Raw genomic sequence first — 57671 nt, 5'->3', positions numbered from 1 at the left:
GCCCTTGGCCAGTTGCGCCTGCACCGCGGTGAACGCCGCACCGCCGTGCTTGCCCAGCGCGGCTTCGGTCTCGGCGATCTGCGCGCAGATCGCGCGTGCCACGGCGCCGCCGTCGCGCACGGTCTTGCGGCCGATCAGGTCGTTGGCCTGGATCGCGGTGGTGCCTTCGTAGATCGGCAGGATACGGGCGTCGCGGTAGTGCTGCGCCGCGCCGGTTTCCTCGATGAAGCCCATGCCGCCGTGCACCTGCACGCCCAGACTGGTGACATCGATCGACAGCTCGGTACTCCAGCCCTTCACCACCGGCACCAGGAACTCATAGAAGGCCTGGTTCTGCTTGCGCACGGCCTCGTCGGGGTGCTGGTGCGCGGCGTCGCTGGCGGCCGCTGCCACGTAGGCCACGGCACGCGCGCCTTCGATCAGTCCGCGCATCGTCATCAGCATGCGCTTGACGTCAGGGTGATGGATGATGGTCACCGCCTCGCGCGCCGAGCCATCGACCGGACGGCTCTGCACGCGCTCGCGCGCATAGGCCACCGCCTGCTGGTAGGCGCGCTCGGACACCGCGATGCCCTGCATGCCGACCGAGAAGCGCGCCGAGTTCATCATGATGAACATGTACTCGAGGCCGCGGTTCTCTTCGCCGACCAGCGTGCCGATGGCGCCGCCATGGTCGCCGAACTGCAGCACCGCCGTGGGGCTCGCCTTGATGCCCAGCTTGTGCTCGATCGACACGCAATGCACGTCGTTGCGCTCACCGGTGCTGCCGTCGGCGTTGACCATGAACTTCGGCACGATGAACAGCGAGATGCCCTTGACGCCCTCGGGCGCGTCGGGCGTGCGGGCCAGCACGAGATGGACGATGTTCTTCGCCATGTCGTGCTCGCCGTAGGTGATGAAGATCTTGGTGCCGAACACCTTGTAAGTGCCGTCGCCCTGCGGCTCGGCCCGGGTGCGCACCGCGGCCAGGTCCGAGCCGGCCTGCGGCTCGGTCAGGTTCATGGTGCCGGTCCATTCGCCCGAAATCAGCTTCGGCAGGAAGGTGGCCTTCTGTTCATCCGTGCCGGCCGTCAGCAGCGCCTCGATGGCACCGTCAGTCAGCAGCGGGCACAGCGCGAACGACAGGTTCGCGCTGTTCAGCATCTCGTTGCAGGCGGTCGCGATCAGCTTGGGCAGGCCCTGGCCGCCGAACTCCTGCGGGTGCAGCACGCCCTGCCAGCCGCCCTCGCCGAACTGGCGGAAGGCTTCCTTGAAGCCGGGCGTAGTGGTGACCACGCCGTCCTTCCAGCTGCTCGGGTCCAGGTCGCCGGCGCGGTTCAGCGGCGCCACCGCCTGCTCGTTGAATTTGGCGGCCTCATCCAGCACGGCCTCGGCCGTCTCCGGCGTGGCTTCCTCGAAGCCCGGCAGCTTGCTGACAGCCTCAAGCCCGGCCAGCTCGTTCATGACGAACAGCATGTCCTTGATCGGCGCACGGTAGGTCATCGATGTCTCCCAACATGTATGAAAAAGCCGTTCGCGGGGCATCCCCGGAACGGCTCGTACTTGCTATCCGTGCCGGCCGCCGGGCGGCCGGCGAGGCATCAGCCCAGTGCTGCCACCAGCTCCGGCACCACGGTGTTCAGGTCGCCCACCAGGCCGTAGTCGGCCACCGAGAAGATCGGGGCCTCGGCGTCCTTGTTGATCGCGACGATCACCTTGGAATCCTTCATGCCGGCCAGATGCTGGATCGCGCCCGAGATACCGACGGCGATGTACAGCTGCGGCGCGACGATCTTGCCGGTCTGGCCGACCTGGTAGTCGTTCGGCACGAAGCCGGCGTCCACCGCGGCGCGCGAGGCGCCCAGGGCGGCGTTCAGCTTGTCGGCCAGCGGCGTCAGCACCTTGGTGTAGTTCTCGCCCGAGCCCACGCCACGGCCACCGGAGACGATGATCTTGGCGGCGGTCAGTTCCGGACGGTCGCTCTTGGCCACTTCGCGCGAAACGAATTGCGAAACGCCCGCGTCGGCCACGGCCGGCAGGGTCTCGACAGCAGCCGAGCCGCCTTCTGCGGCGGCGGCGTCAAACGCCGTGCCGCGCACGGTGATGACCTTGATCTTGTCTTCCGACTTGACCGTGGCAATGGCGTTGCCGGCGTAGATCGGGCGCTCGAACGTGTCCGGGGCATCGACCTTGGAGATTTCCGAGATCTGGGCCACGTCCAGCTTGGCGGCCACGCGCGGCAGGATGTTCTTGCCGTACGGGGTGGCCGGAGCCAGGATGTGCGAGTAGTCGTTGGCGATGGCCAGGGCCTGCTCGGCCACATTCTCGGCCAGGCCGTCGCCGAAGTAGGCGGCGTCGGCCAGCAGGACCTTGCTCACGCCGGCGATCTTGGCGGCGGCATCGGCCGCGGCCTTGGCGTTGGAGCCAGCGACCAGCACGTGCACGTCGCCGCCGCACTGGGCTGCGGCGGTCACGGTGTTCAGCGTGGCGGCCTTGATGGATTGATTGTCGTGTTCAGCAATGACGAGTGCAGTCATGTTATTTCTCCCCCGCGCTCAGATAACCTTGGCTTCGTTTTTCAGCTTCTGCACCAGCGTCGCGACGTCCGGCACCATCACACCCGCGCTGCGTTTGGCAGGCTCGACCACCTTCAGGGTCGACAGGCGCGGCTTGACGTCGACGCCGAGGTCTTCCGGCTTGACGATATCGAGCTGCTTCTTCTTGGCCTTCATGATGTTCGGCAACGTCACATAGCGCGGCTCGTTCAGACGCAGGTCGGTCGTGACCACAGCCGGCAGCTTGAGCGACAGCGTTTCCAGGCCGCCGTCGACTTCACGCGTCACCGAGGCCTTGCCGTCGGCAACCACCACCTTCGAGGCGAACGTGGCTTGCGGCAGGCCAGCCAGCGCGGCCACCATCTGGCCGGTCTGGTTGGAGTCATCGTCGATGGCCTGCTTGCCCAGGATCACCAGTTGCGGCTGTTCCTTGTCGATCAGCGCCTTCAGCAGCTTGGCCACGGCCAGCGGTTGCAGGTCTTCGTTCGATTCCACCAGGATGCCGCGGTCGGCACCGATGGCCATCGCGGTGCGCAGGGTTTCCTGGCACTGCGTGACACCGCACGAGACGGCGATCACTTCGGTGGCAACGCCGGCTTCCCTCAGGCGCACGGCCTCTTCGACGGCGATTTCGTCGAAGGGGTTCATGCTCATCTTGACGTTGGCCAGATCGACGCCGCTGCCGTCCGCCTTGACGCGGACCTTGACGTTGTAATCCACCACCCGCTTGACTGCGACGAGTACTTTCATGCGCTCACTCCACTGATAGCTGATAGTCAGAAATTTTGTTCGCTCGTCATTATAACCACCGGGTTGGCGGCTCTCCTGTTTTTCGAACGATCGTACTATTTTATCGGCAAAATGATGCCGGGCATAGCCCGGCAGATCCCAGCCGTCAGGCGATTGTGCCGCAAACCGGGGCTTGCGGGCATCGTCTGATTGGATGAAACCCTCAAAGTGACTTCGGCTTACCAGGCGGTAATGACCGAGTCCTTGAAGGTCGAAGTGACGTATTGCTTGATTTCGGGCGAGTGGTAGGCCTTCACCAGCTTGGCCACCCAGGGCTTGTTCTTGTCGGCCTCGCGGATCGCGATCAGATTGGCGTACGGACCCTTCGGACCTTCCATGGCAATGGCGTCCTTGGTCGGCGACAGGCCGGCCGATTCCGCATAGTTTCCGTTGATGGCCGCAGCGTCCAGGTCGTCCAGCGAGCGCGGCAGCTGCGCGGCGTCCAGCTCGACGATGCGGATCTTCTTCGGGTTCTCGACGATGTCCAGCGGCGTGGCCTTCAGGCCGGCGTCGGGCTTGAGCTTGATCACGCCCTTGCTCTGCAGCAGCAACAGGCCGCGGCCGCCGTTGGTCGGATCGTTGGGCACGCCCACGCGCGCGCCCTGCTTGAGCTGGTCGAGCGACTTGATCTTCTTCGAATACACGCCCATCGGGAAGGTGACCGTGTAGGCGATATGCGTGAACTTGTAGCCGCGGTCCTTGATCTGGGCTTCCAGGTACGGCAGGTGCTGGTAGCTGTTGGCGTCCAGGTCGCCGGCGGCCAGCGCGGCATTCGGCTGGATGTAGTCGCTGAACTCGACCACCTGGATGTTCAGGCCGTCCTTGGCGGCGACCTTCTTCACCTGTTCCATGATCTGGGCGTGCGGGCCGCCGGTCACGCCGATCTTGATCGGCTTTTCCTGGGCGACGGCGCCCGTCGCCAGCGTTGCGCCGATCGCGGCGCCGAAAATCCATTGCAGCAGGTTGCGACGTTGCATGATGTGCGTTCCTAGTTCAGAGATTGATTGGCTTAGCGGTGGCTGATGCGGCGGACGAGCCAGTCACCGAAGCTTTGTACTGCCTGCACGAACACGATCAGGATCACCACCACCGCCACCATCACCTCGGTGATGTAGCGCTGGTAGCCGTAGCGGATGCCCAGGTCGCCCAGGCCGCCGCCGCCGATCGCGCCGGCCATGGCCGAATAGCCGACCAGGCTGACAAAGGTGATGGTCAGGCCGGCGACGATGCCGGGCATGGCCTCGGGCAGCAGCACCTTCCACACGATCTGGCCGGTGGTGGCGCCCATCGACTGGGCCGCCTCGACCAGGCCCTTGTCGACCTCGCGCAGTGCGCTTTCCACCAGGCGCGCGATAAACGGGATCGCTGCGATGGTCAGCGGCACGATCGCCGCCGTGGTGCCGATCGACGAGCCGACGATAAAGCGCGTGAACGGGATCACCACCACCAGCAGGATGATGAACGGGATCGAACGCACCGCGTTGACCACCACGCCGATGGTGCGGTTGAACAGCGGATGCGACAGCACGCCACCGCGGTTGGTCAGGTGCAGCAGCACGCCCAGCGGCACGCCCAGCAGCGAGCCGACCACGCCCGAGATCGCCACCATCAGCAGGGTCTCGTTGAACGAGGTCAGGAACAGGTCAAACATTTCAGACCACATGCTCGAACTCCTCCACCACGACGCCTTGCGCCTGCAGATACTCCATCGCCGCCTTCACGTCGGCCAGTTCGCCCGTGGCCATGATCGCCAGCGAGCCGAAGGCCTGGCCCTGGATCTCGTCGATATGGCCGTGCAGGATATTGAAGTCCAGCCCGTAGCGGCGGATCGCCTGGGCCAGCACCGGCTGGTCGACGCCCTCGCCGGTAAAGGCCAGCCGGTAGACGTGGTCGCGCCCGTTGCCGAGGCGGCTCTCCACGCGCTTGAGCACGCTCGCCGGCAGCTCCTGCGAGATCACGTCGCCGATCATGGCGCGGGTGACCTCATGCTGCGGGCGCAGGAACACGTCGATCACGCGCCCGGTCTCCACCACCTGGCCGGCTTCGAGCACGGCCACGCGGTCGCAGACCTGTTTGATGACTTCCATCTGGTGCGTGATCATCACGATGGTCAGGCCCAGGTCGCGGTTGATCTGCTTGAGAAGTTCCAGGATGGAGCGGGTCGTTTCCGGGTCCAGCGCGGAAGTGGCCTCGTCCGAGAGCAGCACCTTGGGCTTGCTCGCCAGCGCGCGCGCAATCCCCACGCGCTGCTTCTGCCCGCCGCTGATCTGGGCCGGATAGCGGTCCTTCAGCGCCGACAGGCCCACCAGGTCAAGCAGCGGCAGCACCGTCGCGGCGATCTCGGCGCGGGGCTTGCCCGCCAGTTCCAGCGGCAGCGCCACGTTGTCATAGACCGAGCGCGACGACAGCAGGTTGAAGTGCTGGAAGATCATGCCGATGTCGCGGCGGGCCTGGCGCAGCGCGCCCTTGTCCAGCGCCGTCAGTTCCTGGCCGGCGACGGCCACGCGGCCGCTCGAGGGCCGGTTCAGCAGGTTGATGGCGCGTACCAGGGTGCTCTTGCCGGCGCCGCTGCGGCCGATGATGCCGAAGACTTCGCCCGCCGCTATCGACAGGCTGACGTCCCGCAATGCATGCACGTCGCCAGACGCGCCCGGGAAGCGCTGCGACAGTCCTTGCAGTTCGATCATGTAAAGGTGACCAAAAGAAAACGGCAACAGGCGAGGGATCTCCAGCGCTGTTGCCGCTCGTTATTTTTCTGAAGCGCGTATTTTATGCGATTCGCTTCATACCATAAACGACTTTTTGCCGATGTCTTTATACGTTCCCGGCATATAAGGACCGCAAAAGTCGATCATGAGCCACGCCAGGATGGCGAGCGCTTGTCGATAAAGGCCTGCACCCCCTCCAGTGCCGACTCGTCCATCATGTTGCAGGCCATGGTCTGGCCGGCAAGCTGGTAGGCGGCCTCGATGCCCATTTCCAGCTGGCGGTAGAACAGGCCCTTGCCGGCAGCCACAGCGGCGGCCGGCTTGGCGCAGATGCTGGTGGCCAGGCGCGCCACCTCTTCGTCCAGCTGCGCCGCGGGCACCACCCGGTTGACCAGCCCGCGCTCGCGCGCGGTGGCGGCGTCGATCATGTCGCCGGTCAGCAGCATCTCCATCGCCTGCTTGCGGTGCAGGTTGCGCGACAACGCCACCCCGGGCGTCGAACAGAACAACCCCAGGTTGACCCCGGACACCGCAAAGCGCGCATCGTCGGCGGCCACCGCCAGGTCGCACATCGCCACCAGCTGGCAGCCGGCCGCCGTGGCAATGCCCTGCACGCGCGCGATCACCGGCTGCGGCATCTTCTGGATCGCCATCATCATGCGCGTACAGCGGTCGAACAGACGGCGGTAATAGTCGTGCGACGGCGAGGCCCGCATCTCGCGCAGGTCGTGCCCGGCGCAGAAGGCCTTGCCGGCGCCGGCCAGCACCACCACGCGCACGGTGTCGTCCGATGCCAGCCGCCTGAGGGCTTCGGTCAGGGCATCAAGCAGCCCCTCGGACAGCGCATTGAACGCCTGCGGCCGGTTCATGGTCAGGCGCGCCACGCCCGCGACGTCGCGCGACTCGGTCAGCAGCGGCGCATCCACGCGCGCCTCGTTCTCGGCCATGGCGACGGTCTCCTATCGTTCCAGCAGCACCTTCAGGTGCGCCAGCACGCTGCGGCCCAGCGCGCTCAGGTTGTAGCCCCCTTCCAGGCAGCTGACGATGCGGCCCTGCGCATGCGTGCGCGCGACGTCGACCAGCTGGCCGGTGATCCAGGCGTAATCCTGCTCCACCAGGCCCATCTGGCCCAGGTCGTCCTCGCGGTGCGCGTCAAAGCCGGCCGAGATGAACAGCATCTGCGGGCGGAACGCATTGAGCCGCGGCAGCCAGATGGTCTCGACCACTTCGCGCACCGCCATGCCGTTGGTATAGGCCGGCAGCGGGATATTGACCATATTGGGCGCGAGATGCTCGGTGCCGCTGTAGGGATAGAACGGGTGCTGGAAGAAGCTGCACATCATCACGTGCTCGTCGCCGCGGAAGGCCGCTTCGGTGCCGTTGCCGTGGTGCACGTCGAAATCGATGATGGCCACGCGCTCCAGCCCGTGCGCCTGCAGCGCGTGGCGCGCGGCGATGGCAACGTTGTTGTAGAAGCAGAAGCCCATGGCGCGATCGGGCTCGGCGTGGTGGCCGGGCGGGCGCACGCAGCAGAAGGCATTCTCGAACTCGCCGGCGATCACCGCGTCGGTGGCCGCCACCGCCGCGCCCGCTGCCAGCGTGGCGGCGGCGAGCGTGTGGGAATTCATCGAGGTGTCCGGATCGATCGCGTGGTAGCCACTGGCCGGGCTGGCGCTTTCGAGCGAATCGACATAGTCAGGCCGATGCACGCGCTCCAGCTGCTCGCGCGTGGCGGCCGGCGCTTCCCGGCGCTCCAGCAGCCCGTCCATGCCGTGCGAAATCAGGTGATCCTCGATCGCCTGCAGGCGTTCCGGGCACTCCGGATGAAAATGCCCCATCTCGTGCCGCTGGAACTCGGGGTGCGTGTAATAGCCTGTCGGCATCTTTTATCGTCGCAATGTTGTCTCCAATCGCTACGTTAGCACACGCAAGGCAATGCCACCCAGCGGCGCCGGCGGGGCATGTCGTGGCCGCCGGCACCGCAAATGCCGCAGTGGCATCCGCTATACTCGGTGCGACTTGCAAAGGACACCATGACCGACACCCAGCGCTCACTGCGACGCCCCCTGCTGGGCGCCGCGCTTTCCGCTGCCGCACTCGGACTCTGCGGCCTCTCCCCCAGCCTGCTAGCTGCCGGCAAGCGCCGCGTCAGCGTGCGCGAGGAAGAGATCGAACCCGGCCGCTACCGCGACAACCCGCAAGCGCGCGCCTTTATCGACGAGATGGTGGCCCGCCACGGCTTTGACCGCGGCACGCTGCAGGAATGGTTCAGCCAGGCGGTCTATTCGGCCACCGTGGTGCGGCTGATCATGCCGCCCGCCACCCCCGGCCGCAAAAGCTGGCACACCTACCGCTCGCGCTTTATCGAGCCGATCCGCATCAACGCGGGCGTGCGCTTCTGGCAGGACAACCGCGACACGCTGCGCCGCGCCGAAGCCGAATTCGGCGTGCCGGCCTCGGTCATCGTCGGCATCATTGGCGTGGAAACCATCTACGGCCGCGACATGGGCACCTTCCGCGTGCTCGACTCGCTGTCCACGCTCGCCTTCGACTACCCTGACACGCCCAACCGCGAAGCCCGCACCACGCTGTTCCGCAACCAGCTGGCCGACTACCTGCTGTGGTGCCGCGACACCCGCACCGACGTGTATTCGGTGCTGGGCTCATTCGCGGGCGCGATCGGCATCCCGCAGTTCATGCCGACCAGCCTGCGCGAATACGCCATCGACTACGACAACAACGGCCGCATCGATCTGCGCAACAGCCCCACCGACGCCATCGGCAGCGTCGCGCGCTTCCTGCAGCTGCACGGCTGGGAGCCGGGCCGCCCGGTGGTGTGGCGCATTGCCAGCGACGCCGGCAGCCTGGGCGTCGCTGCCGCCGCCGCCGACGGCGAGCCGTGGCCGACGCGCACGCTCAGCGAGCTGACCCGCGCCGGCCTGCGCGTGGACGAGCCGATCAACCTGGCGCGCGAAGGCGAGACCGGCGTGCTGGTGGTGGACCTGCCCACGCCCGACCAGCCGACCGAGTACCTGCTCGGCCTGCGCAACTTCTACGTGCTGACGCGCTACAACCGCAGCTTCTTCTATGCGCTGGCGGTGTACCAGCTGGGCGAGGCCGTCAAGGCGGCAATGGGCTGACGCCCCACCGCCTTCGCCGGGGCGTCCAGACCCGTCGCGAAGACCCGGATTCCCGCTGGAGAAAGTGCCTTGTTCTCCTCAATGGAGGCAGGGCGGCCGGCTGCGTTTACAATAGCGGGTCGTTGCCACGCGACTTTCCACATGAGTAATCCGTGACCCAAACCCAGACCTTGATTCCAGCAGAACTGCTTCAGAAGTCGGACAAGATCCTGTTCATCGCCCACCTGGCGCTGGGCGACTTCACCTACCTGCAGAATTTCTTCAAGGCCTTCGCCGAGGCCTACCCGCACCTCAGCGTCCATCTCTGGGTGGATGAAGTGCGGCGCACGAGCAATTCCGCGGAATGGGGGCACCTGAAGAAGTACTCGCTTTACGACTGGCTGGGGGCGTGCGGATTCTTCAAGAAGGTCTATACCCAGACCTACAGCCCTGAACTGTACGAGGCGTCCATCCGCGAGGCCCGGCAGGAGCACTACCCTATCGTCGTCTCGCTTGCCACGCTGCGGCCACACCAGTACGCCACGCTTGCGCGCGCAATCAGTCCCGATGGCTGGATTGTCGGCATGGCAAAGCCGGTCAAGTTCTTCCAGCCTCACCATCGGCTGGCCTACCGCAAGCTGGATGCCGCCATCCCCTCGTATCGGGTCGATCGCGCCAATCCGCAGCATATCAGCGACGTCTACGCGCACTGGTTCCGGCAGGTCGGCGGCCCGGAGCTGGATGCCGCCGGGCGCTTCCCGTTCGTGGAGATCCCCGAGGCCTGGCACCAGCACGCGCACAAGCAGCTGGCAACCTGGGAGTTCGCGCCGCGTCCCGGCAAGCTGGTCTTTATCAATCCCTACGCCAAGACCAAGAAGCGTTGCTGGCCGCTGGAGCACGTCGCGGAACTGATCCAGGCCATGCAGCGGCTCGACGCGTGGCGCGACAGCAGCTTCGTGGTCAATGCCGTCCCGCAGGAGCTGGCGCATGCCCGCCAGGTCATCGGCAGCTACCGCCTGCAGCGCACCGAGCTGTTCAGCGCCGAGGACAACTTCTTCCAGCTCCCTGCCCTGCTGGCGCAATGCGACCTCATCATTTCGGTGGAAACCGCCGTGATGCACCTGGCCAATGCGGTCCATGTGCCGGTGATCGCGCTGATGCGCCAGAAGAACCCTGAGTGGACCCCCATCGATCGCAACCACAGCACCGTGATCACTGCCCCCAATGCGCGGGACTGGGTCAAGGCCATTTCCGTCGAACAGGTCATCCGAGCCATCCAATGAACCCCCAAGCGAGCGCCCCTGCGCTGGACACGACCCCGGAAACGGGTCCGAACGGCAAGCCGTCCTTCCACATCGCATTCTGCGTTGACGATAACTATTTCCGGGCGATGGGCGGCACCATTGGCTCGATCATCGACAACAACCCGGGCCAGCACTTCACGTTCCACGTGCTGACGCTGTCGGCCTCGGCGGACAACCAGCGCCGCCTGGCACGCCTGGAAACGATGTACCCCGCCGTCAGCACGCGCCTGCATGTGCTGGACCTCGGTTCGTTCAAGCAGTTCTCGCATTTCCTGGGCCACTCGCACTATTCGCTGTCGATCTTCACGCGGCTGGTGATTCCCAGCGTGCTGCAAGGCCAGACGGATCGGGTGCTGTACCTGGACGCCGACATCCTGTGCGTCAGCCGGCTGGACGAACTGGTCGACATGGACATCAGTGAGGACATCGCGGTGGTCGTGCCGGATGCGCCGGTCACCCTGCAGCGCCGCGTGGCCGCACTGGGCCTGAAGCACAACGAGTACTTCAACGGCGGCGTGCTGTTCATCAATATCGAGCGCTGGCTGCAAGAGGACATCACCGGGCAGACCATGAACGCCCTGCTCGAAAGCAAGACCGACATGCGCTTTAACGACCAGGACGCACTGAACATCGTGCTCAACGGCCGCGCCCGCTATGTCTCGCCGCGCTGGAACTACCTGTATGACCTGATTCACGACCTGAACGTGAACAAGTTCGCCATGCGGCCGGTCGGAAAGGCCGTTTTCATCCACTTTGCCGGGTCGGTCAAGCCATGGGCGGACTGGAGCGGCCATGACGCGCGCAAACTGTTCCACAAATACCTGGCATTGTCGCCGTGGCAGGATCTGCCGCTCGATCCGGCGCCGCGCAATACCAAGGAGATGCGCATGCATTCGCGCTTCATGTACCGCCAGGGGCGGCCCGCGGAAAGCCTGAAGTGGTATCTGCGCTATCTGCGCAAGCGGGTCCTGAAATAACGGCTTCGTCCGGCCCCCCGCAGCACTACCGAGTCATCTTCAAGAGTCATGGCAATACGAAGCAAGCATATCCTCGTCTCCCGTACTGACAATATCGGCGACATCGTCCTGACGCTGCCCATGGTGGCACGCCTGCGGCAAATGAATCCCGGCGCCAGGATCAGTTTCCTGTGCCGCGCCTATGCCGCGCCGCTGGTGCGCTTTTGCACGGATATCGACCAGGTCATCGAACTGGAGGATATTGCCGATGCGCCGGCGGAATACCTGAAGCATTCGGATATCGACACCCTGCTGTTGGCGCAACCGGACCGCAAGCTGGCATACGCGGCATTCCGCGCCGGGATCAGGCACCGGATCGGCAATGCCCGGCAGAAGCTGTACCTGCTGTTCTACTGCAACCGCCGGGTACGCTTCAGCAAGCGGGTTACCGAAGACCACGAGGCCCAGATCAATTTTGAGTTCCTGCGCGCCTTCGGCCCCAGGTCGATCCCCACTCGCGAAGAGATTCCGGGCATGTATCACTTCGACATCCCGGTCAACAGCGAAATCAGCCAGCAGCTGCAGCCCTACGGCTTCAACCTGGTATTGCATACCAAATCGAACGGACACGGCCGCGAATGGCCGATCGAACATTACACCGCGCTCGCGCAATTGCTGCGGTCACAGCCGGATGTGCACCTGTGGCTGACCGGCAGCGCCAGGGAAGGGGAATGGCTGAAGGCGCACGGGCATGCGCTGCTCCAGTTGCCCAACGTGACCAGCGTCTGCGGCGCCCAGACGCTGGGGCAGCTGACCCAGCTGATCAAGCAGGCCGACGGGCTCATCGCCAGCGGCACCGGACCGTTGCACCTTTCCGCGGCCATTGGCCAGCGTACGCTGGGACTGTTCCCGCCGACCCGCCCCATGCACCCGGGGCGCTGGGCTGCGCTCGGCCTTCGCGCACAGAACTTGTCCATGCAAAAGAGCTGCTCGGCCTGCGAGAAGATCGTGGCCGATACCTGTGACTGCATGCGGCAGCTCACGCCGCAGGCGGTTCACGGCATCGTCAACGACTGGATCCTGGAAAAGAAGGAGATGGGGGTCAAGGCGCGAGCGGCCAACTGACGACCGCCGCCGTCAGTGCGGCACGGCCGGCGAGCCGGCCGCCTGCCGGGTCTTGATGATGAAGGCCAGGAACGCGCCGACCTGTCGCCGCGCGCCAGCTCAGGCCGGGAAGACGCCTGTGGACAAATAGCGATCGCCGCGGTCGCAGACGACAAAGACGATCGTCGCGTTCTCCACGGTTTCCGCAACCTGCAGGGCCACGCAGAGCGCGCCCGCCGCGGAAACCCCGCAGAAAATGCCCTCTTCGGCCGCCATCCGCCGGGCCATGTGCTCGGCATCCGCCTGGCTGACAGGTTCCGTACGGTCGATATACTTCGGGTCGTAGATCTTCGGCATATAGGCTTCCGGCCACTTGCGGATACCCGGAATACGCGAACCTTCCGCCGGCTGCGCGCCAATGACCTGCACTTCGGGGTTCTGCTCCTTCAGGTAGCGCGAGACCCCGGTGATGGTGCCGGTCGTCCCCATTGCCGACACGAAGTGGGTAATACGCCCCTGGGTTTCGCGCCAGATTTCAGGCCCGGTGGTTTCATAGTGAGCCAGCGGGTTGTCCGGGTTGGCGAACTGGTCAAGGATCACACCCTTGCCATCGCGCTCCATGGAGTCAGCCAGGTCGCGGGCGTATTCCATGCCGCCCTTGACCGGCGTGAGAATGATCTCCGCGCCATAGGCGGCCATGCTCTGGCGGCGCTCCAGGCTGAGATCCTCAGGCATGATCAGCACCATCTTGTAGCCGCGGATGGCGGCTGCCATGGCCAGTGCAATGCCGGTATTGCCGGAAGTCGCCTCGATCAGGGTATCGCCCGGCTTGATACGGCCACGGGCCTCTGCCCGGGCGATCATGGAAAGGGCCGGGCGGTCCTTGACGGATCCTGCCGGATTATTGCCTTCCATCTTGCCGAGGATCACATTGCCACGTGCGTCATTGGCAGCACCCGGAATCCGCTGCAACCGGACCAGCGGCGTGTTGCCGATGGTGTCTTCAATAGTCTTGTAGGCCATGGTGCGAGAGTCGTATTTTGGCGGCCATTGTAAACCACCGCACTTACCCGTGCCGGCGGCCGGGCTTTGCACACCGGCCCTGGCGCACCATGGGCCGGCCGTGGCTACGCGTCCTTGTTGCCGTCGCCCAGCAGGTGGTAGAGCAGCATGCAGCCGAAGGTCGCAGTACCGATCCCGCCCAGCGTCATGCCGCCAAGCTTGAGCGTCAGGTCGCCTGCCGCCACGGTCAGCGTGGCGCCGACGGTAATCAGGTTGCGCGAACTGGAGAAATCGACGCGGTTCTGCACCCAGATGCGGCCGGCGGTGGCTGCGATCAGGCCAAAGACCACGATCGTCAGGCCGCCGATGACCGGCCCGGGGATGGTCAGGATCAGCGCGCCAAACTTGGGCGAGAAGCCAAGCAGGATGGCAACGGCTGCGGCCACGACAAAGATCAGCGTGGAGTAGATCTTGGTGACCGCCATCACACCCATGTTCTCGGCATAGGTCGTTACGCCCGTGCCGCCACCGCTGGCAGAGAGCACGGTGGCAATACCGTCGCCGATGAAGGCCCGGCCGATATACGGGTCGAGATTGCGGCCGGTCATCACGCCGATTGCCTTGATATGGCCCAGGTTCTCCGCCACCAGCACGATTGCCACCGGCGCCACGAGCATCATGGCGCCGACATCGAAGACGGGCGCCGTGAAGGCAGGCATCCCGAACCAGCTGGCCGCCGCCACGCCTGAAAAATCAATCGGCTTGCCGAGGCCCATCAGGTTGGCCCCGACATAGTAAGCAAGATAGCCGGCAAGGCCGCCGATCAGCACCGGCAGCCGTCCGAGCATGCCCGGCGCGCGCACCGCCACCAGGCCGACTGCCAGCACAGCAAGCAGCCCGACCCAGGTGTCGAACGACGAACCGCTGACCGCCTTCACCGCCACGGGGGCCAGGTTCAGCCCGATGGCGGCCACGATCGCACCCGTGACAACCGGGGGCATGAGCCGCTCGACCCACGCATAACCGACCGCCTGCACCACCAGGCCTATCACCGTGTACAGCACCCCGGCGGCGATGATGCCGCCAAGCGCAACGGGAATATTGGGATTGGGCCCGCTGCCGGCATAGCCAGTGGCGGCAATGACGACGGCGATAAACGCGAAACTGGAGCCGAGATAGCTCGGCACCCGCCCGCGTACGCAAAGAAAGAAGATCAGCGTGCCGATACCCGAGAAAAGGATGGCGATGTTGGGGTTGAACCCCATCAGGATGGGGGCGATTGCGGTCGACCCGAACATTGCCACCACATGCTGGACACCTGCGAGCACGGTCTGCCCGGCCGGCAATCGCTCGTCAGGTCCGATCACGCCCTCGGTCTTGAGACGCCATCGCGGCAGGAATCCGGCGTCATCGCCATGGTTCATTGTTTTCTCCCTGTTATTTGGTCAGGCGGTTTGGCCAGGCGGCCCGCTCGCCGGCGAGTCCGGCATGACGGGCTGGTTGCCGTCGAACGCCGGCAGGGCCGGCCTGGCCGCCGCGGCGTCCGCATGATACTCCGGCCTCGGCAGCACGCGAAGGCCTGCGCCATGCGCTGTGGCATCGCCGCCGCGGCCGGCGGGAAGACATCAGGGAGAACTGAGCAAGCAGCATGGCGGCATGCACGGCAGGCTGTCGCCGTGACGCCGCCAGGCTCTAGCGCGCGGCCGGCTTCTTGCCCGCCGCCGTCGCCGGAGCCGCCGGTGCCGCTGCGGTCTTGGCAGCGGGCGCGGCAGCCTTGGCCCCGAACGTCAGCCCGGCCTCCTGAAGCCGGGCGGCAGATTTCGGGCCCACGCCGCTTACCCGCTGGGCAAGGTCACCGGCATCCTTGTAGGGGCCGTGCTGGTTGCGCTCTTCGACAACGCGCTTCGCGGTGGCCGGGCCAATGCCCTTGATCGAGGTCAGCGCCGCCTCGTCAGCCGTGTTGACATCCACTGCCGCAAAGGCAGCGCCCGCCAGGAACATCCAGGCTGCCGCAAGCAGGCAGCCTTGTCCGAACCACGTCTTTAGCATTTGTGAAGCTCCTTCCGGTTGGGCGCCTCGCCGGGATTGGCAAGGGCAGGAACAGGATAGAGCTCACCGCATGCGCCGGCGCACGCGGCAACACACGTTCACATGGTTACACAGAAGCGTGTCCGGATCGGATCACTGCGCGGCACTCAGGCGCCATGCGCCAGCAGCCACTCACAATAGCGCGCAACACCCTCTTGGGCAAGAACGAAGGGCGCGGTGTAGCCAGCGCTGCGCAGCCGGCTCACATCGGACTGGGTAAGGCACTGATACCTGCCGCGCAGCGCTTCGGGAAAGCGGGAATACTCGATGAGGCCCTCCTGCACGATCTCGTCCAGCGTCAGGGCGGTCTTGCCTTCAGACAGCCTCACCGTATTGACCACAGTGCGGGCGATATCGTTGAAGGTCTCCGCACGCCCTGTGCCGACATTGAAGATCCCTGACTTGCCCTGGTGCTCCAGGAAGTGGAAGTTGACCTTCACCACGTCTTCGACGGCCACGAAATCATGGCTGTGAGCGCCCGGCCCGTACCCCCCGTACTCGCCATAGACCTTGATCGCGCCCTCGGCACGGAACTGCTCGAGGCCTTGCAGCACCATGGACGCCATGCGGCCCTTGTGGGTTTCGCCGGGGCCATAGACGCTGAAATAGCGCAGGCCGACCACCTGCGACAACGCGCCCGCGATGGCACGCCTCGCCACCTGGTCGAACAGGAACTTCGAATAGCCGTAGATGGCGAGCGGCTGCTCGCAATCGCGCTCCTCGCGGAACCCCGGCGTGGTTCCGTACACGGCAGCGGTCGACGCATAGATGAACTGCACGCCCTGCGCCAGGCACGCTTCCATCAGCGCCTGGCTGTAGCGGTAGTTGTTGGCCATCACGTAGCGGCCGTCCTGTTCCGCGGTGTCGGTGCACGCGCCCTGGTGGAAGACGGCCTTCACCTTGCCGAAGTCTCCGCGCGTGAAGCGGGCCAGGAAATCGTCCTTGTCGATGTAGTCCCGGATGTCGCAATCCACCAGGTTGCGGAATTTTTCGGAGCGCGCCAGGTTGTCGACGGCAAGGACATTGTCCTCGCCATGCGCGTTCAGTCCCTTGATGAGGTTGCTGCCGACAAATCCGGCAGCCCCCGTAACGATGATGGCCATGTTCGATTCAACGATCAGTTCGACACTGCGCTGAGCATCCGGCTGACGCGCGTCGGTGAGTTGGCGGCGATTCAGCCGGCGGCCCCAAACAGTTCGGGATAGCTAACCACTGCGGTACCCAGCTTGCCGACCACGATGCCGCCGGCCCGGTTGGCGAGCTGGACTGCCTGCTTGAGCGGCGCGCCCGCCGCCATCATGGTGGCCAGCGTTGCAATCACGGTATCGCCCGCCCCCGATACATCATAGACTTCGCGCGCCTGGGCCGAAACATGCAGCACCTCGGCCTCCGTGTACAGCGTCATGCCTTCCTCCGAGCGCGTCAGCAGCAGGGCTTCCAGTTGCAGTTCGCGCCGCAGGTTCTGCGCCCGTGCGGTCAGGTCGTGCTCACTCTTCCAGGCACCGACCACACGCCGCATCTCGGCACGGTTGGGGGTGATCAGGGTGGCGCCGCGGTACTTGGAATAATCATCCCCCTTGGGGTCCACCAGCACCTTGCGCCCGGCGGCACGGCCCGCCTCCACCATCCGGCCGACATGGGTGAGTCCACCCTTGCCATAGTCGGAAAGCACCAGCACCTCGTACTGCTGGATCAGCTCGTTGAAGCCATCGAGCACCGACAACAGCACTTCATGCGTGGGCGTTTTCTCGAAATCGACCCGCAGCAGTTGTTGCTGGTGCGCCAGTACGCGCAGCTTGATGGTGGTGCTCAGCGACGGATCGCGCATCAGGTAAGGCTGTACGCGGCTCTCGGCGAGCAGTGCCTCAAGCGTGCGGCCCGGTTCATCCTCGCCGACCACGCCCAGCATGCCGACGCGGGCGCCCAGGGCAGCCGCATTGCGGGCCACGTTGGCGGCGCCTCCAAGGCGTTCGTCGCTGCGCTTTACCTGGACCACGGGGACCGGTGCCTCCGGGGAGATCCGGTCCACATCGCCGAACCAGTAGCGGTCGAGCATCAAGTCGCCCACCACGAGGATGCTGGACTGGCTGATCTGTTCCTGCGAAACGCTGTTCTTGCTCATGGAGTTTCCTTGGCAACATCCGGGTCAATGCCCACCGGCATGTTGCATTGCATAATCATTGAGCCGGGTTCATTGCCCCGGCATGCCCCGGCCGATCGCGAGATATTCAATGCCCTGTTCCGCCATCGCCTCGGGCTCGTACAGATTGCGCCCGTCGAAGATCACCGGCGTCTTCAGGCGCTGCTTGATCTGGCCGAAGTCGGGGCTGCGGAACACCTTCCATTCGGTCACGATCGCCAATGCGTCGGCGCCATCGAGTGCATCCATCTGATGCTCGTGGAAGCTCACGCGCGCGGCGCTGCCCGGCAGGTCGGCCAGGTCGGCATCGAGCACGCGCCGGGCCTCGGCCATCGATACCGGGTCATGCACGCGCAGCGCCGCGCCGCGCGACACCAGTTCGCGCGCCAGCACCCGCGACGGCGCCTCGCGCATATCGTCGGTATTGGGCTTGAACGCCAGGCCCCAGATCGCAAAGGTGCGGCCGGTCAGGTCGTCGCCGAAGCGGCGCACGATCTTGTCGCCCAGCACGCGCTTCTGCGCATCGTTGACGGCCTCCACCGCTTCCAGCACGCGCATCGGCTTGCCGTGGTCGGCGGCGGTGCGCATCAGCGCCTGCACGTCCTTGGGAAAGCACGAGCCGCCATAGCCCGCGCCGGCATACAGGAAACTGTAGCCGATGCGCGGGTCCGAGCCGATGCCCATGCGCACCAGTTCGATATCTGCGCCCACCTCATCGGCCAGGTTGGCCAGCTCGTTCATGAACGAGATGCGCGTGGCCAGCATCGAGTTGGCCGCGTACTTGGTGAACTCCGCCGAGCGCACGTCCATGTAGAAAGTGCGTTCATGGTGGCGGTTGAACGGCGCATACAGCTGGCGCATGGTGGCCTGCGCGTGACGGCCGGCAGCGTCGGCATTGCAGCCCAGCACGATGCGGTCCGGGCGCATGAAGTCCTCGACCGCGGCGCCCTCCTTCAGGAACTCGGGGTTCGACACCACCGAGAACTGCAGGTCTTCGAGCCCGCGCGCGGCCAGTTCCTCGCGGATCGCGGCGGCGACCCGATCGCCGGTGCCCACTGGCACGGTCGACTTGTCGACCACCACCTTGAACCCGGTCATGTGGCGGCCGATATTGCGGGCCGCCGCCAGCACGTACTTGAGGTCGGCGGAGCCGTCTTCGTCCGGCGGCGTACCCACGGCGATGAACTGCACGTCGGCGTGCTCGACGCTGGCGGCCACATCGGTGGAAAAGGTCAGGCGGCCGGCGGCACGATTGCGCTGGATCAGTTCCTGCAGGCCCGGCTCGTAGATCGGCACGCCGCCCGCGTTGAGCAGCGCGATCTTCTGTTCGTCCAGGTCCAGGCAGAACACGTCGTTGCCCTGCTCCGCCAGGCATGCGCCGGTGACAAGACCGACATAGCCGCTGCCAATAATGGTGACTTTCATAGCTTCAGTTCAGAATCTGTTGCACCGGCCGCCGGGATCAGCCGAGGGTCTCGGAACGCCGCGGGGCATAGGTTTCCCAGCGGTTGCAGCCCGGGCATTGCCAATAGAAAAGCCGGGCACGGAAGCCGCATTCGCGGCAGGTGTAGCGCGCCAGGTTGCGGGTGCGCAGCTGCAGCAGGTCGCGGATGGCGGTGGTTTCCCTGCCTGCCTCGTCGCAGTCGTCAGCGACCTCAGCCTGGCCCGCCGGAGTCTCGCCGATCGCCTGCGTGGCCGCCGCCACGGCCGCCTGCGCCTCGAAATACTTGGTCAGCGCCAGCAGCGTGGGCTGGCGGCGCAGCTGTTCACGCATCAGACGCGCCGCGGCTTCAGGGCCGTTCACTTCCAGTTCGGCCTTGTAGGCGGTATCAAGCACCTCAGGTGCCAGCTTGCCCTTGAGCAGGCCGCGCAGCCATTCCAGCGCCACGCCTTGCTCATCCAGGCTGGCATAAGCCTTGACCACGCGGTCGGCCACCAGTGGCAGGAAGGACGCGTCCTGCCGCTCGATGCCCAGCCAATGGCCCAGCGCCGCGCGCGTGTCGCCTGCCGCCGCGGCCACGTCGCCCAGCAGGATCGGGGCACGCACGTTGGCGGGATTCTCGGCGACGGCCTGGTTCAGCCATTTCACCGCATCTTCCGGGCGTTTGCGCTGCAGCGCATCCTGCGCCAGCTCGCAGCAGAACTGCGCGATCTGCAGGCTGTAGCTCTTCTGCTCCAGCGTCTGCAGCTCACGCGCGGCCTCGATCGCCTTCTGCCACTCCTTCTCCACTTCGTAGAGTTCGAGCAGCACGCGCTTGGCCGACGCCGCGTAAGGGCCCGACATCAGCCGGCGCAGCGATTCCTCGGCACGGTCCAGCAGGCCCGCGCGCAGGTAGTCCTGGCCCAGCTCGAACAACGCGTGCTCGCGCTCAGGCTCCGGCAGGTCAGGACGCGTGGCGAGGTTCTGGTGCACGCGGATGGCGCGCTCGGTCTCGCCGCGGCGGCGGAACAGCGCGCCCAGCGCAAAGTGCAGTTCGGTGGTTTCCGGGTCCAGCCGGGCCACTTCGACAAAGGCGTCGATAGCCTGGTCGGGCTGCTCGTTGAGCAGGAAATTGAGGCCCTTGAAATACGAGCGCGGCAAGGCGCCCTGCTCGCTGATCAGCTGGCGCACGTCGAAGCGCGCCGCCATCCAGCCAAGGCCAAAGACAAGTGGCAGCGCCAGCAGCCACCAGGTTTCAAACATCATGGATCAGACTTTCGGGCCGACTACGTTATAGGGAGAGTTGCCGTCGCGCTGCACCGGGGTGACGACCAATGCCGATGCGGGCTCCGCCGCCGATGTCGCCGAGCGCGTGTCCGCGACCGCGCGGCGCAGCTTCGCCAGTTCCATGCGCTGGCGCATCAGCCCGGGTGCCACCGAAGCCAGCGCCGCCACCGCGCCCAGCGCAAAGGCGGCAAACAGGATCAGGATCAGCGGCGCATGCCAGACGGCGTTGAAGAACAGCTGCAGCGAGACTTCGGCGGTATTGCGCAGCGCCAGCACGAACAGCAGCACGAATACGACGATACGGACGATCCAGGCGAACAGTTTCATGCGGTTGGGCAGCTTGACGTTGGCGCCGCGCCAGCGCACATGCGCGAGGCCCGGCATAGACCCCGGCATTGTAGCGGATTGACATCCTCTCCACCCAAAGGCAGGGGATCCCTACTGCATTTGAGACAACCATGCCTGCCGCAGATCGCCTCGGTGAAGAGCGCGCCCATGCCGGGCGCACAAAAAAAGAAAGCGCCCCGTGGGGCGCTTTCTTATGAACAACACAGCGGCAGGCAAAGCCCGGGCGGTCAGGAGCGGACGAAATTCAGCCCGCTCTCGTGCAAACCCGCCGGCGCGGCGGGTGCCGCGCCCTGGCCTGCCTTGCCCGACACGGCCTGGGCCGTGCCGCCGGAGTGGCCGTTGCCATGGATGCCCGAGGGCACCGGCTGGCTGCGGTCAACCCGTTCGCGCAATTCCTTGCCCGCCTTGAAGTGCGGCACCCGTTTCTCGGGGACCAGCACACGTTCGCCGGACTTGGGATTGCGCCCCACGCGAGGCGGACGCTTGTTCAGACCAAAACTGCCGAATCCGCGGATCTCGATGCGGTGGCCATCGGCCAACGCTTCGGACATCGCGTCGAGTATCGTTTTGACCGAGATGTCCGCATCCCGCAGCAGCAACTGGGGGAAGCGGGCAGCCAGTTTTTCGACGAGCTCCGACTTGGTCATGGGCATACGCGCAAGCGCGGGGGGCTGCGATTACTGGTTGTCCTGGCCGAGCTTGGCCTTCAGCAGGGCGCCGAGGTTGGTCGTGCCAGCCGTGCCGGTGTCAGCCTGGAACTTCTGCATCGCTTCTTGCTGCTCTGCGCTGTCCTTGGCCTTGATCGACAGGTTGATATTGCGCGACTTGCGGTCAACGTTCACCACCAGGGCGGTGATCTGCTCGCCTTCCTTCAGCACGTTGCGGGCGTCTTCCACGCGGTCAGCGGAGATCTCCGATGCACGCAGGTAGCCTTCCACGTCGTCAGCCAGCTGGACCACGGCACCCTTGGCGTCAACGGCCTTGATCGTGCCATTCACCAGCGAGCCTTTGTCGTTGGCCGAGATGAAGTTGTTGAACGGATCGCCCGACAGCTGCTTGATGCCCAGCGAGATGCGTTCCTTGTCGACGTCGATGCCCAGAACCACGGCTTCGACTTCGTCGCCCTTCTTGTACTTGCGAACGGCTTCTTCGCCAGTTTCCTGCCACGACAGGTCGGACAGGTGCACCAGGCCGTCGATGCCGCCGGGCAGGCCGATGAACACGCCGAAGTCGGTGATCGACTTGATCTGGCCGGCCAGCTTGTCGCCCTTCTTGTGGTTACGGCTGAAATCGTCCCACGGATTGGCCTTGCACTGCTTCATGCCCAGGCTGATACGACGCTTGTCTTCGTCGATATCCAGAACCATGACTTCGACTTCGTCGCCCAGCTGGACAACCTTGGACGGGGCAACGTTCTTGTTGGTCCAGTCCATTTCCGACACGTGCACCAGGCCTTCGATGCCGGCTTCGATCTCGACGAACGCGCCGTAGTCGGTCAGGTTGGTCACCTTGCCGAACAGGCGGGTGCCTTGCGGGTAGCGGCGCGAGATGCCCACCCACGGATCTTCGCCCAGTTGCTTCACGCCCAGCGAGACGCGGTTCTTTTCCTGGTCGAACTTGAGGATCTTGGCGGTGATTTCCTGGCCAACCGACAGCACTTCGCTCGGGTGACGCACACGACGCCATGCCAGGTCGGTGATGTGCAGCAGGCCGTCGATACCGCCCAGGTCAACGAACGCACCGTAGTCGGTGATGTTCTTGACGATACCGTTGACGATGGCGCCTTCCTTCAGGGTTTCCATCAGCTTCTGACGCTCTTCGCCCAGGGTCGCTTCGACCACGGCGCGGCGCGACAGCACCACGTTGTTGCGCTTGCGGTCCAGCTTGATGACCTTGAATTCCAGGGTCTTGCCTTCGTACGGGGTGGTGTCCTTGATCGGGCGCACGTCAACCAGCGAACCCGGCAGGAACGCGCGGATGCCGTTGACCATCACCGTCAGGCCGCCCTTGACCTTGCCGGTCACGGTACCCGAGATGATTTCGCCGTCTTCCAGCGCCTTCTCGAGGTTCAGCCACGATGCCAGGCGCTTGGCCTTGTCGCGCGAGAGGATAGTGTCGCCATAGCCGTTCTCGAGCGCATCGATGGCCACGGAGACATAGTCGCCGGCCTGCACTTCGAGTTCGCCCTGGTCGTTCAGGAACTCCTCTACCGGCACAAATGCTTCGGACTTGAGGCCGGCATTGACGACCACGAAGTTGTGGTCGATACGCACGACTTCAGCGGAAATCACTTCGCCAGCCTTCATATTGGAGCGGGCGACGGATTCCTCGAACAGTGCGGCAAAGGATTCGTTAGTTTGCAGGTCGGACATAAACGTAAGGTGAAATCCGCAGTACGCTGGCCGGCACGACTATCGCGCTCAGTCTGCCAGTGCAGCGGGGTCAGGTTTGACAAAACCAGTCACAGGCATTGCCTGGGACCGGCACCATCTGGTGCCGTCGGGGTGCGCCGCTTCTACGAATGCGCCCGCATGCATCTCATGCACCGGGCCGCACAGCGGCAAACCACTCCAGCACCTGCGCCACTGCCTGATCCACCGTCATGTCGGAGGTATCGAGCAGCTTTGCATCCTCGGCGGGACGCAGCGGCGCGGCGGCGCGGGTGCGATCCCGCGCATCGCGCGCCTCAAGGTCACGCAAAAGGTCTTCAATATTAGCAGAAATTCCCTTATCAATCAATTGTTTATAGCGCCTCCGTGCACGCGCTTCAACACTTGCGGTCAGGAATACCTTGAGCTGGGCATCCGGGAAGATCACGGTGCCCATGTCGCGGCCGTCGGCCACCAGCCCCGGAAGCTTGCGGAAGCTGCGCTGCAGCTGGGTCAGGGCGTCCCGAACCGGCTGGTGCACGGCAATGGCCGAGGCCCGGTTGCCGATCGCCTCGGCGCGGATCGCCAGGCTGACTTCCTCGCCCTGCAGCCAGACGCGGTCAGGACCGAACTTCACATCGAGGCGCGAAGCGATCTTTGCAAGGGCGTCCATATCCGCCAGATCCACGTCGGCGCGGTCGCTGGCCAGGGCCACCAGCCGGTACAGCGCACCGCTGTCGAGCAGGTGGAAGCCGACGGCATCGGCAACCTTGTGCGCAACAGTGCCCTTGCCGGAGGCGGTCGGCCCGTCAATGGTGATGACGTTGACGATAGTCATTGGTTATGGAACTCAGAAAAACAATTGATTTTGAATCAAACTGAGAATCATTATTATTTGATCCATGGCGCTTCACCGCTGCGGTGCAGCGCCCTTCAGTTTCAGTCGCGAGGCAATCTACCATGGCCAAAACCCTGACGTTCGGCATCATGCACCTCGGCATCGCATTCAGTGTGACGTATACGCTGACCGGCAGCCTTGCCATCAGCGGCGCCATTACCTTCATCGAACCGGCCGTCAATACGGTGGCCCACTACTTCTTCGACCGCTACTGGGAAAAGCGCGAGCGGCGCCAGGCCGACGCCGCCAGCGGCAACACCCCGGCGGCGCCCGACAGCGACCTGGTCAGCGCTTAACCCGCCACACCCGCGGTCACGCCCGCAAACACGCTGAAGTAATCCGGGAACGTCTTCGCCACGCAGCCCGGATCATTGATTCGTACCGGCAAGGGCCCGAACGCCGCCAGCGAGAAGCACATCGCCATGCGATGGTCATCATAGGTGCCAATGCCATCGGCCGGGGTCTGCCATGGTTGCGGCGGCGTCACACGCAGGTAATCCGCCCCTTCTTCCACGACTGCGCCGAGCTTGCGCAGTTCCGTCGCCATCGCCGCGATGCGGTCGGTTTCCTTGACGCGCCAGCTGGCGATATTGGTCAGCGTGGTCGTGCCTTCGGCAAACAGCGCCGCCACCGCCAGCGTCATGGCCGCGTCGGGGATATGGTTGCAGTCCAGTTCGATGCCGTGCAGACGCCCGTCGTCGCGTTCCGTGCCGCGCACTTCGATCCAGTTGTCGCCGGCCATCACATTGGCGCCCATGCGGTTGAGCGCCTCGGCAAAGCGCACATCGCCCTGGATGCTGGCCATGCCCACGCCCTCCACCCGCACCGGGCCGCCGCCGATCGCGCCGGCCGCCAGGAAGTAGGAAGCGGACGACGCATCACCCTCGACAAAAATCTCGCCCGGCGAACAATAGGCCGCGCCGGCCGGCAGCACGAAGCGCTCCCAGCCCTGGCGCTCCACCTGGATGCCGAAGCGCGCCAGCAGGTTCAGCGTGATCTCGATATACGGCTTGGAGATCAGCTCGCCCACCACCTCGATCTCGATGCGGCCGCTGGCGGACTGCGCCATCGGCAGGCTCATCAGCAGTGCCGTCAGGAACTGGCTGGAGACATCGCCGCGCACGCGGATCGGCGCATCGATGCGGATGCTGGCGGGCTGGATATGCAGCGGCGGGAAGCCTTCGTTGCCGAGGTAGTCGATCACCGCGCCGACCTGGCGCAGGCCGTCTACCAGGTCGCCGATCGGCCGTTCATGCATGCGCGGCACGCCCGACAGCTTGTAGCTGCCGCCTTGCAGTGCCAGCGCGGCCGTGAGCGGGCGGATCGCGGTGCCGGCGTTGCCCATGAAGAGCTCCGCCGCCTTGTTCGGGAAGTTGCCGCCGGCGCCGGTGACGATATAGTCGGCGCCTTCCTGACGCCAGGCCACGCCCAGCGTGCGCAGCGCCTGCAGCATCACGCGGGTGTCGTCGGAATCGAGCAGGTCGCGCACGCGGGTCTCGCCGTTGGCCAGGGCGGCCAGCAGCAGCACACGGTTGGAGATGCTCTTCGAGCCCGGCAGCCGGACGGTGCCGTTGGCGCGGGTCAGGGGGCCTAGCGTCAGGTGTTCCATGGTTTCTTGTGGGCGCGAGGCGCCGCGGTCAGGCGATTGAATCAGGGTTCGATATTGTTGCCCGCGGCACGCTCAGTGCCCCAGGCCAGCCGGGTCTTGCTGGCGCGCGTGAAGATGCGTTCGAGCGCGTCGCCTTCGCTCTTTTCGATCAGCGTCTTCAGGTGCGCCAGCACCGACTGGTAGGTATTCAGCTCGCGCAGCAGCGCGTCGCGGTTGGCCACGCAGATGTCGCGCCACATCTCCGGCGACGACGCCGCGATGCGCGTGAAATCGCGGAAGCCGCCACCGGCGAAATCCAGCTTCAGGGCGGCGTCCTCCGCGTTGGCGACCTGGGCCACCAGCGCGTACGACAACACATGCGGCAGGTGGCTGACCGAGGCGAACACTGCGTCGTGCTGGACCGCCGACATCACGTGGCATTGTGCGCCGGCGCTTTCCCACATGGCGCGCACCGCGGCCACATCGGCGCGCGAATTTTCCTGCAGCGGGCACAGCACGGTCTTCTTGCCAACGTACAGGTCCGGCAGCGCCGCCTCCACGCCGTTGAGCTCGCGTCCCGCAATCGGGTGCGCCGGCACGAACTGCGCGACCTTGTCGCCCAGCGCGGTCTTGGCGGCCATGATCACGTCGGACTTGGTGCTGCCGGCATCGGTGACGATGGTGCCCGGCTCCAGGTGCGGCTCCAGCGCGTGCAGCAGCGCAAAGTTCTGCGCCACCGGCGCGCACAGCACGACCACGCTCGCGCCGCGCGCGGCATCGGCCAGCGACGCGGCCTCGTCGATCACGCCCAGGTCCAGCGCCTTCTGCAGCGACGCCGGCGAGCGCCCCACCCCGACCACCGTGCCCACCACGCCGGCGCGCTTGAGCGCCAGCGCGAGCGAGCCGCCGATCAGGCCGACACCGACAATGACAACACGGGAAAAATGCAATGCACTCACAATCTCAGGCCGCTAGCGGCAGTAGCTCGGATCAGACCGAGGTAATTCAATGACTGGCATTCCAGCGGGCAAAGCGCCCGGCCGGGGACACCGATTGCTGCGGCTGCGCTCACGCCAGCGCCCGCTCCAGCGCCGCAATGAATGCCGCGTTCTCGTCCGGCAGGCCGATGGTCACGCGCAGCCAGCGCGGCAGGTTGTAGTTGCCCACCGGCCGCACGATCACGCCCTGCCTGAGCAGCGCCAGGTTCACGCGGGCGCCGGCACCATCGTCATCGCCCACGCGCACCAGCACGAAGTTGCCTGACGACGGCACGTACTCCAGCCCGAGGCGATCGAAGGCCTCGGTCAGTTGCGCCTTGCCGGCGCGGTTCAGTTCCGCACTGCGGCGCAGGAATCCGGCATCGTCCAGCGCGGCGATGGCCGCGGCTTGCGCCACGCTGTTGACGTTGAACGGCTGGCGGATGCGGTTCAGCAGGTCCGTCAGCACTGGTTGCGCCACCGCGTAGCCAATGCGCAGGCCCGCCAGGCCGTAGGCCTTGGAGAATGTGCGCGACACCATCAGGTTCGGATAGCGGCGCACCCAGGCGAGCGAATCGTATTGCTGGCCGGCATCCAGGTACTCGTTGTACGCCTCGTCCAGCACCACCACCACATGGGCTGGTACCCGCTGCAGGAAGGCTTCGATCTGCGCGGCCGGCACGAACGTGCCGGTCGGATTGTTCGGGTTGGCGATAAAAACCAGCCGCGTATCCGGCGCGATCGCCGCGGCCATCGCTTCCAGGTCATGGCCGTAGTCGCGCGCGGGCACTTCGATGGCGCGCGCGCCGATCTCCTGCGTGGCCAGCGCGTAGACCGCGAACGAATACTCGGCATAGACGATCGACTGGCCCGGCTCGACCAGCGCATGCGCGGCCAGCTCCAGGATGTCGTTGCTGCCATTGCCCAGCGTCAGCCAGTCGGCGGGCACGCCGAAGCGCGCCGACAGCGCGCCCTTCAGCGCAAAGCCGTTGGAATCCGGGTAGCGGCCGAGCTCAGCCACGGCTTCGGCCACCGCGCGGCGGGCCGACTCCGGCATGCCGAGCGGATTCTCGTTGGAGGCGAGCTTGACGATGCCGGCCTCATCCAGGCCGAACTCGCGCGCGACTTCCGAAATCGGCTTGCCGGCAATGTACGGCGAAATCGCCCGTACATAGTCCGGGCCGAATACCGTGCCGCCTTGCTTACCCTGCTCTGCCATCTCGTCTCCTGGTTCTTTTCCGGCTGTTTTTACTTGCTCGACGGATACGAGCCCAGCACCTTCAGGTAGGCTGCGTTACGGCGCAGCTCTTCAATGGCGCGTGCCACCGCCGGCTCATGCTGGTGCCCTTCCACGTCGACGTAGAAGTAGTACTCCCACGCGCCGCTGCGCGCCGGACGCGACTCGAAGCGGCACATCGACACGCCGTTCTCGGCCAGCGGCGCCAGCAACTGGTACACCGCGCCGGCCTTGTTGGGCACGGACAGGATCATCGAAGTCTGGTCGCTGCCCGAGGGCTCGGTCTCATAGCGGCCGATCACGGCAAAGCGCGTGCGGTTGTGCGGATCGTCCTGGATATGCGTGCGCACCAGATGCAGGTGATAGCGGTTGGCGGCGGACTCTGCGGCAATCGCGGCCACGGTCGGGTCTTCGCTGGCCATGCGCGCGGCTTCGGCATTGCTCGACACCGCCTGGCGCTCCAGGTGCGGATAGTTGGCGGTCAGCCAGTGCTGGCACTGTGCCAGCGCCTGCGCATGCGCGCGCACCACGGTGACGCCCTGCATGTCTGGCGTGGAGGCCATCAGGTTGTGATGGACCTTGAGCGCGATCTCGCCGCTGATCTTCAGCGAGGTCTGCAGGAACAGGTCAAGCGTGCGCGACACCGCGCCCTCGGTGGAATTCTCGACCGGCACCACGCCGTACTCGACCGTACCCGCCTCGACGGCGCGGAACACTTCGTCGATGCTAGGGCAAGGCACGCCCGAGACCTCATGGCCGAAATGCGCGTACAAGGCCTGCTCTGAGAACGTGCCGGCCGGGCCCAGGAACGCCACTTCCAGCGGCTTCTCCAGTCCGCGGCAGGCCGACATCACCTCACGCCAGATTGCCGCCACGCTTTCGCCCAGCAGCGGACCGGGGTTGGCGCCCTGCACCTTGCGGATGACCTGCAGTTCGCGCTCCGGACGGAACACCGGCGCGCCGTACTTCTTCTTGACTTCGCCAACCTCGAGCGCCAGTTTCGCGCGGTGGTTCAGCATCGCCAGCAGTTCGCGGTCAACGGTGTCGATCTGCTCGCGCAGCGGGCCCAGTTCGACCGACAGCTTGCGCTCGGCTTCGCTCAGGTGATTGTCGTTGGGCGGCGTCTCCTCGCTCGCGGGGGTGCGGTCTTGGCTAGTCATCTTGTATGAATCCGGTGGGCCGCCAGGCGCGGCGGCCAAGAGAAACTGCCCGCTGCCGGCCGGCGCGCCGTGCGTGGCAGGCGCGGGCCGGCAGCGGGAATGCGCGTCAGGCGGAAGTACGCTCGAACTCGCGCATGAAATCGATCAGCGCCGTCACGCCTTCGAGTGGCATGGCGTTGTAGATGCTGGCACGCATGCCGCCCACGGTCTTGTGTCCCTTGAGCTGCACCAGTCCGTTGGCCCGCGCCTGCTGCAGGAACGCCTCATTGCGCGATTCGTCGGCCAGCAAGAACGGCACGTTCATGCGCGAGCGGCAGCTCGGATGGATCTCATTGCGATAGAAATCGCTCTGGTCCAGGTAGGTGTACAGCGCCGACGCCTTGGCGATATTGCGCTGCTCGATCGCCGGCACGCCGCCCTGGCGCTTGAGCCATTTGAAGACCAGGCCGGCGATATAGATCGCATAGGTCGGCGGCGTGTTGTACATCGAGTTGTGCTCGGCCACCAGGCGCCAGTTGAACGCCGACGGGCACAGCGGATGGGCGCGGCCGATCAGGTCGTCGCGCACGATCACGATGGTGACGCCGGCCGGGCCGATATTCTTCTGCGCGCCGCCGTAGACCACCTGCACGCGCGACCAGTCGATCGGGCGCGACAGGATATGGCTCGATGCATCGGCCACCACCACGCGGTCGCCCTTGACCTGGCCGATATCGGGAATGTCCTGGAACTCCACGCCAACGATGGTCTCGTTGGTGCACAGGTGCACGTAGCCGGCATCGTCAGACAGCTTCCAGTCCGCAACTTCAGGGATGCGGTGGAATTTCTGCGCCTCGCTGGTTGCCGCGATATTGACCGCGCCATAACGGCGGGCTTCCTGCTCGGTCTTGACCGACCAGGTGCCGGTGACGACGAAGTCGGCCTTGGGCGCGTCGGCGCTGCGCAGGCGCATCAGGTTCAACGGCACGATGCCGTTTTCGCCGATGGCGCCGCCCTGCAGGAACAGCACGTGGAAATTGGCGGGGATATGCAGCAATTCGCGCAGGTCCGCGACCGCTTCGGCCTGGATGCCTTCGAATTCGCGGCTGCGGTGGCTCATTTCCATCACCGAGACCCCGGTCCCGCGCCAGGACAGCATCTCCTCGGCAGCCTGTTGCAGCACTTCGGCAGGCAGCGCTGCCGGGCCGGGCGAGAAGTTATAGACGCGTTCGGCCAATGCACGCTGCATCATGCCGGCAAGAGCGGGATTCTGGGGATCGTTCATGAGACGGGGAATGGAAAAATGGCTGCCGGAGTTACCCAAGCAGCCATTATCCCTCAAACCCGCGCCCCGTTGGGCACCCGGGGCTGACCCCGGCGCCGCGCCGGCCTGCAAGCTTGCAGCCGGGCGGCGGTCTGATTCAGTCGCGGATCACGCCAGCATCACTTCGAAGCGGCGGTGATTTCCTTCTCGGCGGCGTCGCGCATCGACTTGCCGACCTGCGGACCGTACTTCTGCATCATCGAACCCCAGATCTCCTGGGTCGCCTTGCCCTGGTTGGCCATGAACTTCTGGCCGGTCGGCGACTTCAGGAAGGTGGTCAGGTCCTTCAGTTCCTGCGTCGAGTAGTACTTGCCGAAGGCATCGTAGTGGGCCTGGATCGCGTCCTTGCGGAAGCCATCGGTATTGAACGCCGAGCCGGCGCCGTCAACCATGCGCTGCACCGCGCCGTTCTTCTTCAGCTTTTCGACAGCAGCCTGCTTCTGCTTGTCGTTCAGGGTCTTGTTCTCGACCAGCACCTGCTCCAGCACCAGCGGCGCTTCCTGCTTGGCGCCCTGCTGCCAGTTGTCTGCCTGGCCCTTGACGGCCTGGTCTGCCTGCATGACGGAAAGCAGTTCCTTGATAGCTGCCGTCTTTTCCGCGTCCTGCGCGTGCGCATGCTGCGCCATCATGAAGGTCGGAACAAAAGCGGCCAGAACGGCGATACGTCGATAGGTCTTGAGCATTGTGACTCCCTGGTAAATACGTCCGTTTTAGTCTGGACAGCCGCGAGGCGAGTTCCGGCTGGCGTCCTGTTGTTGCAACAATTTACGTTTTGTCTTGCGGATTGGCGTCGGCATCGGCCCCGGCAGCGCCCTCGGCACCTTCCGCGCCGTCGGCTTCCTCGGCGTCTTCGCCACCGGCGCCGTTGTCGGCATCGCTTTCCACGATGCGCTGCAGGCCGGACAGTTTGGTGCCTTCATCCACATTGATCAGCGTGACGCCCTGCGTGGCGCGGCCCATTTCGCGGATTTCGGCCACGCGGGTACGGATCAGCACGCCGCCGGTAGTGATCAGCATGATTTCGTCCTCGGGCGAAACCAGTGCCGCAGCCACCACACGGCCGTTGCGCTCGCTCGTCTGGATCGCAATCATGCCCTTGGTGCCCCGGCCGTGTCGAGTGTACTCGGCGATGGGGGTGCGCTTGCCGTAGCCATTCTCGGTGGCGGTCAGCACGCTGCCGCGCACGGCGGCTTGCGCAGCCTCTTCGGCGGTCTCCGCGGGCGCCACCAGCATGGCGATCACGGTCTGGCCGTCTTCGAGGTTCATGCCGCGCACGCCGCGCGCCTGGCGACCCATCGGGCGCACGTCGTTCTCGTCGAAGCGCACTGCCTTGCCGGCATCCGAGAACAGCATCACATCATGCTGCCCGTCCGTCACCGCCGCGCCGATCAGGTAGTCGCCCTCATCCAGGTCGACCGCGATGATGCCGGCCTTGCGCGGGTTGGAGAACTCGGTCAGCGCCGTCTTCTTGACCGTGCCGCGGGCGGTGGCCATGAAGATGAAGTGCTCGGCGTCAAACTGCTTGACCGGCAGGATCACATTGATTTTTTCGCCTTCGGACAGCGGGAACATGTTGACGATCGGCCGCCCGCGCGAGTTGCGCGAGCCTTGCGGCACCTCGTACACCTTCAGCCAGTACAACCGGCCGCGGTTGGAGAAGCACAGAATGTAGTCGTGGGTATTGGCCACGAACAGCGTGTCGATCCAGTCGTCTTCCTTGGTCGCCGCCGCCTGCTTGCCGCGCCCGCCACGCTTCTGCGCGCGGTACTCGGAAATCGGCTGGCTCTTCATATAGCCGCTGTGCGACAGCGTGACCACCATGTCCTGCGGGGTGATCAGGTCTTCGGTGTCCAGTTCGGTCGCGTTCAGTTCGATCTGCGAGCGGCGCACATCGCCGAATTCAGCGCGGATCGCGGTAAGTTCGTCGACGATGATGGTAGTAATGCGCTCCGGCCGTGCCAGGATATCCAGCAGGTCGGCGATTTCCGCCATGATGTCGCGATATTCCTGGACGATCTTGTCCTGTTCGAGTCCGGTGAGGCGTTGCAGGCGCATTTGCAGGATTTCCTGCGCCTGGCCATCGGACAGTCGGTACAGACCGTCCGCCTGCATCCCGAACACCGCCGGCAGCCCGTCCGGACGATAGGAGGCACGTCCGCCCGGCGTTTCGCCTTCGGCGCGTGCGAGCATGTCACGGACCAGCGCGGAATCCCACGCCTTGGTCATCAGTTCCTGCTTGGCGATCGGCGGGGTCGGCGCGGCCTTGATGATGGCGATGAACTCGTCGATATTGGCCAGCGCCACGGCCAGGCCTTCCAGCACATGGCCGCGTTCGCGCGCCTTGCGCAGTTCGAACACCGTGCGGCGCGTGACGACTTCGCGGCGGTGCGCCAGGAAGTACTCCAGCATCTGGCGCAGGTTCAGCAGGCGCGGCTGGCGGTCGACCAGCGCCACCATGTTCATGCCGAAGGTGTCCTGCAGCTGGGTGTTCTTATATAGGTTGTTGAGAACAACCTCCGGCACCTCGTTGCGCTTGAGCTCGATCACCACCCGCATGCCGGACTTGTCCGACTCGTCGCGGATGTCCGAGATGCCCTCGACCTTCTTCTCGGTGACCAGCTCGGCGATGCGCTCGAGCAGGGTGCGCTTGTTGACCTGGTAGGGCAGCTCGTCGACGATGATCGCCTGGCGCTGGCCGCGGTCGATGTCCTCGAAGTGCGTCTTGGCGCGCATCACCACGCGACCGCGGCCGGTGCGATAGCCTTCGCGCACGCCCTGAATGCCATAGATAATCCCGGCGGTCGGAAAATCCGGAGCCGGAATCAATTCAATCAGTTCATCCACCGTCGCCTGCGGGTTGCGCAGCAGGTGCAGACAGCCATCGACGATTTCATTCAGGTTATGCGGAGGAATATTGGTGGCCATGCCCACCGCAATACCCGACGAACCATTGATTAGCAGATTGGGAATACGCGCCGGCAGAATCGAGGGCTCTTTCTCGGAGCCGTCGTAGTTGCTGTCGAAATCGACGGTTTCCTTGTCGATGTCGTGCAGCATCTCATGGGCGATTTTCGCCAGGCGGATTTCGGTATAACGCATGGCCGCGGCGTTATCGCCGTCGACCGAACCGAAATTGCCCTGGCCGTCGACCAGCATGTAGCGCAGCGAAAAATTCTGCGCCATGCGGACGATGGTGTCGTAGACTGCGGTATCGCCGTGCGGATGGTACTTACCGATCACATCACCGACGATACGGGCCGACTTCTTATAGGACCGGTTCCAGTCGTTATTGAGCTCGTGCATCGCAAACAGCACGCGCCGGTGCACCGGTTTCAGGCCGTCCCGAACATCGGGAAGCGCCCGGCCCACGATTACGCTCATGGCGTAATCGAGATAGGAGCGGCGCATTTCCTCTTCGAGGGAGACCGGAAGGGTTTCTTTTGCGAATGGATCCATTGCGGCGTGGTTTATGCGGCAGGTTTAAGCGAATGACAGGCCCTTTAGCGTGCGGCACAGTGGGCGCCTGACGGCTGGGCAACGTGCCATTCTAACATGCCGCCAACCCCCGCCTCCCGCTCTCCGGACGGCCCTTGCACGCACCTTGCGAGGCCCTCCCCGAAACCCGGAATCCCTGATGCCACAAGGCTTTGCGGGCGACACAAGACCCATGTTGCACAAACACCACAGGCCCAAAACCCATGCGGCGAATCGAATATATTTACTTCTTAGGAAACGACCCTTGTGGCACAATTCCCCAGCGAAGAGCCAGACATTGTTCGAAGTGGAGCATCCGCCACATCGAGAATGTTATACTCCGAAGAATGTATGACTTGTTTTCGTCCATTTGCTCGCAGTAACCCTGCGGTGATCTCATCCTGAGAGGAGAAATATGAAAAAATTTGCCAAGCTCGCGCTCGTTGCAGCTACCGCAGTAATGGCTGCATCCGCTCAAGCTCAGTCCGTCCCTTATGAAAAGAAGGCAGTAAACGACAACTGGGGCAACGGTACGAGCGAGTACGTGTGGAAGAATGGCACGAACGAGCTCTGCTGGCGCGACAGCTCCTGGACCCCGGCCACGGCGAACGCGCTGTGCGACGGCGCCCTGGCCCCGGCCGCTGCAGCACCGGCACCGGCTCCGGTGGCTCCGCCGGTTGTGTCGAGCGAGAAGGTCACTTTCGCTGCTGACACCCTGTTCGATTTCGACAAGGCCGTCCTGAAGCCGGAAGGCAAGTCCAAGCTGGACGACCTGGTCTCGAAGCTGCAAGGCATCACCCTGGAAGTCATCATCGCCGTTGGCCACACCGACTCGTTCGGTTCGGACAAGTACAACGATCGCCTGTCGATCCGTCGTGCTGAATCGGTCAAGGCTTACCTGGTGAGCAAGGGCGTTGAAGCCAACCGTGTCTACACCGAAGGCAAGGGCAAGCGCCAGCTGAAGGTCGACCCGAAGTCGTGCAAGGGCAACCGCAAGTCCCAGATCGCCTGCCAGCAGCCGAACCGCCGCGTGGAAGTCGAAGTGGTCGGCACCCGCAGCGCACGTTAATCGGATCCCTTCCGATCAAGAAAGCCCAGCGCAAGCTGGGCTTTTTTTTTGGTACAGTTGCCCGGACTGTCCCCTTCCCATCACCCGCCGCGGCCTGCGCCGCCGGCCCCGCATACGATGACGTTGCAATCGCAAACCCTTTCCGCAGCCGACGCCGCCAATCAGGACCTGCCGCGCCGGAATGCCGACCCCAAGGAAATCGACAAGTTCAGCGAGCTGGCCCACCGCTGGTGGGACCCCGAAAGCGAATTCAAGCCCCTGCATGAACTGAACCCGCTGCGCCTGGGCTGGATCGACGGCATTGCCGGCCTGGCCGGCAAGCGCGTGGTCGACGTCGGTTGCGGCGGCGGCATCCTGTCCGAAAGCATGGCGCGCCTGGGCGCCACCGTGCGCGGTATCGATCTCTCGACCAAGGCCCTCAAGGTGGCGGACCTGCACAGCCTGGAGTCCGGCGTTGCGGTGACCTACGAGGAGATCGCCGCAGAAGCCCTGGCGGCGCGCGAACCGGCCAGCGTAGATGTGGTGACTTGCATGGAGATGCTGGAACACGTGCCCGATCCGGCCTCGATCGTGCGGGCCTGCACCACCCTGGTGAAGCCGGGCGGCCATGTGTTCTTCTCGACCATCAACCGCAACCTGAAGGCCTACCTGCTGGCCATCGTCGGGGCGGAGTACGTGCTCAACATGCTGCCGCGCGGCACCCACGACTACGACAAGTTCATCACCCCGTCCGAACTGGCGCGCTTTGCGCGCCAGGCCGGCCTGGACCTGGTGGAAATGCGCGGCATGACCTACAACCCGCTGTCGCAGGTGTATGCGCTGGGCCGCGACACCGACGTGAACTACATGATGGCGTTCCGCCGGGTGGCAGCATGAGCGCGGGCATCGCAGGGGTCTTCTTCGATCTGGACGGCACCCTCGCCGACACCGCCCCGGACCTGGCGGCCGCCGCCAACCGGCTGGTCGTCGAGCGTGGCCAGCCGCCGGTAGCCTATGAAAAGCTGCGGCCCGTCGCCTCGCACGGCGCGCGCGGACTGCTGGGTGCCGCGTTCGGCCTGTGCCCGGAGGATGCGGAGTTCCCCGCCCTGCGCGACGTCTTCCTCGACTACTACGAGGCCGACATCGCGGTCCATACGCGCCTGTTCGACGGCATGCCGCAGGTGCTGGCCGCGCTCGAGGCAGCGGGCATCCCATGGGGCATCGTCACCAACAAGATCGCCCGCTTCACGGTGCCGCTGGTCGCCGCCATCGGCCTGGCGCCACGCGCCAGCGCCGTGGTCAGCGGCGACACCACGCCCCACGCCAAGCCGCACCCCGCCCCGCTGCTGCATGCGGCAGCCAGCGCCGGCGTCGATCCGCGCCGCTGCGTCTACGTCGGCGATGACCTGCGCGACATCCAGGCCGGCAAGGCCGCCGGCATGATCACCGTCACCGCCGCCTATGGCTATTGCGGCGACGGCGAGCCGCCCGAGACCTGGGGCGCCGACCACCTGATCCGTCACCCGGCCGAGCTGATCCTGCTGCTGGTGCCCGCCGCGGTCGCCTGAAGGCGACGCCAGGCAGTACCCTGCCCCCGCCTGGAACTCCCCGAGACAGCGTGCGTCCAACCGGGTACAATCCAGCTTCCTCACTGGGGCCGACCTGGTTTCGACGTGGGTTACAAAGCAGTGGAGGGCATACCGAGGACCCGTCACCTCGTTAATCAATGGGAATGCAATAACTGCTAACGACGAACGTTACGCACTGGCCGCTTAATTGCGGCCGTCCTCGCACTGGCTCGCTGACGGGCTAGGGTTCGCAAGAACCAGCGAGGTCATTTACGTCAGATAAGCTCCGGAAGGGTCACGAAGCCGGGGACGAAAACCTAGTGACTCGCCGTCGTAGAGCGTGTTCGTCCGCGATGCGCCGGTTAAATTAAATGACAGAACTAAGTATGTAGAACTCTCTGTGGAGGACTTGCGGACGCGGGTTCGATTCCCGCCGGCTCCACCAGTATTCAGTCCGATGCAGTACCAGCAGGGCAAGAAACCCGCGATAGCGCAAAGCTTCGCGGGTTTTTTCTTTGCGCGGTCGGCACCCCGCGGCCCGACGCCCGCGACGGCATGCGCAGCGCACCCTTGCCTTTGCAGTTGTTTGCAATCATCTCCGCTGGCCTCGCCTACGCTGGAATCGCTGCAGCCGCGGCACAGTGCTCCAAAAACGGACGGGACTGGCCTGGCATCGACTTTCCGGTGCCAGGCGTTTTCTCCAGCCTGGGCGCACATCATTCACAAGTCGAGGCAGGCGATGCCAATCAAGTCCATCGAGGTCATCCTCACGCGCGACGCGCAGTGGGCCCTGGAGTTCGATCCGGACAACCCGGGGCCGGTCTACCCTTCGCGCGATGCGGCGATCGCGGCGGGCCTGCAGATGGCCATGACGCACGATGCCGTGCTGACGGTCCACGGCATCAACGACAAGTCGGACGCGTTCGATTTCAGGGAGATGCACACCCCTTTGCTGCATTGATGGCTGGCGCTATCAGCGAGCCGTGGAAAGCAACATCCCCAGAATTGGGGATGCCCGGATAGCATGGCGGCACCATCATGGTTTGCGGGCTTTCCGCGACAGCCCGCTGCCACTTCAGGCCCTCGTCCGCCCTGGCCGAGGGCTTTTTCTTGGGTTGCCCCCCTCACGCAGGCTGGTCCAACCTCTCTACGTCCGGCATCACGAAGCTGCGGTCCAGCAGCGCACGCCGCGGCTGGTAGAAGCGCAGCGTCAGCGAGAAACGGCCCGCGGGCGCCGGCAGCCAGTTGGCTTGCCGGTCCGATGCCGGCGCCGCATGCTGGATCCAGATATCCATGCTGCCGTCGTCCGCACGCGTGATGCCGGGCGTGCGGTCGCCAAGGGTGTAGCGGTGCAGGGGATTGTCGACGAAGAAGCGGCGGCCATCGGGCTCCAGTTCATACATGCTGAGCGACCAGAACGCATCGATGGGCAAGTCCGCCGGGATGTGCAGGCGGTAGCCGTTGAGTCCGTTCAGCATCTCGCCGTCGGCGTCGATCATCGCGGTGGCGTAGATGGCCTCCTCCCGCTCCAGCGCGCCCAGGCCCACCAGCGACACAAAGGCGCGATAGGCATAGTCGTCACCGAAATTCCCAAGATGGTCCGCGCCCGAAGTCCAGCTCCCGCCCTCGCGATTGCGCAGCGTCGTGCCGGGGGGCGTCCTGGCCAGCGCCGCCAGGTTGGCCGTGTGGTGGGCGGCCCATGCCGCACGCACGGTTGCGTCCAGCTCGCGCCAGGCACCAATGGTGCCAGGACGCACGCCGAGATCGGCCATGCCTTGCACCAGCGCCCGTTCGTTGACCGGGATCGGGTTGCGGCCGAGCACCTCGTTCACCAGGTCGAGATAGCGTTCGGGATCGCGCTCGTCGGGCACCGCCTGCAGCAGGCGCGCCTGCTGCGCGTGGCCGCCAGCGAGCGGCTGCAGCCGCATCGCATCTTGCAATGCATGGACCGCGGCGAGGTCGGCTTCGCCATCGACCAGCACGCGGCCCAATGCCCAGATGTCGTTGCAGGGCAGGCGCAGCACATGCGCGCCGACGGGCGCTTCGCCCTGCCAGCCCGGGCCGGCCAGCAGGAAGCTCGCCGCCGCGGTGCCGGTGGTACGCCGGCCGATGCAGGCCACGTTGTTGGTGAAGGTATCGAGGAATGCAAAGCTGTAGTAGCGATCCCGCATATCGGGCAGCGACAGCAGCAACGGCCCGCCCGACAGGTCGAGCCAGGCGATGCTGTAGAGCGTGTCGTTGTTGGGCGTAGTGACCGCACGCGCGCGATGGTCGAGCAGCTTGCGGTAGTGGAACAGCGCATTGGGTGGTGCCCCATGCGTGTCGGTCCGCTTCTGCGTGAACTGCCAGCGCGCCTGCGCGACATCATGCACGGGGAAGGTATAGACCAGCGCCTCGCGGATGCGCGCGTCCAGTTGCGAGTCCGATGTCAGGTCTTCTTTCATGATGGCGCTCCTCCTGTTTTTAATACGATGGATTAATTCGGAAGATCAATTTACGCCGTGATGGCGCCATGTCAAGCCCGGGATCTTGTCTCGCGGCACCGCATCGGCCGCAATCCGGCGACCGCACTGGCCTGGCGCCCGATGCGGGGGAAAACCCTAGTGTGCGCGCATGCCTCGCCGGAATTAATCTTTGTGATTAACCAAGGCAAAAGCTCCACTCCGCTGGTGTGCGGGTACCGGAACATGGAAAGCATGCTGACAACCTCTTCGCCCCTGCAGGCCGATGGCAGCCACGCCGACGCCCACGCGTATCGTCCCCGCCAGGCCTGGGGCATCGCGGGCTGGCTCACGGTGCTCTCGGCAATCAACTTCCTCGACAAGGTGGTGCTGGGCATGGTGGCCGTGCCGCTCATGCATGAGCTCCAGCTCAGCCCCACGCAGTTCGGACTCATCGCCGGCAGCTTCTTCTGGCTGTTCTCGCTGTCGGCGGCCGTAGTCGGCTTTGCCGGCAACCGCGTGCCGGCGCGCTGGCTGCTGCTTGGCATGGCGGTGCTGTGGTCGCTGGTGCAGTTTCCGGTGGCGCTGGCCAGCACCGCGGCGGCGCTGCTGGTGTCGCGCGTGATCCTGGGCGCGGGCGAGGGCCCGGCCTTCCCGGTATCGGTACACGCGCTGTACAAGTGGTTCCCGCACGAGAAGCGCAACCTGCCGGTGACGCTGATCAACCAGGGCGCGGTGATCGGGTTGCTGCTGGCCGGGCTGGGCGTGCCGTTCATCACGCAGCACTGGGGCTGGCGCATGAACTTCATCGTGCTGTCCGCGATATCAGTGCTGTGGGCGCTGGGCTGGCTGCGCTTTGGCCGCGAGGGCAACCTGCGCACGCATGCCTCGTCCGCCGACGCAACGCCGGCGCACATCCCCTACCGCAGGCTGCTCACCGACGCCACCGTGCTGACGGGGTTCCTGGCCGGCTTTTCCGCCTACTGGGGCCTGGCGCTGGTGCTGACCTGGCTGCCCTCCTACCTGGAACAGGGGCTGGGCTATGACCCGGTGTCGGCCGGGAGGATGTTTGCCTTTGTCGTCGCGGTCGGCGTGCCGGTCAGCCTGGGGCTCAGCTGGTGCTCGCAGCGCATGCTGCGCCGGGGCGCCACCTCGCGCCTGGCGCGCGTGGTGTTCGGCTGCGTCTGCATCGGGCTTGGCGGCCTGCTGTTCCTGTGCCTGCCGGTGCTGCAACTGCCCCCGGGCGGCAAAGTCCTGATGCTGGCGCTGGCGGCCACGCTGCCGCCGGTGGCGTTTGCGCTGGGGCCGGCGATCCTTGCCGAGATCGTTCCCGACGGCCAGCGCAGCGCGGTCATCGCATTGAACACGGCGGTAGCGACCAGCGCCGGCGCGATCGCCCCGGTGGTGATGGGACGCCTGGTACAGGTGCAGGCGCACGGTAGCGCGCATGGCTTTGAACTGGGCTTCTCGGTGTGTGGCGCCGTGATGCTGGTGGGCGCGGTCGCCGGGCTGCTGGGCCAGCATCCCGCGCGCTCGCTGCGGCGCCTGCGCGGCACCGATGCAGCGGCTTGATCGCCGCCCGGCCTTGCGCGGATAATCGCCGGCACTGTCGACCGCACCATCGGCTGCACCGCAGCCATGGCCATCCTGAACCCTTTGAACGCCAGCCTATGAGCCGGGTACGCAACCGTTCCCAGGAACCCCTGCCCGCCGACGCACACGCCGATCCCGCGCCGCCGAGCCCGCTGGAAAACGAGACCGCGCGCCGCCTGCTGGAGATCGCCGAGCGCCTCTTCGCGGAAAACGGCGTCGAGCTGGTGCCGCTGCGCCAGATCGTGGTGGAAGCGGGCCAGCGCAACCGTTCAGCGCTGCACTACCATTTCGGCTCGCGCGAGGCCCTGGTCAGCCAGTTGCTCAACTTCCGGCTGGCCCACGTCAACGCGCTGCGCAACCGCTACCTGGACGAACTGGAGGCCGGCGGCCAGGACACCGACGTGCGCGCTGTGGTCGAGGCCTCGGTAAGCGCGCTGGCCGACACCATCACCGGCACGCCTTGGGGCGCGCGCTATGTGCAGGTGCTGGCCCAGGCCACCTTCAGCCCGCGCCTGCTCAATGCCGAGCTGATCGATCCCGAGGCCAAGACCGGCGTGCTGCGCGTCAGGCGGCTGATCGCGGCAGCACTGCCTGAACTGCCACGCAAAGTCCTGGGCCAGCGCATGCTGTGGTTCCACCAGAGCGTGGTCTATTCGCTCGCGCAGTGGTGCCAGCAAGTGCAGCACCAGGGCGCCAAGCCGCCCGTTGGCGACCTGGTCGACTACTGCACCGCGGCGCTGACGGCGCCGGTCAGCAAGCGGCGCGCGGTGCGCCGCCGCCTAGCCTAGACCCCCAGCGCCCTGCCGTCGCTGCGCGGATCGTGCGCACCGGTGAGCTGCCCGCCGGCATCGATCCGGATCGCACCCGGATGGCCGGCCAGCTGGCTTTGCGCAGGGAACGGACTTAACTGATGGCCGCGCGCGGCAAGCTCGCTGAACACCGGCAGGCCGGCATCCTGTTCCAGCTTGAGGCTGTCGCGGCTGTCCGAGAAGGTCTTGCCCAGCAGGAAGCGCGGCCGGCGCAGCGCCGTCAGCGGATCCATGCCGTAGTCGATCATCCTTGTCAGCACCGCGGCCAGCGTCTGCGGCTGGCCGTCGGCGCCCTGCGTGCCGTACAGCAGGTGCGGCTTGCCCTGCTTCAGGTAGATTCCGGGATTGAGCGTATGGAACGGCCGCTTGCCGCCCTGCAGCACGTTGGGGCTGGCGGGATCGAGGCTGAACGATGCGCCACGGTTGTGCCAGAGCACGCCGGTATCACCGACGACCAGGCCGCTGCCCCAGTCGAAATAGACGGTCTGCAGCATGCTCACGCAGCGGCCCTCGCGATCGGCGGCGCCGATATAGACCGTATCGCCGGGCCTGAACACATGCGGCCACGCCATGGCGCGGTCCATGCGGATACGGCGCGCGTGGGCATCGAGGTTGGACTGGGACAACAGCCGGTCCACCGGCACGTCGACAAAGTCGGGATCGGCGACGTAGCGGTTGCGGTCCAGGAACGCCAGCTTCACCGCCTCGACCAGCAGGTGGTAGTAATCCGCGCTGCCTTCCGGGATACCGGACAGGTCGAACCGATTGAGGATGCCCATGATTTCCAGCGTGGTCACACCTTGCGTGGGCGGACGCAGGCCAAGCAGCTCGCCGTCGCGGTAGGCGACGCGCAGCGGCACTTCCTCGCGCGCCTGGCATCGCGCCAGGTCCCGCCCGCGCAACGGCGAGCCGGCCTTGGCCAGTCCGGCGGCAAGGCGCCCTGCCAGGTCGCCCTCATAGAATTCGCGGCCGCCCTGTGTCGCGACGCGGTCCAGGGTGCGGGCCAGTTCGGGCTGCCGGAACATTTCGCCGGGCCTGGGCATGCGCCCGTCTGGCATGAAGACCCGTCCGAAGCCATCCCAGCCCGCCAGGTCCGCCGAGCGGAGCTCCTGCCAGAAGCACTGTGACGGCGTGACGGGGAATCCGTTGGCGGCGTACTCGGTGGCCCGCGCCAGTAACGCGGACCACGACTGTGTGCCGCCCCACTGGTCACGGCTGAAGCCAAAAGCGCGGTCCCAGATCGCAACCGTGGCCGCCGCAGTGAGCGCCGCTGCCGGCCCCCGCAGCGGAATGGTGCCCGCATAGCCCGAGGTCTCGGCCGCGGCCTGGCCGATGCCGGAGGACGTGCGCACGTTGCCGCCGCGATCGCTGACCACCAGGAAGGCGGCGCCCCCCAGCCCGGTAAAGTGGGGATACGTCACGCTCAGCACCGCGCCGATGGCAATCGCCGCCTCGATGGCGTTGCCGCCGGCCTTGAGTACCTCCAGCCCCGCCTGGCTGGCCAGCCCATGCGGGCTCGTGACCATGCCCGCGGACGAATGCGCCAGCCCGGCGCGCCCGGATTGCGCCGGCTCCTGCGCCAGTTCCTGCCCGACGGCAGGCAATACCGTGCTGCCCGCCAGTGCGGCCGAGCCAGCCAGGAAGGCACGACGCGTCGTACCAATGCCAGTGCCGGTACCGCAAGGATCCGCCTCGCCCAGATATTCCATACCCACTTCCCCCCGGATGCTTGGCTGCCGACGCTGGGATGCACTGCGCAGCGGCAACCGCTATGTCGATTCGATGATGGCGCCGGGGTATGCCGCGCGTTGCGCGCAACCCCGGCGCGACACGCTGGCTCAGGCCTCGCTCTTCCAGCCCTGCCACGGACGCTCCGCAACGGATTCCGGCGCGGCGTAGTGATGCTTGATCCAGGCATAAACCGGTCCGAGCGCATTCATGGCGATCACCGCGCCGAGCGCTGCAACTGGGTCGCCCGGCACAGGACCGAAACCGCCGAACAGCGTCGCAAAGTAAGAGGCAAAGCCAAAGAACATGCCCGGGATGAAGCGCAGCGTGACGAACACACGCGCGAGATACATCATCGAAGCATTAAGCGTGAACAGGATCACCATCTCCGCCGCGATCAGCGCTGGCCCCGAGAACTGCACGGCCGCCTGGCGAAAGCAAAGCACGATCACAAAGGCGAAGAGCGAGCCCACCGGCAGCGTCGGCCAGATCTTCTTCAGGTTCTCCGGCGTGGGTCCGCCCATGGCAAAGGTCGCGGCCCAGCTGATGAAAATGGCCCATGGCGGCAGGTGCGAGGCATGCGCGGCGATGGGAACGGTAGTGATGGCAAGCAGCGAGGCCACGACTTCGGCAGGTAGCTTTCTCATGATCGACTCCTTGATGGACGGGGACGGCGGACGGGGGTTGCTTCAGTGCGGGCAGCATTGGTGCCGGTGGATGTCGCAGCGGTGCTGCGTGACGACGGTGATCCTGCCGCGCTTCACCACCCACAGCCGGGCCGGGATGTCGATCAGCGCATCGGCCACCTGGAAGGTATCCAGGACAACCAGGTCAGCCTGGCGCCCGACTTTCAGGCCATAGGTGTCGTGCAGCCCGATCGCGCGCGCGGCGTTGTGCGTGCCCATGTCGAGCACCGCAAGCTGGTGCTCGGGCACGCCGAACTGGGCCACGTGCGCCAGCATATTGCCGATCTGCAGCATGTCGGCCTTGCCGAATGGCGTGAAGGCGTTGCGGATATTGTTGGAGGAGTACGCCACGTTGACGCCGGCGCTGTGCAGCGCCTTCACCGGCGTGAGCCCGCGACGCTGGTTCTGGGTGTCCTTGCGCCCGCCCAGGTAGAGATCGGTGGCGGGCAGCGTGACGATGCTGATGCCGGCCTCGCGGATCTGCCCGATCAGCGGCTGCAGCTGCGCCGCGTCGAGCGCGCCCAGGCTGGTGACATGGCCCAGCGACACGCGCCCCTGGTAGCCGGCCTCGATGGTCTTCTGCGCGATGTACGACACCGCTGCAAAGCGCTGGTCGCCGGTATCGTCGGCAAAGTCGGCATGCATGTCGACCGGCGCGTCATAGCGTTGCGCCAGCTCGAACACCATGTCGATATGGCGCATGGTGTCGGCCCAGGTCAGCTCGTTGTACGGGCAGCCGCCGACCACGTCGGCGCCCATGTCCATGGCCTCGACCATCAGTTCGCGCGTGCCCTGCGACTTCAGGATGCCCTCTTGCGGGAAGGCCACGATCTGCAGGTCGAGCAGGTCCTGGTACTCCGCCTTCAGCTCAATCAGCGTCTCCACCCCGATCAGCCCCTGGATCAGGTCGACATCTGGATGCGCGCGGATCGCCACGGTGCCGTTCCTGACCGCCATGTCCAGCACCTGGCGCGAGCGCTCCAGCACGTCGTTGCGCTGCTGCTTGCTTTTCAGGATGCCGGTGACGCGGATGGCTTCGTCCAGCGTACCGAAGCGCGCCGGCAGGCGGCGGTGCAGCAGGGCCTTGTCGAGATGCAGGTGGGCTTCGACCAGCCCCGGGATGACCGCGCGGCCGCCGGCCTCGATCACTTCATGCGCCGGCACGTCGATGCCGGGCTCCATCGCGACGATGCGGCCGTCGCGGATGGCGATATCGGTCAGGGGCGCGTCGTCGCGAACGCAGGCGTCCCGGATCAGCAGATCCAGCTGCATGGCTTGTCTCCTCAGGTCTTGTTATCCGGCGAAGTCAGGGCTTCGCTGTCTGAAGCGTAGGTGCCGGGGCGGCATCACTGCATCAGGATCGGCTGAATTCGACCTAAGGATTTTCCTAGACGCACCGCAGCAGACTACGGCGCGCCCCCCGCTTCGGCCAGCAGCCCATGGCGAATGGCGTAGTGCACCAGCCCGGCCGTCGAAGCGATATCCATCTTGCCGAGGATGTTGGCCTTGTGGGTGCTCACCGTCTTGGCGCTGAGCGACAACGCCGTGGCAATTTCATTGATGCCCAGCCCCTCGGCCAGCATCTGGAACACCTGCAGCTCGCGCGCGGTCAGCCGTGCATGCGGCAACATCGCATCCGGCTGCCGCGCCTGGCTGACGAGCTTGTCGGCAATTGCCGGCGAGACCGCGGTACCGCCGCGCGCCACCTTGCGGATGGCGCCGAGCAGCTGATCGGACTCGACATTCTTGGTCAGGTAACCTGCCGCGCCCGCGCGGATGGCCTGCACCGCGTATTGCGATTCGCGGTACATGCTCAGCACCAGGATTGGCAGCGCGGGATGGCTGGCCCGGATCTGCTGGATCAGCAGGATGCCGCTGCGCCCCGGCATCGACATATCCAGCAACAGCACGTCCGGCGCCTGCGCGCGCAGCAGCGCCAGCACTTCGCAGCCGTCGGCGGCTTCGGCCACCACCTGCATGTCGGGCACGGTGGAGAAGATCGTCTTGAGCCCGTCGCGGATGATGGTGTGGTCGTCGGCAAGCATCAGGCGGATCATCTTGCCTCTCCCTTGCCGGCGGCACCGGTGGCGCAGGCATTGGGGATCTGCGCCTCGACCCGGGTACCGCCGCCCGCTTCGCTGGTCACCGCCAGCTTGCCCCCCAGCATCAGCGCCCGCTCGCGCATGCCCAGCAAACCCAGGCTGCGGCGATGCCCCGTCCGGGACTTATCGATGCCGCGGCCGTTGTCGGCCACCACCAGCCGCAGGGTCCCGCCGGCCTCGCTCAACTCGACCCGCACGCGATCGGCGCGGCCATGGCGGCTGGCATTGGTCAGCGCTTCCTGCGCGATGCGGAAGACCGCGGTGCTGACCTCCGCGCCGATCTCGCCGACGGGCTGCAGCGCCAGCTCGCAGGCGATACCGCCGCGCTCTGAAAAGGACTCGGCCAGCCACTCGATCGCTGCGGTCAGTCCAGCTCGTCCAGCAGCGGCGGGCGCAGGTCTGCCGCGATGCGCTGCACCGCGTCCACCGTCGAATCCGCGATCTGCTTGAGCTTCTGCAGATGCTTGCGGCACGCGTCGCCGGCGTCGGAGCCCTGCTGCGCTTCAATGAAATTAAGACCGAGGCGCAATGCAGTCAGGGACTGTCCCAGCTCATCGTGCAGCTCGCGCGAGATCCGGGTGCGCTCGGCCTCGCGCACGGACTGCAGGTAGGCGGACAGCTCGCGCAACTGTGCGCGCGATTCCAGCAGCTCCTGTTCGGAGCGCTTGCGGTCGGTGATATCGCGCGAGATGCCGACCGTGCCGACGACCGCGCCACCCTGCCCGCGAATCGGCATCTTGATCGTCTCGAACCAGCGCAGGCTGCCGTCCCTGCCGGGACAGCATTCCTCGTAGCAGTGGCAGATGCCGCTGGTCACCACGGCCCTGTCGGTGCCCAGATAGACCTGCCCCCATTCCGCCGACCACACCTTGTCCGGCGTGCTGCCCAGGATCTCGGCCTCGCTGCGCCCGCATGCCGCCATGAAGGCGTCGTTGACAAGGATGTAGCGCGAGCCGGCGTCCTTCAGCCAGGCCTGGTCCGGTATGTTGTTCAGGATGGCCCGCTGCAGGTCGACATACGTATCCATGACGTCTCCTCGCAAGGCGCCTGCCTGTCAGGTCAGGCCACCTCGATTCATGACACGCAGGTATCGATTCATGCCGATTCCTCATCAGAGGACATACGTCGCGTGCTTCCCGTCGCAGACTATAGCCATCGGCCGCTGACAATGCGCTTGTCGTTTTCCTGGATACGCGCAAGCCGGCGTGATCTTCCGGGCATCGGCATGGCCTCGCGCGCACAAAGCGGCGATGCGCCGCGGCGAAGGACTACAATAGTCGGTTGCAGTCCTTGAAGGCTTTCGCCATGTCTGACCATCCCCGCTTCACCATCAACCGTTCCATGGTCGCCCTGGTCCCGGAACAGCCGTTCCTGGACTGGATCCAGGCGGTCGATCCCCAGCCGGTTGCCGGCCTCACGCTCGAACAGGTGCGCGAGGACCAGAGCGTGTTCCTGCTGCCTGAAGAGCTGGCCGACACGCACGACAACGCCGTGCGCTGGGTCGAGAAGCGCTGGCAGGAATTCTTCGAATTCATGCTGGGGGAATGGTTCGACGACTCGGCGTGGCCCGAGGAACTGTCGCTGCCGATGTTCCGCGAGTGGTTCAGCGTGCGCTATCACTCGATGGTGTTCGACATGGCACCTGACGTGCCGGTCATGCATGACGACTGGGACGACGAGGACGACTCGTCCGAGATGCTGCACTAGAACCCCGGGCCAGGAATCCGGCCGGCCGCGCGCCGGCCCGGGTTCAGCGTCGCCAGCGACGCCTCAGAGGAAGCGGTCGAGGATCTTGCGGCTGTGCTTGTCCAGCGCCATCAGGTCGCGGATCAGGTAGTGAATGCCGTGCGTGTCCGATATCAGCAGCGTGCTGCCGGCCAGGCGCCGGATCGCCTCTTCGCCGCGCAGCACCAGTTCGGTCTGGCCGCGGTCGGTCTGCACCGTCCACACGCTGGGCGTGGCGTAGGTCGACACGCTGACGATACGCTGGATCTCCGGCATGAACTCGCGCGCGGCGAGTTCTTCTTCGATCATGCCGCGCTCAGCCGCCGGCAGATCTTCCAGCCGCGGAATCCACACCACTTCATGCCCGTCGGTGCTCATCAGGCCAATGCCGCCCTGCGGCGCGGAGATCGGGAATGCGCGCACCGGCACCACGCCTTCGTGGACGGTGCCGTCCTCGGCGATCAGGACCAGGCGGCCGAAAGGATTGCGGTCAAGCGTGAACATGGGAGTCGGCGTGGCGGCGGAAATGTCATTGGGCATTGGCGGCCTCCGGCGTTTCGATGGCTTCGCCTTCGTCGTCGCCGTCCTCGGTGTCGACGTTGCGTGCCTGGGCCTGGTACAGCTTGTAGTACGCACCTTCGCGCAGCAGCAGTTCGTCGTGGCTGCCGACTTCGACGATCTGGCCGCGGTCCATCACCACCAGCCGGTCGGCCTTGCGCAGCGTCGACAGGCGGTGCGCGATGGCGATGGTGGTGCGGCCCTGCACCAGGTTGTCGAGCGCCTTCTGGATTTCCTTCTCGGTGGCCGTGTCGACCGACGAGGTGGCCTCGTCCATGATCAGGATGCGCGGGTTGATCAGCAGCGCGCGCGCGATCGAGATGCGCTGGCGCTCGCCGCCCGACAGCGCCTGGCCGCGTTCGCCCACCAGCGAGTCATAGCCGTGCGGCAGCCGCAGGATGAACTCGTGCGCATGCGCGGCGCGCGCGGCGGCGATGATCTCTTCGCGCGTGGCGTCGGGCTTGCCGTAGGCGATATTGTCGGCAATCGTGCCGAAGAACAGGAACGGCTCTTGCAGCACCAGGCCGATATGGCGGCGGTACTCAGACACCGGCAGCGAGCGGATATCGACACCGTCGACGCGGATCGCGCCCTCGGAAACATCGTAGAAGCGGCAGATCAGGTTGACCAGCGTGCTCTTGCCCGAGCCGCTGTGCCCGACCAGGCCGATCATCTCGCCCGGCTCGATCGACAGGTTCAGCCCGCGGATCACCGCGCGGTTGCCGTAACGGAAGCCCAGGTCGGTCATGTCGATGGCGCCCTCGACCTTGTCCAGCTTTGCCGGACGCACCGGCTCCGGCACGCTCGACACATGGTCGAGGATGTCGAAGATGCGCTTGGCGCCGGCCGCGGCCTTCTGCGTCACCGAAACGATCCGGCTCATCGAGTCCAGCCGGGTATAGAAGCGGCTGATATAGGTCAGGAACGCCACCAGCACACCCACCGTGATGGCGCTCTGCGAAACCTGCCAGATGCCGAACACCCAGACGATCAGCAGCCCGATCTCGGTCAGCAGGGTCACGGTCGGCGTGAACAGCGACCACACCGCGTTGACGCGGTCGTTGATCGCCAGGTTGTGCTTGTTGGCCTCACGGAAGCGCGACACCTCGCGCTTTTCCTGGGCAAAGGCCTTGACCACGCGGATGCCGGGGATGGTGTCGGCCAGCACGTTGGTGATTTCGGACCAGATCCGGTCGATCTTCTCGAAGCCGTGGCGCAGGCGGTCGCGCACCAGGTGGATCATCCAGGCGATGAACGGCAGCGGCACCAGCGTCACCAGCGCCAGCCAGGGGTTGATCGACACCAGGATCACCGCCGTCATGACGATCATCAGCACGTCGGTGGCGAAGTCCAGCAGGTGCAGCGACAGGAAGACACAGATGCGGTCGCTTTCCGAGCCGATGCGCGCCATCAGGTCGCCGGTGCGCTTGCCACCAAAGTACTCAAGCGAAAGCTTTAGCAGGTGTTCATAGGTAGTTATGCGCAGATCGGCACCGATGCGTTCCGATACCCGCGCCAGCAGGTAGGTGCGCGCCCAACCCAGGGACCAGGCCACCAGCGCCGCGCCCAGCAATCCCGCCAGGTACAGGCGCACCAGCCCGTAGTCGATCGGCACGCCGTTCTGGAACGGGATCAGCACCTTGTCCATCAGCGGCATGGTCAGGTACGGCGGCACCAGCGTGGCCGCGGTGGACAGCAGCGTCAGCAGGAAGCCCGCCAGCAGCTGCCACTGGTATGGGCGGGCAAAGCGCCACAGGCGCAGCAGCGCCCAGGTCGACGGCGGGGTTTCCAGCTCGCGGCTGCATTGGGGGCACTGCTCTTCGTCCGGCGGCAGCGGCGCCTTGCAGGTCGGGCACAGGATCTCGCCGGCCTCTCCGGCCGGGCGGGAAACGGCCGCGTCGCGCTGCGCTTCGAACTGGTCAGCCAGCCGCAAGGCGGCCGGATTGTAACCAAGCGTATATCTCCAGCTGGCCAGCCGGCCCTCCGGACCGCTCAGGTCCAGCGTACCCACCCCCGCGTGGTCGGTGTGCGACAGGCGCAGCGTGGGGCCGATGTTCCATTCCCGCACATTTTTTTCACCGGGAGCCCGGGCAACGATGCGCTGGCCCGTCACAACCAGCCACCCTTGGGTAAAATGCAGCTTCGCGTCGAGGTCCAGGGCCAGTCCGGCCAGGATGGTCTCGCCGGGTCGGAGCCACGATCCGGATTCAGCCCGCCAGGGTTCGTCGGCAACAGGGGCGGTAGGGACAGGCAGGGAGGACTGGGTCATGGATGGCGCGGCGTGCGTCCAGGGGGTACGGACATAACTTGAAACAATTTAGGCAGGGCACGCTCTGGCGGCCCGCGAATTCGCCCGCAGTATACATAACGACGAACGCGCGGGTACTCCTGATGCACTGCACAACCACTTTTACACCAAGAAAGTCAACCCGCTCTGTGCTGTAACGTTACTGAAAGGTTAGGCTTCTATTTCTCGGGCGGTTCCGCCCACTGCCTCAAGCTAAATCAATGAAAAAGAAGGACATTGAGATTTTCGATGTCATGTCGCTGCGCGGCCCGAATATGTGGACATATCGGCCCGTCCTGGAGGCATGGGTTGATATCGGGGAACTGGAGGACTTTCCCTCCAACACGATTCCGGGGTTTTACGAGCGCCTGTCGGCCTGGCTGCCTTCGCTGATCGAGCATCGCTGCAGCATCGGCGAGCGCGGCGGCTTCCTGCAGCGCCTGAAGGAAGGCACCTGGCCGGGCCATATCCTGGAACACGTGACGCTTGAGCTGCAGAACCTGGCCGGCATGCCCGGCGGCTTCGGCAAGGCGCGCGAGACCCCGGTGCGCGGCGTCTACAAGGTGATCGTGCGCGCCTGGCACGAGGAAGTCACCCGTGCCGCCCTGTTCGCCGCCCGCGACCTGGTCATGGCCGCGATCGAGGACCGTCCCTATGACGTCCCCGCCGCCGTGGACCACCTGCGCCGCCTGGTCGACGAGCATTGCCTGGGCCCCAGCACCGCCTGCATCGTCGATGCCGCGGACGACCGCGACATCCCCGCCCTCCGCCTGTCGGACGGCAATCTGGTGCAGCTGGGCTATGGCGCGCGCCAGCGCCGCATCTGGACCGCCGAGACCGACCGCACCAGCGCCATCGGCGAAAGCATCTCGCGCGACAAGGACCTGACCAAGAGCCTGCTGGAGTCCTGCGGCGTGCCGGTGCCGGAAGGCCGCATGGTCGATTCGCCCGAGGACGCCTGGGACGCCGCCGAGGACATCGGCGTGCCGGTGGTGGTCAAGCCCTATGACGGCAACCATGGCCGCGGCGTATTCACCAACCTGATGACCCGCGAGGAAGTCGAGACCGCCTACGGGGTGGCCATCGATGAAGGCAGCGGCGTCATCGTCGAGCGCTTTATCCCCGGCAACGAACACCGCCTGCTGGTGGTGGGCGGCCGCCTGGTGGCCGCTGCCATGGGCGAGACCGCCAGCGTGGTCGGCGACGGCAAGTCCACCATCGACGAGTTGATCGAGCTGCAGATCAATTCCGATCCGCGCCGCGGCAGCACCGAGGACCACCCGCTGAACTGCGTGCGGCTGGATTCGGCCGCGCGGCTGGAACTGAAGCGCCAGGGCATGGATGGCAGCTCGGTACCGCCGGAAGGCCGCACCGTGCTGATCCAGCGCAACGGCAACGTCGCCTTCGACGTCACCGACCGCGTGCACCCGAGCGTCGCCGCGCATGCGGCGCTGGCCGCGCGCGTGGTGGGGCTGGATATCGCCGGCGTGGACCTGGTGGCCGAGGACATCTCGCGCCCGCTGGCCGAACAGCGCGGCGCCATCGTCGAAGTCAATGCCGGCCCCGGCCTGCTGATGCATCTGAAGCCGGCCGAAGGCTCGCCGCGCCCGGTGGGCCGCGCCATCGTCAACCACCTGTTCCCCGAGTCCGAGGACGACCACGGCCGCATCCCAGTGGTAGGCGTGACCGGCACCAACGGCAAGACCGTGGTGGCGCGCCTGGTGGCGCGCCTGCTGCAGCTGTCGGGCAAGCATACCGGCCTGGCCTGCAGCGACGGGCTGTTCCTGGACCGCCGCCAGGTGGAAAGCGGCGACCGCGCCAACTGGGAAGCGGGCCACCGCATCCTGATGAACCGCGCGGTCGAGGCCGCCGTGTTCGAGAACGACAGCGGCAGCATCCTCTCCGAAGGCCTGGTCTATGACCGCTGCCAGGTCGGCGTGGTCACCAATTTCGACCAGCCCGACCACCTTGGCGACTACTACGTCGAGGACGAGGACCGCATGTACAACGTGCTGCGCACGCAGGTCGACGTGGTGCTGGAGAACGGCGCCGCCGTGCTCAACGCGCGCGACGAACGCCTGGTGGAAATGGCCGGGCTGTGCGACGGCGACGTGATCTTCTTCGGCCTGACGCCGGAGCTGCCCGCAATCGTGTCGCACCGCGCGGCCGGCAAACGCGCGGTGTACGTGCGCGAAGGCAAGATCGTGCTGGCCATCGGCACCAGCGAGACCGCACTGGTGGACGTGGCCGCAGTGCCGCTGACCTATGCCGGCCGCGTCGCGTTCCAGGTCGAGAACGTGCTGGCGGCCGTGGCCGCGGGCTGGGCGCTGGGCATCTCCAACGACCTGATCCGCGCCGGCGTGGTGACCTTCGACGTCGGCCAGGTCGACGTGCCGGGCCGCTTCACGCTGTTCGAGCGCAACGGCGCCACCGTGGTGATCGACGACGCCCACAACGCACCCGCGCTGGAAGCGCTGGCGAGCGCGCTGGAACGCTTCCCGTCCGAGCGCCGCATGGTGGTCTACGGGGCCGGCGTGCAGCGCCGCGACGAAGACCTGGTGCGCCAGGGCAAGGTGCTGGGCCAGCATTTCGACCGCGTTTTCCTGTGCGAAGACCGCAGCGTCAGGCGCGCCCTGCCAGATGCCGAGGCGCGCGCGCTGCTCAGGCAGGGCCTGTACGAAGGCCGGCGCGTGACCAAGATCATCGACGAAGGCACGCGTGCCAGCGCCATTGAAACCGCCCTGAGCCAGCTGGTGCCGGGCGACCTGCTGGTACTGCAGTGCGACGAGGCCGCCACCGGCGCCACCGTCGACCTGGTGCACCACTGGATGGGCCAGCCTGCGCGCCGCGCCTGACGCGGCCCCAAGCTCAACCGCGCATAGAAGACACGGAAACCGTTCTATGGAAGTCTCACGTATCCGGGCCCTGCGGGGCCCGAACCTGTGGTGCCGCCACACCGCCATCGAGGCGATCGTGGCCTGCCAGGACACCACCAATATGCTGTCGGCGCTGCCCGGCTTTGAAGACCGCCTGCGCGCCCGCTTCCCCGAGATCGGGCCGCTGCGCCCGGACGAGGAGTCGGGCGAGCTGTCGCTGGCCCACGTGCTGGAAGTGACGGCGCTGCGCCTGCAGGCCGCCGCCGGCTGCCCGGTGACCTTCAGCCGCACCGCGCAGACGGTCGAGCCCGGCACCTACCAGGTGATCGTGCAATACAGCGAGGAAGAAGTCGGCCGGCTCGCGTTCGAGCTGGCCGAGGCCCTGTGCAACGCCGCCCGCCACGACACCGCGTTCGACCTGGCCGATGCGCTGCACCGCCTGCGCGAGCTGGACGAGGACGTGCGCCTGGGGCCGAGCACGGGCTCCATCGTTTACGCCGCCGTGGCGCGCGGCATCCCCTACCGGCGCCTGACGCAGGGCTCGATGGTCCAGTTCGGCTGGGGCAGCAAGCAGCGCCGCATCCAGGCCGCCGAGACCGACCGCACCAGCGCCGTGGCCGAATCGATCGCGCAGGACAAGGACCTGACCAAGACCCTGCTGCACGCCGCCGGCGTGCCGGTGCCGCTGGGCCGCTCGGTGCGCAGCGCCGAAGAGGCCTGGGCCGCCGCGCAGGAGATCGACGCGCCGGTGGTGGTCAAGCCGCGCGATGGCAACCAGGGCAAGGGCGTGGCGGTGCGCATCCGCACCCGCGAGGAAGTGATGACGGCCTATGAGGTCGCCTCGGACATCAGCTCGGACGTAATCGTCGAGCGCTATATCCCGGGCCATGACTTCCGTCTGCTGGTGGTGGGCAAGCAGCTGGTGGCGGCCGCGCGCCGCGATCCGCCGCAGGTCATCGGCGACGGCGTGCATACCGTGCGCCAGCTGGTCGAGGATGTGAACCGCGACCCGCGCCGCGGCGAAGGCCATGCGACCTCGCTGACCAAGATCCGTTTTGACGATATCGCGCTGGCCACGCTGGCCAAGCAGCACCTGACCGCCGATTCCGTGCCGGCCAACGGCACGCGCGTGGTCTTGCGCAATAACGCCAACCTGTCGACCGGCGGCAGCGCCACCGACGTGACCGACGACGTCCACCCCGACATCGCCGCGCGCGCCGTGGCGGCCGCGCAGATGGTGGGCCTGGACATCGCCGGCGTCGACGCCGTGTGCGAGACCATGCTCAAGCCGTTCGAGGAACAGGCCGGCGGCATCGTCGAAGTCAACGCCGCACCGGGCCTGCGCATGCACCTGCAGCCGTCCTACGGCAAGGGCCGCGCGGTCGGCGAAGCCATTGTCTCGACCATGTTCTCCGATGGCGACGATGGCCGCATCCCGGTGGTGGCGGTGTCCGGCACCAACGGCAAGACCACCACGGTCCGGCTGATCACCCACATCATGGCCACCAGCGGCCTGCGCATGGGCATGACCGGCACCGACGGCGTGTATATCCAGGGCGAGCGCATCGACACCGGCGACTGCAGCGGCCCGCGCAGCGCGCGCAACGTGCTGCTGCACCCGGACGTGGACGCCGCCGTGTTTGAAACCGCGCGCGGCGGCCTGCTGCGCGAAGGCCTGGCGTTCGACCGCTGCGACGTGGCGGTGGTGACCAACGTTGGCGAAGGCGACCACCTGGGCCTGTCCTTCATCAACTCGGTGGAAGACCTGGCGGTGCTCAAGAGCGTGATCGTGCAGAACGTCGCGCCGCACGGCATGGCCGTGCTCAATGCCGCCGACCCGATGGTGGTGCGCATGGCCGATGCCTGCCCCGGCAGTGTCACCTTCTTCGCGCACGACCCCAACCAGCCGGCCATGGCCACGCACCGCGCGCAGGGCAAGCGCGTGGTGTTCGTCGACGGCGCCGACATCGTCGTTTCCGAAGGCGATACCACAGTGCGCATCGCACTGGCCGAGATCCCGCTGACGCGCAACGGCACCATCGGCTTCCAGGTGGATAACGCGATGTCGTCGATCGCCGCCGCGTGGGCGCTGGGCATCGACTGGCCGACCATCCGCCGCGGCCTGGCCACCTTCGTCAACGACGCGCGGACCGCGCCCGGACGCTTCAACGTGTTCGACTACCGCGGCGCCACGCTGATCGCCGACTACGGCCACAACCCGGATGCGATCCTGGCGCTGTGCAGCGCTGTCGAAACCATCCCGGCCAGGCGGCGCGTGGTGGTGATCAGCGGCGCGGGCGACCGCCGCGACGACGACATCCGCCGCCAGACCCAGATCCTGGGCGGCGTGTTCGATGAAGTCGTGCTGTACCAGGACCAGTGCCAGCGCGGCCGCGCCGATGGCGAGGTGCTGGCGCTGCTGCGCGAAGGCCTGCAGGGCGCGCAACGCGCACACCAGGTCGAGGAGATCCGTGGCGAATTCCTCGCCATCGATACCGCGCTGTCGCACCTGCAGCCGGGCGACCTGTGCCTGATCCTGGTGGACCAGGTGGAAGAGGCGCTCGGGCATATCGCCGGGCGCGTCGCGCAGGGCTGAGCGGCCCGGCAATGAAGAAAGGCCAGCTCCATGGAGTTGGCCTTTTTTTTGGCGCGGCGTTCAATGCCTCCCGGGCAGCGACAACCTGCGCTCCAGCACATGCTGCAGCCCCGACAACCCCGTGCTCAGCACCCAGTAGATCGCCGCCACCGCCAGGTACAGCGGCAACGGCTGGTAGGTGGCCGCGATCACCTCCTGCGCCGTGCGCAGCAGCTCGGTCACGGTAATCACCGACACCAGCGAGGTGTCCTTGATCAGGCTGATCAGGCTGTTGGACAGGCTCGGCACCGCCAGCCGCAGCGCCTGCGGGCCGACCACATAGCGCAGTGCCTGCACCGGCGTCAGGCCCAGGCTGTAGGCCGCCAGCCATTGCCCGCGCGACACGCCGAGGATGGCCCCGCGCATGCTTTCTGACAGGTAGGCGCCGACGTTCAGGCTCAGCGTCAGCACGCCGGCGGGCGTGGGCTCCAGCGCGATACCGGCGCCCGGCAGCCCGTAGTACACCACGAAGATCTGCACCAGCAGCGGCGTGCCGCGCATGATGCTGACATAGGTGCGGGCCACCGCCTTGAGCGCTCGGCTATGGCTGATGCCCATCAGCGCCACCACTGTGCCCAGCATCAGCCCGAACACCATCGACCACAACGCGAACTTGATGGTCAGCAGCGTGCCCTGCAGCAGCACTGGCAGGGAATCGGTGACGAGCTGGAGAGCAGACATGGGCGTGGCGGCGGCAGAAAAATGAAAAAGAAAGCGGCGCGGCAGCCATGCAGGCCGCCGCGCCGCGACATGATACCGCCCGGCTTGCTGGCCGGCTTACTTGATTGGCTTACCGGCGGGCCTGGTCACGTCCGTGCCGAACCACTTCACCGAGAGCTTGCCAAGCGTGCCGTCCTTGCCCAGCTCATCCAGCGCGTGGTTGATGGCCTGCGCGAACTTGGGGTTGTCCTTGCGGAACGGAATGGCCACCTGCGTGGTGGCACCTGGCACGATTGCGCCCTGCCGCAGCGGCAGGTTGGCGGTCTTGACCAGGTAGGCGACCATCAGCCGGTCGTTCAGCGCGGCGTCGACGCGCTGTGCCGCCAGGTCGCGCAGGTACTCAGGCGCGCCGGGATAGGTCTTGACGTCGATGCCCGGCACCGACTTGGCCAGGTCGTTGAAATTGCTGCCCAGGCTGACGCCGAGCTTGTGGCCCTTCAGGTCTTCCAGCGACTTGAACTGGCGGTTGTCGTCCTTGCGCTGGATCAGCTGCGCATCCGAGTAGACGTAGGGCGTGGAGAAGTCCAGCACTTGCTGGCGCTGAGGCGTGACGTTGACCTGGTTGACGATGACGTCGAACTTGCCCGCCTGCAGGCCGGCGATGATGCCGCTCCATTCGGTGGTGACAAACTCCGGCTTGACGCCCAGCTTGCCTGCCACCGCGCGTGCCACGTCCACGTCAAACCCTTCCAGCTCGTTCTTCGCGCCGCGGAAGCCGAACGGGGGATAGGTGCCCTCCAGGCCGATCTTCAGCACGCCGGCCTGCTTGACGGTGTCGAGCAGGTCGGCGGCGTGGGCCGCAGTGGCTGCCAGGCCGGCGCCGGCCATCAGGGAAGCGGCCAGCAGGGATTTGAGCCAGCCAGTACGAATCGATCGCATATGTTCTCCAGTGGATGCGGATGAGCAGTGTCGGGGCAGACAGCGCTGGCGGCCTCTTGTGAAGGGCCGCCGGGCGCTTGTGCTGCTATGAGCCTTCTATGAGGGCGAGGGTGTCAACCCCCTACAGTATTGAATTTCAGCATAGGGATGCATAGCGCGATAACTCTCTCCTTGCAAGCCATTCCTTTTCGTTCGCGAAACTGATGCGGTT

The 57671-nt window shown here is 65.9% G+C and carries 51 protein-coding genes and 1 other RNA gene (1 of these 52 running past the window's edge); 15 read left to right on the top strand and 37 right to left on the bottom strand.

What is annotated here, in order from left to right:
• The 8 genes from DN412_RS15825 to DN412_RS15790 all read right to left on the bottom strand — a co-directional run.
• Positions 1-1482 carry the 5' portion of an acyl-CoA dehydrogenase gene (locus DN412_RS15825; RefSeq protein ID WP_115212491.1) on the bottom strand. Its footprint begins 303 nt before the window's first position, so the window shows 1482 of its 1785 coding nt (coding positions 1-1482); its start codon is at positions 1480-1482; its stop codon lies beyond the left edge, outside the window.
• 98 nt (positions 1483-1580) lie between these two features.
• Positions 1581-2516 carry an electron transfer flavoprotein subunit alpha/FixB family protein gene (locus DN412_RS15820; protein WP_115212490.1) on the bottom strand — a complete coding sequence of 312 codons (936 nt, stop codon included), beginning with the start codon at positions 2514-2516 and terminating at the stop codon, positions 1581-1583.
• Between the two features lie 18 nt (positions 2517-2534).
• A complete protein-coding gene (locus DN412_RS15815) occupies positions 2535-3284 on the bottom strand; it encodes an electron transfer flavoprotein subunit beta/FixA family protein (protein ID WP_078195569.1) in 750 nt (249 codons plus the stop codon).
• A 218-nt stretch (positions 3285-3502) separates the two neighbouring features.
• Positions 3503-4300, bottom strand: coding sequence for a MetQ/NlpA family ABC transporter substrate-binding protein (locus DN412_RS15810; RefSeq protein WP_115212489.1), 798 nt, complete (start codon positions 4298-4300; stop codon positions 3503-3505).
• 32 nt (positions 4301-4332) lie between these two features.
• On the bottom strand, positions 4333-4986 hold the full coding sequence (locus tag DN412_RS15805; RefSeq protein WP_115212488.1) for a methionine ABC transporter permease: 654 nt from the start codon (positions 4984-4986) through the stop codon (positions 4333-4335).
• Complete coding sequence (locus DN412_RS15800; protein WP_115212487.1) at positions 4976-6010, bottom strand: methionine ABC transporter ATP-binding protein; 1035 nt, start codon at positions 6008-6010, stop codon at positions 4976-4978. Before DN412_RS15800 ends, DN412_RS15805 begins: the two co-directional genes overlap by 11 nt.
• Before the next feature lie 164 nt (positions 6011-6174).
• A complete protein-coding gene (locus DN412_RS15795) occupies positions 6175-6978 on the bottom strand; it encodes an enoyl-CoA hydratase (RefSeq protein ID WP_115212486.1) in 804 nt (267 codons plus the stop codon).
• Between the two features lie 12 nt (positions 6979-6990).
• On the bottom strand, positions 6991-7914 hold the full coding sequence (locus tag DN412_RS15790; RefSeq protein ID WP_115212485.1) for a histone deacetylase family protein: 924 nt from the start codon (positions 7912-7914) through the stop codon (positions 6991-6993).
• A gap of 150 nt (positions 7915-8064) precedes the next feature.
• On the opposite strand from DN412_RS15790, the gene mltB reads away from it, so the two are divergent.
• The 4 genes from mltB (at position 8065) to DN412_RS15770 (ending at position 12535) form a co-directional block, all read left to right on the top strand.
• The gene (gene mltB, locus DN412_RS15785; protein ID WP_115212540.1) at positions 8065-9171 is read left to right on the top strand and encodes a lytic murein transglycosylase B; all 1107 of its coding nucleotides are present in this window, start codon (positions 8065-8067) and stop codon (positions 9169-9171) included.
• Between the two features lie 152 nt (positions 9172-9323).
• Positions 9324-10433, top strand: a complete 1110-nt coding sequence (locus tag DN412_RS15780) for a glycosyltransferase family 9 protein (RefSeq protein ID WP_115212484.1) — start codon at positions 9324-9326, stop codon at positions 10431-10433.
• Positions 10430-11431 (top strand): glycosyltransferase family 8 protein, encoded by a 1002-nt coding sequence (locus DN412_RS15775; protein ID WP_115212483.1) that lies wholly within the window; start codon positions 10430-10432, stop codon positions 11429-11431. Before DN412_RS15780 ends, DN412_RS15775 begins: the two co-directional genes overlap by 4 nt.
• A 48-nt stretch (positions 11432-11479) precedes the next feature.
• Entirely contained in the window at positions 11480-12535 is a 1056-nt protein-coding gene (locus DN412_RS15770) for a glycosyltransferase family 9 protein (RefSeq protein WP_115212482.1), read from the top strand.
• A 99-nt stretch (positions 12536-12634) separates the two neighbouring features.
• Here DN412_RS15770 and cysM read toward each other — a convergent pair whose 3' ends face one another.
• The 11 genes from cysM to cmk all read right to left on the bottom strand — a co-directional run bounded on the left by cysM (position 12635) and on the right by cmk (position 24006).
• Positions 12635-13537 carry a cysteine synthase CysM gene (gene cysM / locus DN412_RS15765; protein ID WP_115212481.1) on the bottom strand — a complete coding sequence of 301 codons (903 nt, stop codon included), beginning with the start codon at positions 13535-13537 and terminating at the stop codon, positions 12635-12637.
• A gap of 104 nt (positions 13538-13641) precedes the next feature.
• Positions 13642-14940, bottom strand: a complete 1299-nt coding sequence (locus DN412_RS15760) for a solute carrier family 23 protein (protein WP_115212480.1) — start codon at positions 14938-14940, stop codon at positions 13642-13644.
• Positions 14941-15208: 268 nt separating this feature from the next.
• Positions 15209-15565 (bottom strand): ComEA family DNA-binding protein, encoded by a 357-nt coding sequence (locus DN412_RS15755; protein WP_115212479.1) that lies wholly within the window; start codon positions 15563-15565, stop codon positions 15209-15211.
• A 146-nt stretch (positions 15566-15711) separates the two neighbouring features.
• Complete coding sequence (rfaD, locus tag DN412_RS15750) at positions 15712-16707, bottom strand: ADP-glyceromanno-heptose 6-epimerase (protein ID WP_115212478.1); 996 nt, start codon at positions 16705-16707, stop codon at positions 15712-15714.
• Positions 16708-16778: 71 nt separating this feature from the next.
• Positions 16779-17726: a D-glycero-beta-D-manno-heptose-7-phosphate kinase gene (gene rfaE1 / locus DN412_RS15745; protein ID WP_078195556.1), complete on the bottom strand. Its 948-nt coding sequence runs from the start codon at positions 17724-17726 to the stop codon at positions 16779-16781.
• Positions 17727-17795: 69 nt separating this feature from the next.
• Entirely contained in the window at positions 17796-19169 is a 1374-nt protein-coding gene (locus tag DN412_RS15740) for a UDP-glucose dehydrogenase family protein (protein WP_115212477.1), read from the bottom strand.
• Between the two features lie 37 nt (positions 19170-19206).
• Positions 19207-20430, bottom strand: coding sequence for a lipopolysaccharide assembly protein LapB (lapB, locus tag DN412_RS15735; protein ID WP_115212476.1), 1224 nt, complete (start codon positions 20428-20430; stop codon positions 19207-19209).
• Positions 20431-20433: 3 nt separating this feature from the next.
• On the bottom strand, positions 20434-20778 hold the full coding sequence (locus tag DN412_RS15730; RefSeq protein WP_115212539.1) for a LapA family protein: 345 nt from the start codon (positions 20776-20778) through the stop codon (positions 20434-20436).
• 248 nt (positions 20779-21026) lie between these two features.
• On the bottom strand, positions 21027-21446 hold the full coding sequence (locus tag DN412_RS15725; RefSeq protein ID WP_115212538.1) for an integration host factor subunit beta: 420 nt from the start codon (positions 21444-21446) through the stop codon (positions 21027-21029).
• A gap of 30 nt (positions 21447-21476) precedes the next feature.
• Complete coding sequence (gene rpsA, locus DN412_RS15720; protein WP_078195552.1) at positions 21477-23171, bottom strand: 30S ribosomal protein S1; 1695 nt, start codon at positions 23169-23171, stop codon at positions 21477-21479.
• A 166-nt stretch (positions 23172-23337) separates the two neighbouring features.
• Entirely contained in the window at positions 23338-24006 is a 669-nt protein-coding gene (cmk, locus tag DN412_RS15715; RefSeq protein ID WP_115212475.1) for a (d)CMP kinase, read from the bottom strand.
• Positions 24007-24128: 122 nt separating this feature from the next.
• Here cmk and DN412_RS15710 point away from each other — a divergent pair, with 122 nt between their 5' ends.
• Positions 24129-24362 (top strand): DUF2061 domain-containing protein, encoded by a 234-nt coding sequence (locus tag DN412_RS15710; RefSeq protein WP_115212474.1) that lies wholly within the window; start codon positions 24129-24131, stop codon positions 24360-24362.
• Here the strand turns inward: DN412_RS15710 and aroA are convergent.
• The 7 genes from aroA to gyrA form a co-directional block, all read right to left on the bottom strand.
• The gene (gene aroA, locus DN412_RS15705) at positions 24359-25675 is read right to left on the bottom strand and encodes a 3-phosphoshikimate 1-carboxyvinyltransferase (RefSeq protein ID WP_115212473.1); all 1317 of its coding nucleotides are present in this window, start codon (positions 25673-25675) and stop codon (positions 24359-24361) included. The genes DN412_RS15710 and aroA overlap by 4 nt on opposite strands.
• 41 nt (positions 25676-25716) lie before the next feature.
• Positions 25717-26613, bottom strand: coding sequence for a prephenate dehydrogenase (locus DN412_RS15700; RefSeq protein ID WP_115212472.1), 897 nt, complete (start codon positions 26611-26613; stop codon positions 25717-25719).
• A gap of 109 nt (positions 26614-26722) precedes the next feature.
• Positions 26723-27850 carry a histidinol-phosphate transaminase gene (gene hisC, locus DN412_RS15695; RefSeq protein ID WP_115212471.1) on the bottom strand — a complete coding sequence of 376 codons (1128 nt, stop codon included), beginning with the start codon at positions 27848-27850 and terminating at the stop codon, positions 26723-26725.
• Between the two features lie 29 nt (positions 27851-27879).
• The gene (gene pheA / locus DN412_RS15690) at positions 27880-29028 is read right to left on the bottom strand and encodes a prephenate dehydratase (protein WP_115212470.1); all 1149 of its coding nucleotides are present in this window, start codon (positions 29026-29028) and stop codon (positions 27880-27882) included.
• Positions 29029-29134: 106 nt separating this feature from the next.
• The gene (gene serC / locus DN412_RS15685) at positions 29135-30292 is read right to left on the bottom strand and encodes a 3-phosphoserine/phosphohydroxythreonine transaminase (RefSeq protein ID WP_115212469.1); all 1158 of its coding nucleotides are present in this window, start codon (positions 30290-30292) and stop codon (positions 29135-29137) included.
• A gap of 158 nt (positions 30293-30450) precedes the next feature.
• Positions 30451-31014: a DUF2059 domain-containing protein gene (locus tag DN412_RS15680; RefSeq protein ID WP_115212468.1), complete on the bottom strand. Its 564-nt coding sequence runs from the start codon at positions 31012-31014 to the stop codon at positions 30451-30453.
• A gap of 82 nt (positions 31015-31096) precedes the next feature.
• Complete coding sequence (gene gyrA / locus DN412_RS15675; protein ID WP_115212467.1) at positions 31097-33787, bottom strand: DNA gyrase subunit A; 2691 nt, start codon at positions 33785-33787, stop codon at positions 31097-31099.
• Between the two features lie 433 nt (positions 33788-34220).
• Between gyrA and ompA the strand changes: the two genes are divergently transcribed.
• The 5 genes from ompA (at position 34221) to DN412_RS15650 (ending at position 37382) form a co-directional block, all read left to right on the top strand.
• Positions 34221-34874, top strand: a complete 654-nt coding sequence (gene ompA, locus DN412_RS15670; RefSeq protein WP_078195542.1) for an outer membrane protein OmpA — start codon at positions 34221-34223, stop codon at positions 34872-34874.
• Positions 34875-34991: 117 nt separating this feature from the next.
• Positions 34992-35750, top strand: a complete 759-nt coding sequence (gene ubiG, locus DN412_RS15665) for a bifunctional 2-polyprenyl-6-hydroxyphenol methylase/3-demethylubiquinol 3-O-methyltransferase UbiG (RefSeq protein WP_115212466.1) — start codon at positions 34992-34994, stop codon at positions 35748-35750.
• Entirely contained in the window at positions 35747-36421 is a 675-nt protein-coding gene (gene gph, locus DN412_RS15660) for a phosphoglycolate phosphatase (protein ID WP_115212465.1), read from the top strand. Before ubiG ends, gph begins: the two co-directional genes overlap by 4 nt.
• A gap of 85 nt (positions 36422-36506) precedes the next feature.
• Positions 36507-36866: a transfer-messenger RNA gene (gene ssrA, locus DN412_RS15655) on the top strand.
• 294 nt (positions 36867-37160) lie between these two features.
• Positions 37161-37382 (top strand): DUF2188 domain-containing protein, encoded by a 222-nt coding sequence (locus DN412_RS15650; protein ID WP_115212464.1) that lies wholly within the window; start codon positions 37161-37163, stop codon positions 37380-37382.
• 163 nt (positions 37383-37545) lie between these two features.
• Here the strand turns inward: DN412_RS15650 and DN412_RS15645 are convergent, their stop codons facing one another.
• Entirely contained in the window at positions 37546-38865 is a 1320-nt protein-coding gene (locus DN412_RS15645) for a DUF1254 domain-containing protein (RefSeq protein WP_244222671.1), read from the bottom strand.
• Between the two features lie 243 nt (positions 38866-39108).
• Here DN412_RS15645 and DN412_RS15640 point away from each other — a divergent pair, with 243 nt between their 5' ends.
• Positions 39109-40434, top strand: coding sequence for an MFS transporter (locus tag DN412_RS15640; RefSeq protein WP_115212463.1), 1326 nt, complete (start codon positions 39109-39111; stop codon positions 40432-40434).
• A gap of 98 nt (positions 40435-40532) precedes the next feature.
• Entirely contained in the window at positions 40533-41243 is a 711-nt protein-coding gene (locus tag DN412_RS15635; protein ID WP_115212462.1) for a TetR/AcrR family transcriptional regulator, read from the top strand.
• Here DN412_RS15635 and DN412_RS15630 read toward each other — a convergent pair.
• The 6 genes from DN412_RS15630 to DN412_RS44540 all read right to left on the bottom strand — a co-directional run bounded on the left by DN412_RS15630 (position 41240) and on the right by DN412_RS44540 (position 46807).
• Positions 41240-42973, bottom strand: a complete 1734-nt coding sequence (locus DN412_RS15630) for a gamma-glutamyltransferase family protein (RefSeq protein ID WP_115212461.1) — start codon at positions 42971-42973, stop codon at positions 41240-41242. The two genes, DN412_RS15635 and DN412_RS15630, sit on opposite strands and share 4 nt — an antisense overlap.
• A gap of 129 nt (positions 42974-43102) precedes the next feature.
• Positions 43103-43639: a DUF1097 domain-containing protein gene (locus tag DN412_RS15625; protein ID WP_115212460.1), complete on the bottom strand. Its 537-nt coding sequence runs from the start codon at positions 43637-43639 to the stop codon at positions 43103-43105.
• A 42-nt stretch (positions 43640-43681) separates the two neighbouring features.
• The gene (locus tag DN412_RS15620; RefSeq protein ID WP_115212459.1) at positions 43682-44950 is read right to left on the bottom strand and encodes an amidohydrolase family protein; all 1269 of its coding nucleotides are present in this window, start codon (positions 44948-44950) and stop codon (positions 43682-43684) included.
• Between the two features lie 134 nt (positions 44951-45084).
• On the bottom strand, positions 45085-45735 hold the full coding sequence (locus DN412_RS15615; protein ID WP_115212458.1) for a response regulator: 651 nt from the start codon (positions 45733-45735) through the stop codon (positions 45085-45087).
• Complete coding sequence (locus DN412_RS44545) at positions 45732-46013, bottom strand: ATP-binding protein (RefSeq protein WP_244222673.1); 282 nt, start codon at positions 46011-46013, stop codon at positions 45732-45734. The genes DN412_RS15615 and DN412_RS44545 overlap by 4 nt, the downstream gene beginning before the upstream one ends.
• A 131-nt stretch (positions 46014-46144) precedes the next feature.
• Positions 46145-46807: a PAS domain-containing protein gene (locus tag DN412_RS44540; protein WP_244222669.1), complete on the bottom strand. Its 663-nt coding sequence runs from the start codon at positions 46805-46807 to the stop codon at positions 46145-46147.
• 278 nt (positions 46808-47085) lie between these two features.
• Here DN412_RS44540 and DN412_RS15605 point away from each other — a divergent pair, with 278 nt between their 5' ends.
• Positions 47086-47487 (top strand): hypothetical protein, encoded by a 402-nt coding sequence (locus tag DN412_RS15605; RefSeq protein WP_078198474.1) that lies wholly within the window; start codon positions 47086-47088, stop codon positions 47485-47487.
• 63 nt (positions 47488-47550) lie between these two features.
• Here DN412_RS15605 and DN412_RS15600 read toward each other — a convergent pair whose 3' ends face one another.
• Complete coding sequence (locus tag DN412_RS15600; RefSeq protein ID WP_115212457.1) at positions 47551-48045, bottom strand: cyanophycin metabolism-associated DUF1854 family protein; 495 nt, start codon at positions 48043-48045, stop codon at positions 47551-47553.
• A complete protein-coding gene (locus DN412_RS15595; protein ID WP_115212456.1) occupies positions 48035-50332 on the bottom strand; it encodes a cyanophycin metabolism-associated ABC transporter in 2298 nt (765 codons plus the stop codon). Before DN412_RS15595 ends, DN412_RS15600 begins: the two co-directional genes overlap by 11 nt.
• Before the next feature lie 239 nt (positions 50333-50571).
• Here DN412_RS15595 and cphA (DN412_RS15590) point away from each other — a divergent pair, with 239 nt between their 5' ends.
• Both cphA (DN412_RS15590) and cphA (DN412_RS15585) read left to right on the top strand, forming a co-directional pair.
• Entirely contained in the window at positions 50572-53205 is a 2634-nt protein-coding gene (gene cphA / locus DN412_RS15590) for a cyanophycin synthetase (protein WP_115212455.1), read from the top strand.
• 46 nt (positions 53206-53251) lie between these two features.
• Complete coding sequence (cphA, locus tag DN412_RS15585; protein WP_115212454.1) at positions 53252-55822, top strand: cyanophycin synthetase; 2571 nt, start codon at positions 53252-53254, stop codon at positions 55820-55822.
• 60 nt (positions 55823-55882) lie between these two features.
• On the opposite strand, the gene DN412_RS15580 is transcribed toward cphA (DN412_RS15585), so the two are convergent.
• Together DN412_RS15580 and DN412_RS15575 are read right to left on the bottom strand one after the other, a co-directional pair.
• Complete coding sequence (locus DN412_RS15580) at positions 55883-56542, bottom strand: amino acid ABC transporter permease (protein WP_115212453.1); 660 nt, start codon at positions 56540-56542, stop codon at positions 55883-55885.
• 96 nt (positions 56543-56638) lie between these two features.
• On the bottom strand, positions 56639-57460 hold the full coding sequence (locus tag DN412_RS15575) for a transporter substrate-binding domain-containing protein (protein ID WP_115212452.1): 822 nt from the start codon (positions 57458-57460) through the stop codon (positions 56639-56641).
• Positions 57461-57671 lie beyond the last annotated feature (211 nt).

Origin of the sequence: Cupriavidus lacunae, assembly GCF_003353055.1 — a bacterium.
GTDB lineage: Bacteria > Pseudomonadota > Gammaproteobacteria > Burkholderiales > Burkholderiaceae > Cupriavidus > Cupriavidus lacunae.
The sequence above is the reverse complement of the archived record's forward strand: the minus strand, read 5'-3'. Positions and strand labels throughout refer to the sequence as shown.

Coding starts and splice junctions, on each gene's coding strand:
- serC (WP_115212469.1), bottom strand. CDS start 30,292: ATGAACGATCCCCAGAATCCCGCTCTTGCCGGCATGATGCAGCGTGCA.
- rfaE1 (WP_078195556.1), bottom strand. CDS start 17,726: ATGAGCAAGAACAGCGTTTCGCAGGAACAGATCAGCCAGTCCAGCATC.
- cysM (WP_115212481.1), bottom strand. CDS start 13,537: ATGGCCTACAAGACTATTGAAGACACCATCGGCAACACGCCGCTGGTC.
- DN412_RS15775 (WP_115212483.1), top strand. CDS start 10,430: ATGAACCCCCAAGCGAGCGCCCCTGCGCTGGACACGACCCCGGAAACG.
- DN412_RS15725 (WP_115212538.1), bottom strand. CDS start 21,446: ATGACCAAGTCGGAGCTCGTCGAAAAACTGGCTGCCCGCTTCCCCCAG.
- lapB (WP_115212476.1), bottom strand. CDS start 20,430: ATGATGTTTGAAACCTGGTGGCTGCTGGCGCTGCCACTTGTCTTTGGC.
- DN412_RS15790 (WP_115212485.1), bottom strand. CDS start 7,914: ATGCCGACAGGCTATTACACGCACCCCGAGTTCCAGCGGCACGAGATG.
- DN412_RS15710 (WP_115212474.1), top strand. CDS start 24,129: ATGGCCAAAACCCTGACGTTCGGCATCATGCACCTCGGCATCGCATTC.
- mltB (WP_115212540.1), top strand. CDS start 8,065: ATGACCGACACCCAGCGCTCACTGCGACGCCCCCTGCTGGGCGCCGCG.
- DN412_RS15605 (WP_078198474.1), top strand. CDS start 47,086: ATGTCTGACCATCCCCGCTTCACCATCAACCGTTCCATGGTCGCCCTG.
- DN412_RS15740 (WP_115212477.1), bottom strand. CDS start 19,169: ATGAAAGTCACCATTATTGGCAGCGGCTATGTCGGTCTTGTCACCGGC.
- gyrA (WP_115212467.1), bottom strand. CDS start 33,787: ATGGATCCATTCGCAAAAGAAACCCTTCCGGTCTCCCTCGAAGAGGAA.
- DN412_RS15730 (WP_115212539.1), bottom strand. CDS start 20,778: ATGAAACTGTTCGCCTGGATCGTCCGTATCGTCGTATTCGTGCTGCTG.
- DN412_RS15760 (WP_115212480.1), bottom strand. CDS start 14,940: ATGAACCATGGCGATGACGCCGGATTCCTGCCGCGATGGCGTCTCAAG.
- DN412_RS15635 (WP_115212462.1), top strand. CDS start 40,533: ATGAGCCGGGTACGCAACCGTTCCCAGGAACCCCTGCCCGCCGACGCA.
- DN412_RS15620 (WP_115212459.1), bottom strand. CDS start 44,950: ATGCAGCTGGATCTGCTGATCCGGGACGCCTGCGTTCGCGACGACGCG.
- DN412_RS15595 (WP_115212456.1), bottom strand. CDS start 50,332: ATGACCCAGTCCTCCCTGCCTGTCCCTACCGCCCCTGTTGCCGACGAA.
- DN412_RS15600 (WP_115212457.1), bottom strand. CDS start 48,045: ATGCCCAATGACATTTCCGCCGCCACGCCGACTCCCATGTTCACGCTT.
- DN412_RS15580 (WP_115212453.1), bottom strand. CDS start 56,542: ATGTCTGCTCTCCAGCTCGTCACCGATTCCCTGCCAGTGCTGCTGCAG.
- DN412_RS15800 (WP_115212487.1), bottom strand. CDS start 6,010: ATGATCGAACTGCAAGGACTGTCGCAGCGCTTCCCGGGCGCGTCTGGC.
- DN412_RS15770 (WP_115212482.1), top strand. CDS start 11,480: ATGGCAATACGAAGCAAGCATATCCTCGTCTCCCGTACTGACAATATC.
- DN412_RS15640 (WP_115212463.1), top strand. CDS start 39,109: ATGGAAAGCATGCTGACAACCTCTTCGCCCCTGCAGGCCGATGGCAGC.
- pheA (WP_115212470.1), bottom strand. CDS start 29,028: ATGACTAGCCAAGACCGCACCCCCGCGAGCGAGGAGACGCCGCCCAAC.
- DN412_RS15795 (WP_115212486.1), bottom strand. CDS start 6,978: ATGGCCGAGAACGAGGCGCGCGTGGATGCGCCGCTGCTGACCGAGTCG.
- hisC (WP_115212471.1), bottom strand. CDS start 27,850: ATGGCAGAGCAGGGTAAGCAAGGCGGCACGGTATTCGGCCCGGACTAT.
- rfaD (WP_115212478.1), bottom strand. CDS start 16,707: ATGGCCATCATCGTTACGGGGGCTGCCGGATTTGTCGGCAGCAACCTC.
- cphA (WP_115212454.1), top strand. CDS start 53,252: ATGGAAGTCTCACGTATCCGGGCCCTGCGGGGCCCGAACCTGTGGTGC.
- DN412_RS15575 (WP_115212452.1), bottom strand. CDS start 57,460: ATGCGATCGATTCGTACTGGCTGGCTCAAATCCCTGCTGGCCGCTTCC.
- DN412_RS15810 (WP_115212489.1), bottom strand. CDS start 4,300: ATGCAACGTCGCAACCTGCTGCAATGGATTTTCGGCGCCGCGATCGGC.
- ompA (WP_078195542.1), top strand. CDS start 34,221: ATGAAAAAATTTGCCAAGCTCGCGCTCGTTGCAGCTACCGCAGTAATG.
- DN412_RS15615 (WP_115212458.1), bottom strand. CDS start 45,735: ATGATCCGCCTGATGCTTGCCGACGACCACACCATCATCCGCGACGGG.
- DN412_RS15645 (WP_244222671.1), bottom strand. CDS start 38,865: ATGAAAGAAGACCTGACATCGGACTCGCAACTGGACGCGCGCATCCGC.
- rpsA (WP_078195552.1), bottom strand. CDS start 23,171: ATGTCCGACCTGCAAACTAACGAATCCTTTGCCGCACTGTTCGAGGAA.
- DN412_RS15815 (WP_078195569.1), bottom strand. CDS start 3,284: ATGAAAGTACTCGTCGCAGTCAAGCGGGTGGTGGATTACAACGTCAAG.
- DN412_RS15805 (WP_115212488.1), bottom strand. CDS start 4,986: ATGTGGTCTGAAATGTTTGACCTGTTCCTGACCTCGTTCAACGAGACC.
- DN412_RS44540 (WP_244222669.1), bottom strand. CDS start 46,807: ATGGATACGTATGTCGACCTGCAGCGGGCCATCCTGAACAACATACCG.
- DN412_RS15820 (WP_115212490.1), bottom strand. CDS start 2,516: ATGACTGCACTCGTCATTGCTGAACACGACAATCAATCCATCAAGGCC.
- ubiG (WP_115212466.1), top strand. CDS start 34,992: ATGACGTTGCAATCGCAAACCCTTTCCGCAGCCGACGCCGCCAATCAG.
- DN412_RS15680 (WP_115212468.1), bottom strand. CDS start 31,014: ATGCTCAAGACCTATCGACGTATCGCCGTTCTGGCCGCTTTTGTTCCG.
- gph (WP_115212465.1), top strand. CDS start 35,747: ATGAGCGCGGGCATCGCAGGGGTCTTCTTCGATCTGGACGGCACCCTC.
- DN412_RS15625 (WP_115212460.1), bottom strand. CDS start 43,639: ATGAGAAAGCTACCTGCCGAAGTCGTGGCCTCGCTGCTTGCCATCACT.
- cmk (WP_115212475.1), bottom strand. CDS start 24,006: ATGACTATCGTCAACGTCATCACCATTGACGGGCCGACCGCCTCCGGC.
- DN412_RS15630 (WP_115212461.1), bottom strand. CDS start 42,973: ATGGAATATCTGGGCGAGGCGGATCCTTGCGGTACCGGCACTGGCATT.
- DN412_RS15755 (WP_115212479.1), bottom strand. CDS start 15,565: ATGCTAAAGACGTGGTTCGGACAAGGCTGCCTGCTTGCGGCAGCCTGG.
- DN412_RS15650 (WP_115212464.1), top strand. CDS start 37,161: ATGCCAATCAAGTCCATCGAGGTCATCCTCACGCGCGACGCGCAGTGG.
- aroA (WP_115212473.1), bottom strand. CDS start 25,675: ATGGAACACCTGACGCTAGGCCCCCTGACCCGCGCCAACGGCACCGTC.
- cphA (WP_115212455.1), top strand. CDS start 50,572: ATGAAAAAGAAGGACATTGAGATTTTCGATGTCATGTCGCTGCGCGGC.